This window comes from Clostridium sp. Marseille-P7770 (assembly GCF_902143525.1).
GTDB lineage: Bacteria > Bacillota > Clostridia > Lachnospirales > Lachnospiraceae > Pilosibacter.
This window is the reverse complement of the sequence record NZ_CABFVC010000001.1, coordinates 115,344-173,014: the sequence shown is the minus strand read 5'-3', so window position 1 is coordinate 173,014 and position 57,671 is coordinate 115,344. Positions and strand designations below refer to the sequence as shown.

Genomic DNA, 57,671 nt, shown 5'->3' with positions numbered 1-57,671 from the left:
GATGCAGATGCATGCGTAGTAGGTCTTGGTGCTTACATGGCAAAAGACGAGTGGAACAACAAAGGCGCTGACGGTACCTGCATGAAGGCAGCAACATACTTCTCATCTGACTCCGTAGGAACCGGTTCTGTTGAGGTTCTGTATGATGTGATCGCCGGTAAGGACGTTCCGCAGGAGACAGCAGTCGATGCAGTTGTCGTAACACCGGAAAACTACAAAGAAGTAATGGGAAAAGCGGCAGAATAAAAAGAGACCGAGTCCTGTTTTTGTAAATCCTCTCATAAAAAGGGCTGCCTGAATGATTCCGGCAGCCCTTTTCGCATGATATGATCCGATCAGGTTCGATTCTGGTTACAGGCGAGACGGTATTCGGTCGGCGTCTGTCCGGTCACCTTTTTAAAGGTGGTACAGAAGCTGCTCTCACTGCTGAAACCGGTCTGGAAGCAGACGTCCTTGATGGGGATCTCCGAAAAGTTCAGAAGATATTTTGCATTGTTTACCCGTGTCAGGATCACGTATTCATGCGGCGAGAATCCAGTCTCTTTTTTGAAAAGACGACTGAAATAAAAAGGACTTAAAGAAGCCTGGGAAGCGAGATCGTTTAAGGACAGGATCTCCGTCAGATGATTGTTGATGTAGGTGATCGTGTCCTCGATGATGCCGCCAGAGACAGCCTCCGGGTGTTCGTGGTCGCGACTGACAAAAAGTTCGGTCAGCATGTTGACAATGTAATTGTTAAACAATGCCTCCTTTAACGGGAGATGTTCCCGGAAACGGAGATAGATCTTATGGAGATACCGCTCAAACCGGTAGGTGTCTTTCAGACTGATGACCGGAGCGGAACTGCTCATGATCGCCTGATAAAATGCACGTGCCATAGGACCGTCAAAGTGGATCCATTCACATTCCCAGGGCGTCGAGCTTCTGTAGGCATGGGGATGATAACAATCGAGAAATACGATCTGGCCGGGAAGTGCCCGGAATACCTGATCATTCAGCTCAATGATGCATTCCCCGCGCTTGATGTACATGAGAAGAAAATTGTCGAACGCAGTGCGGCGGAGACTGTAATCATCGCTGTAGGAAAAATTTCCGATGATCAGCGGATAAAAAAATAAGGACTGCGCCTGGGCACTTGGGGTATAGACATAATAGTCGGAACCGGGGAGAATCCCTTTTTCGGTAGAGATCATGGAGTGTTTCCACCTTCCTTTCAAAGACGGATCCGGCAGGATCTGACGGCTGGTTACGATGTGCGCATGGTGCGGAAGATGACTTCCGGAACGAAAGAGCCGGGATGCGCAGTACTGGTTTCGATTATAAAGAGAAACGGGAAAAAGGTCAAGAATGATGAGAGCAATTTTTTGAAATTACATGGCAACTGAAGGTAATGAAAAACAGGAGTAATTACAGTATAGTATAAGCAAGAACGAAAAATAAGAGGGTTCCTGAAACGAAAGCAGGGAGATGTGGTTGCCGTTCAGGGAGATGAATTTTCTGAACTGAAAATTCCGTACAATACAGGAACGAGAATAGAAAACAGCAGGAGGTCAGAATTATGAGTGGAGTGAAGATCTGGGAAGAAAATGTGGTCATTCCTACTTATGGGATCGGAGCAGCAGATAAAAACCCTATGTTTTTGGAGAGCCGTGTTTATCAGGGAAGCTCCGGCCGGATCTATCCGTACCCGACGATCGAAAAGATTTATGATGAGAAAGAAGATAAGACGTACCATGCCGTCTGGCTGGAAAATGAGTATCTGAAAGTCATGATCCTTCCGGAGCTCGGAGGCAGGATCCAGAGAGCGTACGACAAGACGAATCATTATGACTTTGTCTATTACAACCATGTGATCAAACCGGCTCTTGTCGGCCTCTGCGGTCCGTGGATCAGCGGAGGAATCGAGTTCAACTGGCCGCAGCACCACCGCCCGACGACCTTCTCACCGGTCGACTATCTTCTGATCGAGAATCCGGACGGATCAAAGACATGCCGTGTCAGCGACGTCGATCAGATGTACGGAACAAAAGGCGAGGCAAGCTTTACCCTCTATCCGGGAAAAGCCTATATCGAGATCAAAGGTCAGCTCTATAACCGGACTTCCACACCGCAGACCTTCCTCTGGTGGGCAAACCCGGCTGTCCCGGTCAACGATCACACACAGTCGATCTTCCCGCCGGATGTCCATGCTGTGATGGATCATGGAAAACGTGACGTTTCAAGATTCCCGATCGCAACAGGGATCTATTACAAACATGACTACAGCGAAGGCGTTGATATTTCCCGTTACAAAAACATTCCGGTTCCGACCTCCTACATGGCGGAAAAGAGTGATTTTAACTTTGTCGGCGGATACGATTACCAGAAACAGGCAGGAATCCTTCATGTTGCCGACCATCATATTTCCCCCGGAAAGAAGCAGTGGACCTGGGGATGCGGCGATTTCGGAAAGGCCTGGGACCGCAACCTGACAGATGAGGATGGCCCGTATGTCGAGCTGATGACCGGCGTCTATACGGATAATCAGCCGGATTTCACCTGGTTAAAACCGATGGAGGAAAAGCGGTTTACCCAGTATTTCATGCCTTATAAGACGGTCGGAGCCGTAAAGAATGCCAGCATCGAGGCGATGGTAGGACTTGATGCGGATGAGAGCGGGATCCGTGTTGCTGCATACACAACGCAGGAATATCCGGATGCCCGAGTCATCCTTACATATGAGGGACAGGTCCTTCTGGATGAAAAGAGAACGATCTCACCGGTCGCTCCGTTTGAGACCCATCTCGATCAGGTTGTTGAGGACGAGACAAAACTTACGGTCCGCGTTCTCGACGGAACGAGAGAGATGATCTCCTACACACCGGCGAAAAAAGAGATCCCGAAGGTTCCGGATCCGGCGGAGGCAGCGAAAGATCCGGAGGAGATCATGTCAAATGAAGAACTGTTCCTGACAGGACTTCACATTGAGCAGTACCGCCATGCGACATACCGCCCGGACCCATACTATCTGGAAGGGCTGAAACGCGACCCGGGCGATATCCGGATCAACAATGCATACGGTTCGCTCCTGATGAGAAGAGGCTGTTTTCAGGCTGCTGAGGCACATTTCCGGACAGCGATCAAACGTGCGACCTGGAAAAATCCGAACCCGTATGATTCCGAGCCGTACTACAACCTTGGATTATCCCTGTTTTATCATGAACGCTATGACGAAGCGTTTGATGCATTCTATAAGGCGACCTGGTCCAATGAGCAGCAGGAGATGAGCTTCTATTATCTGGCGTGCATTGAGGCGATGAGAGGAAACTTTGAGAGTGCACTGGAACTCGCGGAAAAAGGCCTTGTGAAGAATACGCACAATATCAAGGCGAGAGGACTCCGGGCATACCTTCTTGGCAGACTCGGAAGAACGGAAGAAGCGAAAGCGGCAGTCAGCGAGAACCTTGCGATCGACCCGTTTGATTATGTTTCCATGCTGGAATCCGCATATCTGGATCCGGACCATGCAGAAGAGATCCGCGCGAAGGTCAATAAGCTTTCCAGAAACTTCCATGAGACGTATCTGATGGCGGCGAGAGACTTTGCGGAGTACGGGGCATACGACAAGGCGGTTGATACACTCCGCGAATGCAGTGAGAGCTGGCCGATGTTAAAGTACTATGAAGCATATGATCTCGGAAAGATGGGAGCTTCCCATGAGGAGATCCTGAAAGTGCTCAAAGAGGCAGAAAACTGCAGTACGGATTACTGCTTCCCGAATAAGCTGGAGGACATCCTTGTTCTGATCGATGCGCAGAAACAAGATCCGGACGGGGCAAATGCATTCTATTACCTTGGAAACCTCTGGTATGACAAGCTGCAGTACGATCAGGCGATCAGCTGCTGGGAGACTGCGGCGGAGAAGAAGCCGGGATTTGCGATCACATGGAGAAATCTCTCCCTGGCATATTACAACAAGAGAGAAGATCCGGAAAAGGCAAAGGCAGCGTTGGAAAAGGCAGCAGAACTTGCACCGAACGATGCGAGAATCTTCCTGGAGCTTGACCAGCTGTACCGGAAACTGGAAATGCCGGTCGCTGAGCGACTTTCCCGCTATGAAAAGGCAAAAGAGATCTTTATGCAGCGGGATGATCTGATGATCGAATATGTCACGCTCTTAAATCTCTCTGGCCATTATAAAGAGGCATATGACTTTATCATGGCGCACCGGTTCCATCCGTGGGAAGGCGGAGAAGGAAAGGTTACGACCCAGTATACGACCTCTCTCCTGGAGCTCGGAAAAGCGGAAATCGCAAAAGAACACTGGAGCGAGGCAAAAGAGATCCTTGAGAAGGCGCTGGTATATCCGGAGAACCTCGGGGAAGGAAAGCTGGAAGGAACGAAGGACAACCACATCCATTATTATCTCGGACTTGCAAAAGAGCATCTCGGGGAGAACGAGGCGGCGAAGGAAGAGTATGAGGCAGCTTCGATCGGAACGGATGAACCGGCAGGAATGATGTACTACAATGACCAGCCGGCCGACATGATCTACTATCAGGGACTTGCAAAAGAGAAACTTGGTCTGCCGGTGGAGGCAAAATCGAGATATTACCGTCTGCTCGACTACGGAGAGCGCCATCTGTATGACAAGATGCGCGTTGAGTACTTTGCAGTTTCCCTCCCGGATTTCATGATCTTTGATGATGACCTGGATAAGAGAAACAAGACGCACTGCTATTATCTGATGGGACTCGGATATCTGGGACTCGGAGATAAGGAAAAGGCAGCAGAGGCATTCCGGAACGCGATGCAGCTTGATCTGACGCATTTGAACGCAGGGCGTTATCTGAAGATGGCGGAAGAATAGAAGCCGGAAAAAGTCTTAACGCAGGCATAACAGAAAAAAGAAGAGACATGGATTTTGTACAATTCATGCCTCTTCTTTTTTGCAATTTAGGAAGCTGCCTGCTTCGATTACGAAAAGCAATCAGCAGGCAGTCAAATCGGATCGCAGATATCCATTGATGAAATTACATGGTTGCCTTGTTCTTTTCCGCGTCCTGCTCCCTCGCATTCATGATCAGCATCTGAAGCCGGTTCTCGATGTTTGCGAAGCTGACATCCGGATCGTAGTCGAGCGGAAGGATCTGGACGTCCGGGTAGAGCTCCTTTAAGCGCTTGGAGATTCCGCGGCCGACGACGTGGTTCGGCAGACAGCCGAACGGCTGCAGGATCACGAAGGCGCGGCAGCCGTGGGCGGCATGGTGCAGGATCTCTCCCGGGATCAGGACGCCCTCTCCGGCATCGAAGGTGTGGTGGATGATCGGATCACTCTCCTTTACAAGCTCCGGAAGGCGCACGGCCGGGCGGTCGTAGAGCGGGTGAGCACTCGCAATCTTGTCCGCCGCATCGTGGGCGAGATCAAAGAAGAGATCGGCCATCCGGTACCAGAGCTTTTCCTGGAGCGGCTTATGTAAATGGTACTCACGGACCTGCATATCCCGGTAGAAGTAGGATTTCTGGATGACATCGGACATTCTCGCCTCGATGATCTCAAAGCCGTTCTGCTCTAAAAACGCCTCGATGTCATGGTTTGCACCCGGGTGGAAGTTTAAGAGGTACTCCCCGACGATCAGGACGGTCGGTCTCGGATGAGAGCGGTCATACGGAACCTGTTTCATGATCCCGATCGCCTTTGCGAAGCCGTGTTTTGCGCCGTTTACGCCATGCCTGGAAAGTCCGTCGATCACAGCGTCCATCGCCTGCTCAAAGGCGGCATCGGCACTTCCTTTTGTGAACTCATAAGGACGGATCTTCCGGAGCAGCTCCTCCAAAATATCGATCATCGGAAGCGCGTAGGCGATCCGGAGTGCGGAGAGGAGACTTAAGCGGAATCCCGGATGGAGGTTATGGAAATCCGCATCGTCGTTTGTGAGGATCGGAACATCGGAAAATCCTGCGTCATCAAGCGCCTTTCTTAAAAGTGCACTGTAATGCGTCAGACGGCAGTCGCCGATATATTTTCCGGTTGCGATCGCGACATCTTTTCCATCGTATTTTCCACTCTTTAAAGCGGCGAGCGCTTCACCGATCACGATCTGGGCAGGGAAGCAGATGTCATTGTGGACATATTTTTTGCCGAGACGGATCGCCTCGTCCCGCCCGATCGGCAGCGGCTCTGCGCGGAGCCCCTGTTTTTCCATCGCTGCCGACATGACGCGGCAGAATGCGTGGGAGGTATTCGGGATCAGAACGATGCGCTCTTTTCTGTCTTTCTTCTCGTACTTTACCGGGTACGGATCCGTGAGGGCATGGACCGGAGCTTCCTCGTGCTTTTCTCTCTGCATCCGGACTGTCTCGATAAAGGACCGGACACGGATCCGGAGCGGTCCCTGGATCTCACTCTCGTCGAGCTTTAAGACGAGCGGGATCTTCCCGGATACCTGTTTCATGAGGCGGATGATCTCATCGGAGAGGTAGGCGTCATGGCCGCAGCCGAAGCTTACGATCTGGACATATTCCAGGTGTGGATTTTCAGCGGCAATGACAGCGGATCCGAGCATTCTCGCATGATAGTTGTTGACGACATCGAGACGGCTGTTGGTGAGATCCACGTCGTTGACGCCCGGAACGGCATCTGCGGTGAGGACCGGGATGCCGAGACTCGTGAACATCTCCGGAAGGTTGTGGTTGACCAGTGGATCATTCTGATACGGTCTCGAGGCGAGGATCACGGCGTAGCGGTTCTCCTCCGTGACCTGTTTTAAGATCCGTTCTCCTTCTGCTAAGAGCTCCTGGTGGAAGGAATCCTCCGCCATGTCGGCATAGCGGATTGCCTCTTTGATCTCGGATTCCGGGACTCCATAAGTCTCATGGATATATTTTGTGAGCTGCTCATTCCGGTCTTCTTTCGTGTACCAGTGGAACAGCGGATTGTCAAACGGGATCCCGAATACATGCTCCGGATTGTCGGAGTTTTTGATGACGAGCGGATATCCCTTTACGATCGCACACATCCATTCACTCGTTTTTTCCTTGTTTTCCGACTGGACGGAGGTGATGGACGGCATGAAGATCCGGTCCACATGCATGTTCGCGAGACTGCGGGTATGTCCGTGGACGAGCTTCGCCGGGAAGCAGACCGTATCGGAGGCAACCGCGGAAAGTCCCGACTCATAGAGCTTGTGGCTGCTCGGGGCAGACACGCGGACGGTAAAGCCCAGAGAACGGAAAAACGTGGACCAGAACGGCATGGTCTCCCAGAAGGAGAGGACACGCGGGATCCCGATCACAAGATTCCTGGAGGTTACGTGTTCCGGGACCGGGTAATCTTTCCACAGCAGGGATTCCCGGAGCTTGTAGCAGTTCGGGACTTTGTCACGCTTTTCCATGCGCTCGCGCTGAAGTTTCTGAACAGCCGGATCTTTCGGGTCTCCGAGGACTTCTCCGCGCTCACAGCGGTTGTTGGTGACCCAGGACTGGCCGTTCGGGAAGCGGACGATCGTCCGTTTGCAGTGGTTCGTGCAGAACGGGCACGGGGCATTCGCCTCCTGGGTGTAGGAGAAGGAATCCATCGCGTCGAGTCCGATGAAAGTCCGCTTTTTCGTTCCATCCGCCATCGCCTCTTTTGTGAGGATCGCGGCGCCGATCGCACCCATCATGCCCGGATACGGGGCGCGTACGATGGTCTTTCCGGTGTACTGCTCAAATGCGCGCAGAACGGCGTCATTCCGGAAGGTTCCGCCCTGGACCATGATGTGATCCCCGAGAGAGTCGAGGTTCGAGATCCGGATGACCTTCGTGAAGACATTCTCGATGATGGAACGGCAGAGACCGGCCATGATATCTTCCGGCTTTTTCCCGTTTCTCTGCTCGGTGACGATGCTGCTGTTCATGAAAACGGTGCAGCGGCTGCCGAGGACCGCCGGATTTTTCGAGGAAAAGGCGGCGTCTGCGATCTCCGTCACCGGGATCTTCAACGTGGAAGCGAAGTTTTCCAGGAAGGAACCGCAGCCGGAGGAACATGCCTCGTTGACGAGAATGTTCGTGATGATGCCGTGGTCGAGCCAGATGGCCTTCATGTCCTGGCCGCCGATATCGAGGAGAAACGTGATGTCCGGCATGTACTGGAACGCGGCTCTCGCATGGGCAACCGTCTCGACGACATGGTATTCGGTGGAAAATGCCCTGGAGAATAAAAGTTCACCGTATCCGGTGGAGCCGCAGCCTAAGATCTCCAGAGTTACGCCCGCATCGCGGTAACGGTTCCGCATGGTGATCAGGGCATTTTTTGCGACGGTCAGCGGATCGCCCTGGTTGGAGGCGTAGAAGAAGTCGAGAAGCTTTCCGTCATCGCCCATCAGGACAAATTTTGTCGTGGTACTGCCGGAGTCGATGCCGAGCCATGCGCGGACGGTCGTTCCGGGTGTGAGTGCTGCCGGAGTGAAGTCTCCCTTCGGATGTTCTTTTAAGAAGGTGTCATGTTCCTCTTTGGAGGAGAAGAAGAGCGGGGCTGTATGTTCCTGAACGGAATGCTGCTTTTTCTTCGCGTCCGCCTGGACCTGTTCCAGGCGGGAGACCCACTCAGTGAGCGGAAGGAAGGTGACCGGAGCGTCCGAGGCTTCCGGATCTGCCTCTTTGAACATGCCGTTTAAGGAGAGTGCTGCACCGTAGGCGACCATGATCTCCGGGTGTTCCGGGACTAGGCGCTCGTTTTCTTTCAGGTTCAGACGTTCAGAGAAGACATCGATCAGCTTCGGGTTGAAGGTCAGCGGACCTCCCTCAAAGACGACCGGAGGTTTGATATCGAGTCCCTGTGCAAGTCCGCCGATCGTCTGTTTGGCGATCGCGTGGAAGGAGGAGAGGGCGATATCAGCTTTTGCGACTCCCTGGTTTAAGAGCGGCTGGATATCGGTTTTTGCGTAGACGCCGCAGCGCCCGGAGATATCGTAGACGCAGGTTCCCTTGCAGGCAAGTTCGTTCATTTTTTCCGGCGGGGTCTGGAGAATGGAAGCAACTTCGTCGATGAAGGCGCCGGTTCCTCCGGCACAGCTTCCGTTCATGCGCATGTCGGCGACGTTTAACGCGCCGGTTTTTGAATCCGTCTTGAAGAAGATGATCTTTGCATCCTGACCGCCGAGTTCGATGGCGGTGCCGACGGTCTCGTATGTCTTCTTTAATGCGATGGAGTTTGCGACAACTTCCTGGATATAAGGGGTATCGGCTGCTTCTGCGACCGGTTTTGCCCCGGAGCCGGTGAGTATGATCCTGGCTTTTGTGTCAGGAAATTTTTCTGCCGCCTGCCGGATCGCGAAGAGGACGCTTGCAAGCTGATCTGCGTGGTGGCGGCGGTAGTCAGAGTATAAGAGTGATTCGGTCGTCTTGTCGAGGACCGTGATTTTTGTAGTGGTGGAACCGACATCGATTCCGATGAGTAATTGTTTCATATATTTGATCTTTCGTGATAGTGATTTATCGGGTCTGCACCGACAGAAAGAAAAAGGGCATAAACCCCGTTTCGTACCTGGATTTACGCCGATTTCTACACGATGCTGGTGATATTTTAGCGCTGGATTTTTTAAAAGTCAAGGAAATAGGTGCGAGGGAAGCGTTAAAAACGTGTTAAGAAGTGATTGGCTTCGGGCGGGGCGGTGAGCTTCCGCTCGGGAGTGAAGAGGGAGCTGATTGGCTTCGGGCGGGGCGGTGAGCTTCCGCTCGGGAGTGAAGAGGGAGCTGATTGGCTTCGGGTGGGGCCGGTGAGTTTCCGCTCAGGAGTGCAAGGTGATCGCGGGAAGGTTCCTCTAGGCTTGCAGGAGACTGCTAAGGGCGAATGCCAGGTGACACAACTCGCTGCGCTCAAACAAGTGTCACCTGGCATTCAACGCATTCTCCCGCGAGCCAAGAGGAAGCCAGATCCCGTGATCAAGGCACTCCTGATCGGAAGCTCACCGGCTGCGGGCGCATTGACCGCAGGATAAGGTGGGAGGGATAGGTGAAGACTGTGGTTTTAGCTGCGGTACAGGGGAAAATCGGCATACTATGATTTACGTGAACAATGAGCCAAGGTCTGCGCTTGCGTGAGACATTGGCGACTGTCGCGATAACAAGGGGAAACTCGCGAAGCGTGTTTTCACTTGTTGAAGTTTCATGGAAAATCCAGTATAATTTTGGAAGATTATGATACTTTTGGAGGGATTTTTATGAGCCGGACAAGTATGGATATGACGCGGGGCTCTTTGAAGAAACAGATCCTGTTTTTCAGTATTCCGCTGATGCTTTCGAATTTGCTGCAGGTTCTGTTCAACATGTCGGATATTGCGGTGATCGGGCAGTTTGCGGGGGCGATGTCTCTGGGGGCGGTTGGTTCTACGACGACGTTGATCTCGATGTATACGGGATTTCTGATCGGACTTTCCGGTGGGATCAATGTGCTGACGGCGCTTTATATCGGGGCGAGGAACCGGAAGTCGGTTTCGGAGACGGTACATTCGGCTTTTCTTGTCAGCCTGGTGGTCGGATTGATCCTGCTGATTTTGGGAGTTTCTACATCGCGCGGTGTGCTGGTGCTTTTAAATACGAAGGAGGAGCTGATCGACAAGGCCGCTCTGTACATCCGGATCTATTTCCTGGGGATTCCGGCGCTTGCGCTTTATAATTTCGGAAACGCGGTGTTCAGTGCGGCCGGGGATACGGGGCGTCCGCTGAGATATCTGTTTTTGTCGGGGATCGTGAATGTGATCCTGAATCTGTTTTTTGTGATCGTCTTTAAGCTTGATGTAGTTGGAGTGGCGCTTGCGAGTGCGTTGTCTCAGTGCCTTTCGGCGTTTCTGATCGTGATGGCATTGTTCCGGAGTCATGAAGATTTCGGACTGCATCTTGCAAAGCTCCGGCTTTCGAAGGATAAGGCGCAGGCGATCCTGCGGCTCGGGATCCCATCCGGTTTTCAGAATGCGATCTTCGGGATCGCAAATCTGTTTGTCCAGCTCGGCGTCAATTCTTTCAGTGCCGTGATGGTGGCGGGAAATTCCGCGGCGGCGAATGCGGATGCGCTGATCTACGATGTGATGGCGGCGTTCTATACGGCCTGCGCGAGCTTTATGGGGCAGAACTACGGCTCCGGAAACAAAAAGCGTGTGCGGGACAGTTATTCTGTGAGTCTTGCATATTCATTCGGGATCGGACTTGCGATGGGACTTCTTCTCGTCGTGTTCGGAAAGCAGTTCCTGTCCTTATTTACGAATGACCCGGAAGTCATGGCAGCGGGAATGAAGCGCCTGACGATCATGGGATTTTCCTATGGGATCTCCGCGTTCATGGACTGCACGATCGCGGCATCCCGGGCACTCGGAAAGAGTCTGGCACCGATGGTCATCGTGATCTTGGGTTCCTGCGTATTCCGGATCGCGTGGGTCTATACGGTCTTTGCGTATTTTCAGACGATCCCGTCCCTGTATCTGCTCTACAGCTGTTCCTGGTCGCTCACGGCGATCGCGGAGATCCTGTATTTTGTACATGCGTACCGGAGGGCGATGGAGAAGATCGCGGAAACGCGGAGCTGACAGGGGGTGTTGAGCGGGAGATGATTCTTGTTTGGATGGCTGGAAGATGGGTGATAGAAAGAGCGTAATAACTCGGAATTGATGGAGGTAGTGTGAATTATGAAAAAAATTGTATGTGCAATGCTATGTATTCTGCTTATATTTAGTTTGAGTGCTTGTGGTGGAAATGTTAATGAAGTAAATACGCATAATGTAGAATCTGAAATATATTCTGAAGAGGACATTGCAGCCGCTATTGACACCATAAAAAAAGAGTTTAAGAGCAACTGGAATGGATGTACTCTTACAGAAATTTATTATGCAGGGGATGACAGCTCTAAAGACCATCAAGATTGGGCAGATAGGAATAATGCAGATGAAGTCATTGTTTTGCTATCTTCATTCGATGTTGATTCATCTGGAGGAGAGGGTTCTCTGAATCCAAATAGTACATACAATGATTGGAATTGGATTTTAGTTAGAACAAACGGCGGACAATGGCAACATGTTGACCATGGATATTAAAATAAATTCTATTTTGTGGAGGAGAATATTTATGTGTTTTGTATGTGACAGGATTAAAGAAACTAGAGTTGGCAACAACCCATTTTTTGTAAAAGAACTTGAAACAGGATATGTGGTGATTGGGGATTATCAGCATTTTAAAGGGTATACTTTGTTTCTATATAAGACCCATGTTGTTGAATTATTTGATCTTGATGCAGAAGTAAGAGCAAAGCATTTATATGAAATGACACTTGTTTCTGAAGCCGTAAAAAAAGCTTTCGGAGCACAAAAAATGAATTATGAATGTTTGGGAAACGGGGATGGCGGAGCACATATTCACTGGCATTTATTTCCGAGGATGACCGGCGATATAGAGAACTATGGAAACAACGGCAGAGGACCCGTTTGGTGGTACCCGAGGGATAAGATGTACGCTGATGATAACAGACCAAGCGCTGAGGAACTTGAAGAACTGAAAAGTAAGCTTCTTTGCGAACTAGACAAACTGTTGATGTGAGAAAACTTCCAGTTGTGCGCCCAGCCAAGGGTGTGTAGTCAAGCCGGTGGGAATCCGGTTTATCTAAGGTATAGCCAACCAGATAATAGCGAGTCTTGGGATGATGTCGGTAACGGCATCTGACAAGCGTAGACAGCAAGAAAGCAGGGTTGAATAGTGATTGAGCTTCGAAACGTTAACTTCAGTCGGTCGACGTCTTAACTGGTGCGGAAGACAATATCATGTAATGCGATATGGCGAGTGTTATGTGGCACTGCGGAGTCAGAGAACCAATCATGCTTTACATTGTGAATACACATCAACTGGGGAGAACCTGCTGTTTCTCGAAAAAGAGTATGAGGTCACAACTGAAAACGGAGGACTTCAAATGAATGGCAGGTAGTCGGACAATCCCATAGTACTGTAGAAAGCGGGTAATACCGATGGAGGGAAGGGGATTGCATAGTAAAGGTCTTACTGAGGACACATTATCCGTACTCAGGGACGGGGGAAATAATGGAAACGAAATTAGTAAGAATAGCTGAGATATCGGCAATATCAAAACATCCTATATTTACATCAGTGTACCACTTGATAAATGAAGATATGCTAAAGCAATGTCATAAGGAATTAGATGGGAGCAAAGCAGTCGGAATCGACAAGGTAACCAAAGATGAGTATGGGAAGAACCTTGACAGAAATATCAAGGATTTAGTACAAAGGCTGAAAAACAAATCCTTTAAGCCACTTCCATCGCTGAGGGTATACATTCCCAAAGCAAATGGAAAGAAAAGACCATTAGGGATAGCTTCTTATGAGGATAAGATTGTACAAATGGCAGTGAAGAAAATATTGGGTGCTATTTATAAGCCAAGATTCCTAAACTGTATGTATGGATTCAGACCGAACAGAGGTTGTCACGAAGCGATAAAAGAGGTATATCAACGGATAAGTTATGGGAAAATCAGCTATATTGTAGATGCTGACATCAAAGGGTTCTTTGACCATATCGACCATGAGTGGATGATGAAGTTTCTCGAATGGAACATACAGGATAAGAACTTACTGTGGCTGATACGTAAATATCTTAAAGCAGGAATAATGGAACAAGGTAAATTTGAACCAACAGAGGAAGGTTCGGCACAAGGCTCCGTAATGAGTCCGATGCTTGCGAATATATACATGCATCATGTGCTGACGCTGTGGTTCAAACTTGTAGTGAAGAAGGAAATGCAGGGAGAGTGTTTTCTTGTCAACTTTGCGGATGATTTTGTTGCAGGATTTCAATATAAGTCAGAAGCTGAAAGATACTATAAAGAGTTAAAAGAACGAATGGAAAAGTTTGGTCTGGAACTTGAGAGTAGTAAAAGCAGACTGATTGAATTTGGAAGATTTGCAGAGCAGAATCGCAGGGCAAGAGGGGAACATAAACCGGAAACATTTGACTTTCTGGGATTTACTTTCTACTGTAGCAAAAACCGAAAAGGAGGTTTCGCACCAAAAGTACAGACTTCAAGAAAGAAGTTTGAGCAAAAGGTCAGAGCCTATAAGAATTGGATTTATGATAATCGAAATCGACCGATGCGAGAGATAATCAAGGAATTGAATGTGAAGCTAATCGGACACTATCGGTACTATGTTGTTACATGGAATTTCCGAAAGATAACAACATTTTTACATAGGGTTCAGCAGTTTCTGTTTAAAGCCATGAATCGGAGAGGTTGTAGACGGGCATACACATGGAATGGATTTGTGCAAATGCTCAAGTATTATCCATTAGCAAAGCCTAAAACGTACTATTGCTTATATTAAAGTGAATGTTACTATGAGGAGCCGTATGCGGGAAAGCCGCACGTACGGATCTGTGAGGGGCTAAGATTGAGAGGTCTTAGTCTACTTGACTATGTAATAAAAATTATGGCGGTGAGCAAGCAGGGAAGTGACCATGTACGGCGGAGAGCCGGTTCTTTACTCCACCGACTACCGCAACGCGTTTGATGTGGCGGAACTGGAAAAATATCTGGAAAAAGATCATGACTTTAAATATGCGGCGCTGGTACACTGTGACACTCCGAGCGGGATGTTAAATGATGTCTCAAAGCTCTGCCCGCTGTTAAAGAAATACGGGATCCTGACCCTGGTGGACTCCGTCTCGGCCATGTTCGGCGAGGAGATGCGGGTGTACGATTATCAGATCGATCTTCTCTGCGGAGGATCCCAGAAAGCGGTTTCCGCACCTCCAGGATTAAGTTTTGTGACGATCAGTGCGGATGCTTACAAGGCGATGCATTCGCGGAAAACACCGGTCGCGTCCTTCTATGCGAACATCCTGGCCCGGTCTGGATCTGGTATTCAAAGATCTGGGAATCACGCTGAAGTGCAGCCTGAAAGAGGCGTATGACAGGAAGATGAGCGAGCAGTAAAGGAATGTCGGCAGAATGCTGTTATGGCAGTTTTTTCACGGGTAAGAATTACGATTTTATCGGATGATCAAAGAAAATATGATAAATGCATAAAACGAAAAAGACCTGCAGAAATGCATGAAATCTGCAGGTCTTTTTATGTTGATATAGATTATCGGAATCTACCGGCTTGTGCTGACCGGAATTATGCGCCAAGTCTCACACACGTCCGGCTGGAAACGCAGAATTATTCTCTCACAAGAACTTTTGTGATCTCTGCGATATAAACGGTGTGGTAATCTTTCTCCGGATACCATTTTTCATCGTTTTCTTTTGCGATGAAGTTCTCCGGGCGGATCTCATCCTCGTAGAGCTTTTTGCAGACGAAGACCATGTCTGCTTCCTCGAAAGCTGCTGTACCGTCAACAAAGTACGGGGTCAGACCGGCTTCTTTGACCTTATCGCAGTCACGGCCGGATTTGGAACCGCAGATGGAGAGTGCCTGTTTGTGCTCCGGCCCGTAGAAGGACAGGGTAAAGGTATCGTTCGCGTCGACGAATTTCTTTGTGTAGCGCTGCGGGCGGATATAGCAGGTGGCAACATTTTTGCCCCAGAGAACGCCGAGACCACCCCAGCTTGCGGTCATGGTGTTGTATCCGGACTGATCGCCGGCAGTGATCAGCATCCACTCGGAACCGATCTTTGTAAAGGGATTAAAGGTGAGACTCTTGATATCAACTTCTTTGAATGCCATGGGAAAAACTCCTTTCATTGGTGGGGGCAGAAACTTGTCTGCACGGAAATTTCTGTAAAGAGATCCAGGCACAGGTGCCGGATCTTTTGCTGTTCCTATTATAAAAGGCATAGGACGAAAATGCAAATGGAATTCTCAGCCCGGGAAATTCCATCCCACGAAAAAACAGCGGAATACCGGCAGATAAAACGTTAAGATCCTGCATGAATCTTAACAAAAAGGCAGATAATCGGAAACTTGGTCTTGAAGAAAAAGAATGCTGGTGTTATATTTTTAACAAGAAAGATCTGTCCGGATCGCTGATCCTGCGAATGTGGGAGACAGGAGATGGAAGGACGTATCAACGAAAATGTTTGGAGGAAACATTTATGAGAGGTGTAGAGACAAGGATCCAGGAGATCCGTCACCGGATCTTCCGGGAAGTAGCAAGAATGGCGTACCATACGGAATGGCCGGTGGACAAACGAATCGAGGAACTTCCTTATAAGATCATTCCGGGAGAAGTTGGAAATTTCAGAAATGATGTGTTTCTTGAGCGGGCGATCGTGAGCGAGAGACTGCGGCTTGCGATGGGACTTCCGTACCGCGGGGCAGCGGATCCGGCGCCTGTCTCAACAGGGATCGAGGAGGCGGACAAACCGGAGACTTACTACACGCCTCCGCTCATCAACGTGATCAAATTTGCGTGCAACGCATGTCCGGAAAAGCGTGTTTACGTGACAGACGGCTGTCAGGGCTGCCTGGCACATCCGTGCGTGGAGGTCTGCCCGAAAGATGCCGTGACGCTTGACCGGACGAACGGAAGATCGAAGATCGATCCGGATAAGTGTATCCGGTGCGGACAGTGTGCCAATGTCTGTGCGTACCATGCGATCATCATCCAGGAACGTCCGTGTGCGGCGGCGTGCGGGATGGATGCGATCCACTCCGACATGAACGGAAAGGCAGATATCGACTATAATAAGTGCGTGTCCTGCGGACAGTGCCTTGTGAACTGCCCGTTCGGTGCGATCGCAGACAAATCCCAGATCTTCCAGGTCATCCGCGCAATCCAGACGGGCGAACGCGTTTATGCGGCTGTGGCACCGGCGTTTGTCGGTCAGTTCGGACCGAAGGTCACACCCGGAAAACTCCGTGCGGCCATGAAAGCGCTCGGATTTGCGGATGTCTTTGAGGTTGCCATCGGCGCGGATTTATGTGCAGTCCAGGAGGCGGAGGACTTCGTGAAAGAAGTTCCGGAACAGCTTCCGTTTATGGCGACCTCCTGCTGTCCTGCATGGTCGGTGATGGCGAAAAAGCTGTTCCCGGACTTCTCGAACTGCATCTCGATGGCATTGACACCGATGACGCTGACAGCGAGACTCATTAAGAAGAAACATGAGAAAGGGAAAGTTGTCTTTATCGGACCGTGCGCGGCGAAAAAGCTGGAGGCGATGCGGACTTCCGTGCGCAGCGATGTGGATTTTGTCCTGACCTTCGAGGAGATGGCGGGAATCTTTGATGCGCGCCATGTCGACATCGAAAATATCGAGGAGGATGAAGGCGGAGTCAATGCTGCATCGAAGGATGGACGAAACTTTGCGGTTGCCGGCGGTGTCGCGAAATCCGTGGTGGATGTGATCGCACAGATGTATCCGGAGAAGGAGATCAAGGTTGCGAACGCGGAAGGCTTAAAGGAGTGCAAGAAACTCCTTCAGCTCGCCAAAGCCGGAAAGTACAACGGCTATCTTCTGGAAGGAATGGCATGCCCGGGAGGCTGCGTTGCAGGTGCCGGAACGATGCAGCCGGTCAAAAAATCTCAGGTTGCGGTAAACCTCTATGCGGGAAAAGCCGGACATGTGACGAGCGACAAGACCGAGTATGTGAGCGAACTGGATAAACTGGTCGATTAAAAGTAACGATGATAAAACTCATATGGACTTGCAGAATGCGGCTTCATTGACGGGGAGCCGCATTCGTTGTAAAATAGGAATCCGACGCCCTTTTATGATAGAAAGGAGGAAAAAACATTGGAGCAGGAGAGAAAAGAGCTTTTGAACAATGAAAGTGAAGATAGAGCAAAGAATAAGACAGGTCTTGTTCTCGAAGGCGGCGGCATGCGCGGGATCTATACCGCGGGGGTGCTCGATGTCTTTCTGGATGAGGGGCTTGAATTTGACGGCGTGATCGGTGTCTCGGCAGGCGCAGTCCATGGATGCAGTTTCCTGTCCGGGCAGCGGGGGAGAAGTATCCGGTATTATAAAAAATACTGTGCGGACAAACGCTTTATGAGCGCTGAGAACATGATACGGACCGGAAACTTTGTGGACACGGATTTCTGTTACCATGAACTTCCGGAGGTCCTGGATCCTTATGATTATGAGGCGTTCGACCGCAATAAGGAGAAAACGGATTTCTATGTGGTCTGCAGCGATGTGGAGAAGGGAATACCTGTCTACGCGAAGCTTCATGACATGAAGAAGGATATCGATTATATCCGCGCGTCAGCGTCGCTCCCGTATGTCTCAAAGTTTGTGGAGCTGGGCGGCAGAAAGCTTCTCGACGGCGGCTGTACCGACAGCGTTCCGGTCGAGGCATTCATAAAACTCGGTTTTACAAAGGATGTTGTCGTTCTGACCCGTGATCTGGAGTACCGGAAAAAGCCGGAGAATGCCTGGATGGCGGATCTTGTGTACCGGAAGTACCCGAAATTTGCCGAGGTGTTAAAGAACCGCTCGGTGGAGTACAACCGCAGCATCCGCAGGATCGAGAAGCTGGAAAAAGAAGGAAAGATCTTTGTGATCCGGCCGAGTGTACCGCTCACGATCAGCAGGACTTCGAGAAGTGCAGAGGAGATCGAAAAGACGTATCAGGTCGGAGTTCTAGACGCAAAGAAACAGATGGCTGCGTTGAAAGAATGGCTCGATATTCGCGGATAAGAAGGACCTCAGAGTGTGACCGGTGAAAAACAAGACCGGGAACAGGAAACAGTCAGTGAAAAGAAGGAAGGAGAGCGCCTATGTCAGTGAAAGAATCGGGATCGGGAAATACGGATCACAGGATCCGCCCGGTTGCCAGGATCCACACGGATTTTCCGACAAAGTTCGGGATCCCCAGGCAGAGCGGCCTCACAGGAGAGCTGGAGTCCCGGATCGTATTTGAACCGGAGTTTTCCAATCCGGACGCGGTCCGCGGGATCGAAGAATTCTCCCATCTCTGGCTGATCTGGGAGTTCTCCGAAAATGTGAGGGATCCGAAGAAGTGGTCTCCGACCGTCCGCCCGCCCCGGCTCGGCGGAAACACGAGAGTCGGCGTGTTTGCGACGAGATCTTCGTTTCGCCCGAATTCACTGGGGCTCTCCGTGGTCCGCTTAAAGGCGGTGGAGACCGGGGAGAACGGAATGCCGGTCCTTGTGGTGACAGGGGCGGATATGATGGATGGGACGCCGGTCTTTGATATCAAGCCGTATATTCCCTTCGCGGACAGCCATCCGGAGGCGAAGGGCGGGTTTACGGACCAGACGAAGGAATACGGGCTCGATGTCCGGATCCCGGAGGAGTTCTTAACACTCCTTCCGGAGGAGAAACGCGCCCCGCTCCGCACCGTCCTTTCCCAGGATCCGCGTCCGTCCTACCAGGAAGATCCGGCACGGGTCTACGGGATGGAATTTGCCGGGTATGAGGTAAAATTCACGGTTTCGGGAGAGACGCTCTATGTGAAGCAGGTGGAGAAAATTCACTCTTCGCAGTAAAAAAATCCGGACTGCCGTATTTGTGCAGTTGGACAAAAACCAAAAACAAGGAAGTTAGAAAACACCAGGAGTTAAAAGAAGATGGAAAACGTATTTTTAGAGCAGTTTCTGATGATCAGCGACGTTCGGACGATCGCGTTCCTTGCTGTTCTCGCTGCTCTGTTTTATCTGATCCATGTGCTTTACCATAAAAAACACATGGATTTTGCTGCCGTAGTCATGATTGGTACCGGACTTGGACTTGTCCTCGGTCTGGCGATCCAGTTTGTGGCCGGATTCCCGGATAAACCGATGGAAGTTGCTTTCGTCGCAGAGACGACAACCTGGTTTGCAATGTTCGGAAGCGGCTACATCAACCTGATCAAGATGATCGTTGTCCCGCTCGTCATGATCTCCATCATGCAGGTGATCATCAACATGCAGCAGGGTAGCAGCATGGCGAAGCTCGTAAAAAAGACACTTTTAGTCACAATGGGGATGGTTGCGATCGCATCTGTGACCGGTATCGTGATCGGAACGCTGTTCGGCGTCGGAAAAGGCGCAGCGATCGTGGAAGATGGAACCGCGACTGCTAAGGATATTACCCCGGTCGCTACGACCATCAAAAACCTGATCCCGGGAAACATCGTGCAGGCGATGGTCGACAGCAACATCATCGGTCTCGTTATTTTCTCAGGTTTCCTGGGTCTTGCGATCTGGTGGATCAACTATGAGAGCAAAGAAGAGGCGAAGCCGTTATACGACCTGATCAACGCGGCTCACAAGGCGATGATCAATATGGCGCTCCTGATCCTCGACTACATGCCGTGGGCTGTGATGGCGCTCCTCGCGAACACGATCGCGCAGAGAGGTCTGTCCTCCATCCTGGAAGTCGGAAAATTCATCATCGCGCTTTATGTGGCGGCTGTCGTTCAGTTTATCATTCAGATCCTCTTCCTTGTGATCAACGGTCTGAATCCGGTCGTATACATAAAGAAATCCTTTGCGACCATGCTGATGGCATTCACCTCCCGCTCCAGCGTCGGATGTCTTCCGATGACGATCGAGACACTGACAAAGAAGCTTGGTGTTGACCAGGGTACCGCAAGCTTTGTAGCAGGATTCGGTACAACCGCAGGAATGCAGGGCTGCGCGGGTATCTTCCCGTCACTCCTGATCATATATGTCTGCAACGTGACAGGAACTCCGATCGATATCACGATGATCGTGATGACGATCTTTGTCGTTACGATCGGTTCTCTTGGAATCGCCGGTATCCCGGGAACAGCCACGATGGCAGCTTCCGTCGGACTTTCCGGCGTCGGCATGGGCGCCCAGTTCGGTATGGTAAGCCCGATCTTAGCGATCGACCCGATCATCGATATGGCAAGAACCATGATCAACGTCACAGGTTCCCTGACGAATGCCCTTGTGGTGGATAAGCTGATGGGAAATCTGAATATGGATGCGTATAACGACATGAGCGAAAGGATTGTGGGAGCACGAAGTGCGGAACAATCCGGTATCAATGCTAAAACTAAAAAAGAAAACGCAGAGTAATCATAGATCCCCGCATGTGCCTGGCAGACAGGTATGTACGGGGATTTTTCTGCCTCCATTTACCTGCAAGAAACTGCGGTTGCCCGGTTCCTGATCGCATAAGATCAGTCATCATACTGCGCATCCTGTTAAAAATATATCTATTTCCGCTAAAATCCTGAAAAAACTGGACAGCTCCTTATTTTTCTGTATAATAGGTAATTGTCGGTCTTTTTACGGCTGGCGGTTATGTTTTGTTTTAAAAGAAATTTCAGGTAAATTCTTTAGAAAACAAAAAAGATCCTACTATATTTAGAACACGAAAAGAAAAAAGGAGAGTTTGAGTATGGAAAAAATACGTCCAATGTTGTTCACAACATTGAAGAAGTATTCCGGTGCCCAGCTGATGTCTGATGTCGTAGCGGGTATCATCGTGGCGATCATCGCCCTTCCGTTATCCATCGCGCTGGCACTGGCATCCGGCGTGGGTCCGGAGCAGGGAATCTACACGGCCATCGCGGCAGGCTTTGTGATCTCATTCTTAGGCGGCAGCCAGGTACAGATCGCAGGACCGACAGCGGCCTTCGCCACGATCGTAGCAGGTATCGTTGCGAGAAGCGGCGTGGAAGGTCTGGCAGTCGCTACGATCCTGGCAGGTATCATCCTTGTCATCATGGGATTCTGCCAGCTTGGTTCCTTAATCAAGTTTATCCCGTTTACGATCACCACCGGATTTACCTCCGGTATCGCGGTGACCATCGTGATCGGACAGTTAAAGGATTTCTTTGGTGTCACATACCCGGCAGGCATGGAGACCATCGAGACGATGCAGAAGTTAAAAGCGTTTGCAGCCGGTTTCGGTACGATGAATATCCATGCGGTGATCGTTGGTCTTGTCTGCCTTGCGATCCTCATCGTGATGCCGATGATCACAGAGAAGATCCCGGGATCCTTAGTGGCAGTCATCGCAGGTATCGTGATGGTAAAATTCCTTCCGTTACAGGTCAACACGATCGGAGATCTCTACAGCGTCAGCAATGCACTTCCGGTCTTCCATATGCCGGCGTTCAGCTATGACGTGATCCAGGGATCTTTATCCGACGCATTCACGATCGCAATCCTGGCAGCCATCGAGTCCCTGCTTTCCTGCGTCGTTGCAGACGGCATGATCGGCGGAAAGCACCGCTCCAACACAGAGCTTGTTGCCCAGGGTGCAGGAAATATTGTTTCTGCTTTATTTGGCGGTATCCCGGCAACCGGTGCCATCGCACGTACAGCGGCAAACATCAAAAACGGCGGACGTACTCCGGTGGCAGGTATGGTCCATGCGGGCGTCCTTCTTCTGATTCTCGTGATCCTGATGCCGTACGCAAGCTGGATCCCGATGCCGACCATCGCGGCGATCCTGTTTATGGTTGCCTACAACATGTGCCAGTGGAGAACATTCGCAAGACTCGCAAAGACGGCACCAAAGAGCGATATCGCAGTTCTTGTGATCACATTCTTCTTAACAGTAGTCTTCGACCTTGTCGTAGCCATCGAGGTGGGCATGGTGCTTTCCTGTCTGCTGTTCATGAAGCGTATGAGCGACGAGATGGGTGTCAGAAGCTGGCTCCATGTGGAGGAACTTGAAGAGCAGAAGCGCGAGGAAGAGGAAGCTGCCAAAGGCGCGAAAAAGGCAAATGCGATTCCTTCTGTAGAGGAAGCGCAGCTGAAGGCGGCGGCAGAGGAGATCAACCCGGCAGATTTACGCCAGATCCCGATGGAGCTTGCAGTCTATGAGCTCACAGGACCGTTATTCTTCGGCGCGGCTGACCGCATCAATCAGATCACAGTGGGGGAAGGCACAAGATGCCTGATCCTTCGTATGCGTGCAGTACCGGCGGCGGACAGCACGGCGATGAACTCCATGACAGCTCTCTATGAGCGCTGCAAAAAGAACGGCGTGACTCTGATCCTGTCCCATGTCAACGAGCAGCCGATGCGCGCGATGGAGAAAGCCGGATTCGTTGATCTTGTTGGAAGAGAAAACTTCTGCAGGAATATTGAGGAAGCCCTTGACCATGCGGACAAGATGCTTGAGAAGTAAATAAGGCGCGGAGGAAGGTTTTTCTGTGCAAAGCTGAAAAGAGCTGTGTGACTATATTTGGGTCAGCAGCTCTTTTTGGCATATGTAGGGAAGCCCAGACTGCAAAAATTAAATTATATTTTTGAAAAAGTCTGTTAAGATGACGCAAAACGTGAAAAATACATACAAAAGTTACAAAAATCCTGACGAAATATATTGTACATGTTATTTGCAAAATTCGTGTTAAGGAGAAAAAATAAGCGATTAAGCGGCGGCTAAAAAGCAGGTAAAAAGGTAGCGGGGATAAAAATTCTGTGATATATATGGTTTCGACTTAAAAACAGGAGAGAAATTTCATCCTGTCAGATTAAAAACATCCCGAAAAAGAAATTTGGCAAAGATTCTTTGCAGGAAACAAAAGCGGGGTGGATATAAAAGAAGAGTTTGGGAGGTCTATATCATGGCTAATTTATTTTCGATCCTTTTCATCATCCTTGTTGCAATTGTAGGCGGTATTCCGACCATCGTGATCACGGGTTATATTCCGGTCATGATCGCTCAGAAGATTTATAGAAAAGTGAAGTACGGATATTCTTTATATCGTTAAAATAAAAGGATGGTTGACTGGCTGCTTGAAAAACCGGCAGTGAAATCTGAACAAATATCATCAAGGAGGGTGACTTTTCGGAAAATTATCTGCAATCTTAACACGATTTTAGCAGAAATTATGTTATAATGAATCCAAAAGAAGAACAAGTGATAAGAATGGCAGCAGTTGTTCTTCATGGATCATAAAAAAACCGGAGGTTCCCCTATGAGCACAAAAGTCAGATCAGTGTTAAAGAACAGCGGGATCGCGTTCGGGATCCTGGGAATTGCGACGGCATTTTGTTTTCTTGTCCAGCGGATCTCAGAATCAGACACGCACGTCCCGCTGTTGTTCGTTTTGGCGGTGCTGTTTGTGTCCCGCTTTACGGATGGATATGTTTATGGAATCGTCGCATCGATCATCGCTGTGTTTGGCGTGAACTATGTATTTACGTTCCCGTATTTCAAACTGAACTTTGCGATCACAGGATACCCGCTGACCTTCGTTGCCATGCTGGCTGTGGCCTGCAGCGTCAGCGCCCTGACGACCCAGATCAAGAAACAGGAGCAGATGCGGCTGGAGGTTGAGCGGGAAAAGATGCGTGCGAACCTTCTGCGGGCGGTCTCCCATGATATCCGCACACCGTTGACGTCGATCGTCGGCTCCGCGTCCGGGATCATCGACAACTATGACGCGCTATCGAAGGAAAATATCCTGGAACTCCTTGAGGACATGAAATCCGAGGGTCAGTGGCTCGTCCGGATGGTGGAAAACCTTCTTTCCATCACGAGGATCGGGGATGGAACCGCCAGAATCAATAAGGAAGATGAATTGGTGGAGGACGTGATCAGCGGAGCGATCACGAAATTCAGAAAAAGATTCCCGGATATCGAGGTAGTCCCGAAAGTGCCGGAGGATGTTCTGTTTGTGCCTATGGACGCGATCCTGATCGAGCAGGTGATCGTAAATCTCTTGGAAAATTGCGTGCTCCACGCGGACGGTATGACAAAGATCTGGTTGATCGTGACGGAGGACGGGGACCAGGTGAAATTCTCTGTTGAGGATGACGGTGCCGGAATCAAGGAGTCCGCTCTTCCGAGAATGTTCGACGGAAGTTTCCAGTCGGAGGACGGAAAAGAGAGCGATTCTAAGCGAAATATGGGAATCGGACTTTCGGTTTGCATGACCATCGTAAGAGCCCACGACGGAATCATGAAAGCAGAAAACAGAAAAGAAGGCGGTGCCAGAGTGATGTTCTGGCTGCCGAAAGGAGTGGACACGGAATATGGAGATTAAAGACAGAGTGCTGGTCGTGGAAGACGACAAGAGGATCAGCAATTTCATCAAGACAGTGCTGGAAGCGAACAATTACGATGTGATCGTCGCGCAGACGGGAGCGGAGGCATACAGCATGGTGACCTCCCAGTGTCCGGACGTGGTGATCTTAGACCTCGGTCTGCCGGACATGGACGGCATGAAGATCTTACAGGGCGTGCGGGAATGGTCCGCGATGCCGGTGATCGTTGTGTCGGCGAGAACCCATGAGAGGGATAAGGTGGAGGCGCTGGATCTCGGAGCTGACGATTACATCACGAAGCCTTTTGGAACATCCGAGCTTCTCGCAAGGATCCGCACCGCGATCCGTCACACAAGGTCTGGGATCCCGAATCAGCCGGGCGGACAGACGGGAGTTTTTAAATCCGGCGGATTGACCATCGATTATGACAAGCACCGCGTGTTTATCGACGGTGTGGACGCGGGGCTGACCCAGAACGAGTATAAAATTGTGAGTCTTCTTGGAAAGTATGCCGGGAAAGTCATGACTTACGACTATATTATTAAAGAGATCTGGGGACCGAACATGAAGAACGATAACCGGATCCTTCGCGTGAATATGGCGAATATCCGGAGAAAGATCGAGAAGAATCCGGCGGAGCCGCAGTATATTTTTACAGAGGTTGGCGTCGGATACCGGATCGTGGAGCCGGATTAGGACAGGATGCCGCGTCGCAGCGGAAATGGAATAAGATATGGTAAAACACCTGCTGTGTTCTCTATGAATTTAGAGGGCAGCAGGTGTTTTTGTATTATATGTTCGAATTATTGTGTGGCGGCAGTCTTCCGGACAAGTTCATCCAATGTCCCGAACCGGTAGCCCATCTCCTCCCACTTCGTCAGCAACTCATCGAGGATCGCCGCGTTTGTGGAGGAAGTACTGTGCAGAAGCACGATGGCACCCGGATGGATGCGCCCGAGAAGCTTTTTGAATGCTTCCTCCTTTGTGGGCTGCTGATCCTGATACCAGTCCACATAGGCGAGACTCCAGAAGAAGGTCTGATAGCCGAGAGCTTTTGCCATCTGAAGATTCGCTTTGCTGTATTTTCCCTGGGGCGGCCGGTAGTATCTCCGCATGGTCTCTCCTGTGATCTCTGTGTAGCTTGTTTCGAGGCTTGAGAGCTCTTTCGCGAAGCTTTCCGGATCGCTGATCTTCGACATGTCCGGGTGGTGGTATGTATGGTTTGCGACAATATGCCCCTCGGAGACCATGCGTTTTACGAGGTCCGGGCTGGTCTCCAGGTAGTTTCCGACGACGAAAAACGCGGCGGGAACCTGATGCTTTTTCAGGGCGTCCAGGATCATGGGGGTATTGCCGTTCTCATATCCGGCGTCGAAGGTCAGGTAGATGACTTTCTCGCCGGAAAGATCGGCGTACCAGGTGTTGTACTGCTTTAATTCATCTGCCGTGGCGTTAGCGACAGGCGGTTTTCCATCCTGCTGGAATGAGAGTCCCCAGTTTCCGTCCGCAGATGCCGGGACTGACGGAATGACGGTGGCGGCGAAAGCGCCGAGGACATAGGAGAGGGGGAGTAGGATGAGAGCCAGGAGAAGTGCGGCTGGACGGCTTCCTGCGAAAATCTGGTCATGATCGCGCGGAAATTTTTTTAAAAGACAGAAAAATGGAAATTTCATGAAATGATATCCTTTTCATGTGGTTCCAGAGACGTGCAGATGTCTCATGGAACTGCTTTTTATAATATATTCCACCCCAGATATTTGTATTCCATCGCAAAATGTGGTAAGATGTGTTGGTGCGCGTAAAGCTGCCGGTTCGGCAGTATGAAAGGAGAGAAAAAATTGAAGATCAGGATCCGGAGGATTCTTTTTCCAATACTGTTCTGTCTGGCGGTAGCATGTATCATTGAACTTCCGCTTGCGCAGACAACGATTTTCGGGGACGACGTGATCTTATGGGATACCTTGTTCCGCTCAGTCATCGCGGTTCCGATGCTGGTACATCTTTATAGAGAGGATTCGGTGTTCAGGGGAAAAGAACACTGGAACGGAAAAATCGCGGCTGCGGCATTTTTCAGTGGCGCGGGAATATCTCTGGCGTTCGGCCTTGTGGTGAGAGCGCTTCAGATCTCTGGCGCGGCCCTGGCAGATGAGAGCCTGTTCACAGGAAATCTGTGGCTGGAGGCTGTGGTGCTTCTGGCGGCATCCCCGATCCTTGAGGAATATTTTTTCCGCGGCGTTCTCTATGGAAGATGCAAGGAGCTTGTATCCGCCCCGGCGGCAGCATTTATGACCGCGGCGTTTTTCGGTGTGTTCCACTGGGACCTTGTGCAGGGAATCTACAGCTTCTTTATGGGGCTGATCCTGGCATATCTTATGGAAAAAACGAATACGGTGAAGGCACCGGTGGTGTTCCATTTCGCGGCGAATCTGGCGGCACTTGTTCTGGAGTTTTTTTAGCATGACGGAAAGAGTGTGCTTATATTTTGTATCAAAATCGGTCGGTTCCGGCGGTCCTGATGCCGCAAAGATGGCGAAAAAGGCGGCAGATTGCCGTAAAATCGTAAGGGAATCGTAATTGAATCACCAAAACCCAGATGATAAAATAGTCTAGGCAAAAAAGAAAGGCGGGAAAACGACATGAAAAAAAGAACATTATTCCGCAGTGGTGCGGCGTTTCTTATGGGACTTCTGATGACCGCGGCAGTGGGATGCTTCACGAGCTTTGCTTATGACAGTGCATGGCTGAAGGCTTGTTCGGTAGAGAACGGAAACAGCATTTCCGTCACAGGAACAGCTACGACCGGCGCTTTAAATGAGGGGGAAACTCCGGATGATGGATATTACTATCTGTTTGAGCTTCACCCATATGAGTCTGAGATAGGCTCCAGAACGGACTACATCGCATGGAGCAACAAATCCGACAAGTTAAAATTCACCTTAAAATACAGCGGTGATTCCACAGATACGATGCTCTATTCCAGATTTGTGGTTGCGTTAAAGACCGGCAGCACCTACACACCGATCAGCAATGCGATCTATGTGACGAATCCGGGCGACGTTGCAAAGTTCCGCGAGGATTACCCGGAGCCGATGAGCAAAAAAGGACTTCTGATCCAGCTTGATATGCTCGGCGACGCGCTGAACCTGGGTGTAAAGCACACGACGGTCAATATCCCGTATCACCAGCTTGTGGGCGGCAATTTAAAGTACAAATACAACGGAAAGACCTACAACTTCAACGGTGATCTCATCAAGGATTATGATAAGATGATCAGTGCGTTCTCCGCAAAAGGAATCGTTGTGACGGCGATCCTTTTAAATGGCTGGAACGACAGCTACCCGGAGCTTCACGAAGCTGGGCTTGCGAAGAGAAAGGAAGCTTTCTACTACGGTTTTAATGTCTCCACGGAGCAGGGATATGAGACGACCCGTGCGCTGCTCTCCTTTATGGCAGAGCGCTATTCCGGTGCCCACGATGACTACGGCCGTGTCAGCAACTGGATCGTCGGAAATGAGATCAACAACAACTTAAACTGGAACTACACCGGTCCGATGGATATCGATTCCTATACAAAGCTCTATTCAAAGGTATTCCGTGTGGCCTACACGGCAATCAAGAGCCAGAGCCGGAACGCGAGAGTCTTCTTCTCCACAGACTATGAGTGGAAGCGGGCGAACTCCAACCTGATGTACGGCGCAAAGGATTTTATTGACCGCTTCAACGCCGATATCCGTGACGAGGGAAATATCGAGTGGGGACTTGCCTACCATCCGTATCCGCATCCGATGACAGAGCCGGAGTTCTGGGATGATGATCAGACAGGCGCTGTCAACAATACAGAAGATTCGCCAGTGGTAAACTTTAAAAACCTCAACGTCCTGACGGATTACTTCCAGAAGGACATCATGCGCGATGCAGGCGGAAATGTCCGCCATATCATTCTCTCTGAGGAGGGCTTTACCTCAAAGAGCGCGACCCGGGGAGACGTCTATGATATCCAGGCAGCCGCTTTCGCGTATGCATATTATCTTGTAGATAATAACCCGTATATCGACGCGTTTATCCTAAACCGTCAGGTCGATGCGGTGATCGAAGTAGAGCAGTCCTGCTCATTCGGTCTCTGGACTGTGGATATGTCAAGTCCGGACCGGGTGATCGCTGTTATGCCGAAGAATATTTACAATGTATTTAAGTATATTGATACAAATAAATCGCTGAAGTATACGGAATTCGCGAAGAAGATCATCGGAATCAACAAGTGGAGCGATGTGATCCCGGGATTTAAGCTGCAGGAATAATTCAAAAGAATAAAGCTGGTATTTTGATCCGGCAGGGCACTTTCAGATATGTGTTCTGCCGGATCTTTTGCTCTATAGGAAAGACCATGTTACATTAAAGTACGAAAGTTATGATTCCTATAGAGCAAAAAATCCCTCCGGGGGGATCGCACTGCGGCGGAATGGAATGATGTCGCTAACGCGACCCGCCGCAGGCGGAGAATCCTGCCAAGCAGGATTCTATTTTGCTTACAAATGCCAGTTTTACGGGATTTTATTGACAAAATCCTGACGAGGGCTTATAATGCGCTATGACAATTACTTAGCACGACAACTCAGGAAATGGCAGGAAACAGTTTTGTGTGTCAACATTTTTCAGGAGGATATCATTATGGCAAAGAAGAACCCAATCGCAGCCGCAGCAAAGAAAATGGCTGCAGCACCGGTTAGCAATAACACTGTAGAAGTAGAGGCAGCAGAGACAAAGGCAGTTAAGGCAGAAGCAAAGGCTGAGGCTCCAAAGGCAGAGGAGCCGAAGAAGGAGACTGCAAAGAAGACTCCGGCAAAGAGAACAACAGCAAAGGACATCAAGACATCCGTAGTTGTACAGTTCGCCGGCAAGGAAGTTGCAGAGAAAGATCTCATCGCGGCTGTTAAGAAAGCCTACACAAAGAAAGGCAATAAAGTCGGCGATATCAAGACCATCGAGATCTATGTTAAGCCGGAAGAGAGCGCTGCTTACTATGTAGTAAACGGTGTCGGCGCGGATGATTACAAGATCGAACTGTAATCAGCTGAGTCTTTTCAATCGTACTCATTTTTGTGTCCGGCGGGCAGGAGAATGGGAACGGGAGACGAACGTGCTGATGCGGAATGGATACCGTTTGTAAAAGAACAGAGATCAGAACAGAGCGTCCGTCGGGATTCCGGCGGGCGCTTTTGAAATCAGGAGATTATGGAAAAAGAGACGAAGAGAGAACTGCCGGGCGAGTTTGTGGAGAAGATGGAGAAGCTGCTGGGCAGTGATGCGGAGACATTTTTTAAGAGTTATGACGCCGAGCGAAAGTTTGGCCTGCGGGTAAATCCGCTTAAGCTGGAAAATGGGGAAATCCTGGATCCGGAAAGCCCGCTGGGAGTTTACCTTCAGGGACTTCCGAAGGTTCCCTGGGCGAAAGAAGGATTCTATTATGAGGCAGAGATGCGCCCGGGACGCCATCCGTTCCATGAGGCCGGTGCCTATTATATCCAGGAACCGAGTGCCATGTCTGTCGCGGAGGCACTTGCACCGGGACCCGGAGAGCGGATCCTGGATCTCTGCGCGGCTCCCGGGGGAAAATCAACCCACCTCGCAGGAAAAATGGGCGGGAAAGGCCTTCTAGTCTGCAATGAGATCCATCCGGCCCGCGCGAAGATCCTGTCCCAGAATATCGAGCGGCTCGGAGTGGGAAATGCGGTCGTGACAAATATGGACCCATTTCAGCTTGCCCCGGCGTTCCCGGAATTCTTTGACGGGATCGTGGTGGATGCGCCGTGTTCCGGAGAGGGAATGTTCCGAAAGGATGAGAATGCCAGAAACGAGTGGAGTCCGGACCATGTAAAACAGTGCGCCGGTCTTCAGGACGGGATCCTGGACTGTGCTGCGAAGATGTTAAAGGACGGCGGACGGATTGCTTATTCCACCTGTACCTTTTCTCCTGAGGAGAATGAACAGAGTGTAGCGAGATTTCTCTCGCGCCATCCGGAATTTTCGGTGATCCGGCCGGCGATCGCAGAATATTTCTCTGCGGGTCATCCGGAATGGGCAGACGGAAATCCGGAACTGGAAAAAACAGTGCGGATCTGGCCGCATCTGGCAGACGGGGAAGGTCATTTTCTGGCATTGCTCGTGAAAGGGGAAAACGGCTGGGATTCTGTCCCGGAAGAGATCGGAAGTCTGTGTGAGAAAGCAGGTGCAGAATGCGCAGAGACAGTCGCGGATGAGATCGTCGTTTCCGGAAAACGCAAAAAGAGCGGAAAGAAAGACAGCAGACGGGACGGACAAAAGAACGGGCGCGGAAGAGAGGATGCTGCGCTTTCGGAGGCAGTTTCCGCATTCCGTATGTTTGAAAAGGAAAATCTGAAAGATTCAGAGAGTCTGGAGTCCGGAAAAAGATTTCTTCTGTTTGGGGAAAATCTGTATCTTGTACCGGAACAGATGCCGGATCTGAAAGGCTTAAAAGTTTTAAGACCGGGTCTGCATCTTGGAACTTCGAAAAAAGACAGGTTTGAGCCGTCCCACGCACTGGCGCTCTTCCTGAAAAGAGAGAATGTAAAACAGGCAGTGGAAGTGGGGACAGAAGATCTCGCACTGCGGTATCTCCGCGGGGAGACGCTGCGAGCGGAAGATTTTGAAGATAAAGAGATTCCTGCGAAAGGCTGGGTGCTCGTGACGACCGGAGGCATGTCGCTGGGATTTGCGAAGGCAGCCGGCGGAATGCTGAAAAACCATTATCCGAAGGGACTGCGGATCCAGGGCGGCTGAGTTTTGCAGATGCATGTTCAGCTGACAGAGCAGATCTGAGCGACCCACCGGAGCGGTTCAGAAAAAGACCGGCTCCGGTGGATTTTTAATATCAGGAAAAAGTCTTTGCATATCCTCAGGGAGCGGCGCGGAAAGATTTACGGCCTCACCTGTCACCGGATGGGAAAAACTCAAAAATGTGGAATGAAGCGGCTGGCGGTCGATAAAACGATAATCCGGGTGATAGAGAAAATCTCCCGGAAGTGGGTGACCGATAGCTTTCATATGGACGCGGATCTGGTGCGTTCTTCCGGTCTCTAAAAGGAGACGGATGAACGAGAGATCCGCGTCTTTGTTATACGCAAGTGTCCGGTAGTGTGTCACAGCCGTCTCTCCGTGCTCCGGGTCACAGATCCGCTCGATGGTGGAGCCGTCTTTTCTTGCGATCGGGAGGTCGATGGTGCCGGACTCGTCGGTCTTACCGGAGACGATGGCCGCGTACTCCCTGTGGATCGTGTGGTCTTTCACGGCATCGGAGAGGATGCAGGAGCTGTATGGATTTTTTGCCAGGAGCACAAGCCCGGAGGTATCCCGATCGAGCCGGTTCACAGCGCGAAACACAAAGGGCGTCGTTTCATTTCTGTAGTACCAGGCAATCCCGTTCGCCAGGGTGTTCTCATAATGTCCCTGGGATGGATGGACCGGCATTCCGGCAGATTTGTCGATCACGAGGACATGTTCATCCTCAAAGACAACCGAGAGGTCCATGGGGACCGGAAGAATCTGATCGGAACTCTTTTTCTCTGTGACGTGGACCGTTAAAAGGTCGCCTGGCTGAAGGATCGTGTTGGAAAAGACGGTTTTTCCGTTTAAAAGAAAGCTGCCGTCGGTGTTCCGGAGATGGACGACCAGGCGGGAAGAATATCCGGAATCCAGGAGAAACGCCGCGATGGAACGTCCTCCGGAGGATCCGGTGATCGTATAGGTTAAAGTTGTATTCATGAAAAATCCTTTTTGGAATATTTTTGCCTGTTATCGTGAAAGCGCGGAGCCGTCAGGCGCGATACCCTGACAAAGTCGGAATACAGCATTGGAAAATCCTGCTTTGTGTATGAAAAGGCTGCCTGCGCACGTCGATTCCTATTGTAGCATAGGAGAAATTGTCCGGCAAGTCTCAGGATCCATCCGCATATGCTGTTACAAAGATCCGGCGGAAGTTCTTAAAAAATGTGGAAAAATAGAGAGTGTGGAAAGCAGATCCTGCGGGCCTGTGCAGGAACCGGACGGGCGGAAAAAGTGGGGGAGAGCGGTAAAAAATACGGACTGCTGCAGCTGTACATGGGAATTCTATTGCTTCTCGTTGTCTCGGTATCGGGAAACGTCCCGTATTCCGGAGTAAACCGGGAGAAAATTTCGCTGTATGGATCCAAAGCGGAGACCAGGATACAGGCGGAGCAGGAAGATAAAAGAGAGGATCCGGCCGCAGTCCAGTCAGCTGTGGAGCCGGAGCCTCTGAACCTGAATTCCCGCTCCGCAGTTCTGATGGATGCCGATACCGGGCGTGTTCTGTATGGAAAAAATGAGACAGAAGACCTTCCGATGGCCAGCACCACAAAGATCATGACCTGCATTCTTGCGCTGGAAAATGCGGGGCCGGAGACGGAGGTCCTTGTCTCAGACCGGGCTGCATCGATGCCGGAGGTAAAGCTTCACATAAAAAAGGGAGAGAAATACCGGATGGAAGATCTCCTGTATTCGCTGATGCTGGAATCTCATAATGATTCTGCCGTGGCTATCGCCGAGGCAGTTGCGGGAAGTGTGGAGAAGTTTGCGGATATGATGAACCGGAAGGCTGTGGAACTCGGCTGCGGAGATACCTGTTTTGTGACGCCGAACGGACTGGATGCGGAGGATCCGGAGAGCGGAAAAATACATTCCACAACAGCGGAAGACCTGGCGAGGATCCTCAGATACTGCATCCTGTTCTCACCGGCCAAGAATGAGTTCCTCGCCATCACAAGGGCGCCGTCCCATGCGTTCTCAGATCTTTCGGGGATGAGAACGTTCTCCTGCGTGAACCATAACGCGCTCCTGACGTCTATGAAAGGCGCAGTCAGCGGAAAGACGGGATTTACCGGGAAAGCCGGGTACTGCTATGTGGGCGCGGTGAAAAAAGGGGAAAAGTTCTTTATCATGGCACTCTTGGGCTGTGGATGGCCTCCTCATAAGACTTACAAATGGCAGGATGTGAGAAAACTCGTGCAGTACGGGGAAACGAATTTTGAGTACCGGGTGATCGAAAAGACGGGGCTGGACGGAGAGCCGGTGATCGCGGTAAAAGATGGTGTGGAGCCGGAGGTGAAAGTGAGGGCTGAGAACGGAGATGAGACATCGATCCGCATCCTTCTAGGGAAAGATGAGGATGTCCGGGTCAGGACAAAGATCGCAGGGACCATTCAGGCACCGGTGCGGGAAGGAACGCCTGTGGGGCAGAGAGATTATATGATCGGTGATGTGATCGTCGCCAGTGATCCGGTCCTGACGACAGAAAATGTGGAGGTGTGGGATTTCGGATATGCGGAAAGGATCGTGATGAAAAAATTCTGGCAGTTATAACGGCATCATCCGGAATTACAGTTCAGAAACTATCTGCCTGCAGAATGGGGAAATACTAGCAGAAAAATCCGGAAAATCCTATGATCGTACTTGGAATTACAGGAAAATCCTGCTATACTGTTGGGAAAGACTGAGTTTTCAGTGGAAAATAGTAACGTTACGAAAAATACGCAAGTACGGAGGCACAAAATGCAGACAAAACTGACGAGAGAGGATGCCATCGAGCTCCTCAGAAAACACAACAAAGAACCGTTCCACATTCTCCACGGACTTACCGTCGGGGGAGTTTTAAAATGGTACGCGAATGAGCTTGGATATGGGGATGAAGCCGGATTCTGGGAGATCTGCGGAATCCTTCATGATATTGATTTTGAGGAATACCCGGAAGAACACTGTCTGATTGCCCCGCGCCTGTTAAAAGAAGGCGGAGCGGAAGATGAGGTGATCCATGCAGTCTGCAGCCACGGATACGGCATCCACGAGTGGATCAACGCAAAGCCGGAGCATGAGATGGAGAAAGTCCTCTTTGCGGCAGACGAGCTGACCGGTCTGATCTGGGCGGCGGCAAAGATGCGCCCTTCAAAGAGCACGAAGGATATGGAAGTATCCAGCTTAAAGAAAAAATTTAAGGATAAGAAGTTTGCGGCCGGATGCTCCAGAGATGTCATCATAAAAGGCGCGGAGAATCTCGGCTGGGAACTGCCGAAGCTGATGGAGATGACGATCCTCGCCATGAGATCCTGCGAGGACTCTGTTGCGGAAGAGATGAAAGAGATGGGACTGGCGGAATAAAAGCGGAAAGCCTGTGAGATGGAGTACGGACAGGAAACTTAACAGAGAAATAACAAGTGAAAACCTGAGAAGCTTTTTGGGCTCCTCAGGTTTTTAAGCTGGTGGGAAAATTTTTCTATCGTCCGGTCGGGTTTTCCTCCCGGTCCTGTCATTTCACGCTCTTGATCTGTGCGGTCATTTTATTCGGCAGGCACACGATGATCTCGCCGTCCATATGGATCTTCCCCTGGTGAACGCAGATCTTATCGGGGCAGGTCGCTTCGGAGACCCAGACTTCCCCGTCTTTGATGATCAGATGGTTTGTGCCGCCGGATGCACCATCGATCGTGAGTTCCTGATCTTTTGCGAGATCGAGTGTCTCGACGACGTTTCCGTCGACAGAGATCTCGACGACTTCTGCCGGGCTCTTATGCATCAGCTTTGTCCCGAGAAACAGAAGAGCGGCAGCCGCAAGGACCACGGCGATCAGGATCAGGTCCTGTTTCTTAAAAAGTGTGTGTTTCATGTCTTTATTTTTTGTCATAAAAATCTCCTGAAAACTCAATAACCAATGAGGCTGCAGTGCCTGCGGATCCCGGATGCGCTGAGCCGGGGATCATTGTTTAATGATAAAGTCTTCCATCCCGTCCGAATAATAAACGTGATAATCCTCATCGATAAAGCATGCATAGATCCCGTCGAGGGAATTTGCAAGCTCCAGTCCTTTTTCAAGTCCGAGAGAAAAACAGGTGGTGGAGAGGCCATCACCGTCCACAGATTCTTCGGAAAGGATCGTCACTGAGATCAGCCCGTTATCGTAAGGATACCCCGTTGCCGGATTTAAAATATGATGGTAATTTTTTCCGTCAACCTCAAAATGGCGTTCATAGACGCCGGAAGTGACAACGGAGAGATCATCGATGCCCAGCACCTCAAAAGTCTCATCGCGGTCCGCAAACGGTTTCTGAAGTCCGATGTGGAACTTGCTCCCGTCCGGCTTTTCTCCGACGCAGAGAACGTTTCCGCCGAGATTAATGATTGCGCTCTTCACACCGGCATCCAGAAGCTGATCCTTGATCCGGTCGGCGATATATCCCTTCGCGATAGATCCGAGATCGATCGTGGTGTCAGGGGAAAGGAACGTCAGGGTGTTTCCGGAGAGGACCAGGTTGTGATAATCCACTTTCGGAATGTCCGCTTCAATGTCCGCCGCATCCGGGATCACAGCCTCGCCGCTCGTGAAGTTCCAGAGGGAGCTCAGCGGTTCGATCGTAATGTCGAAAGCGCCGCCGGACTTTTCGCAGTATTCCAGACCTTTCGATAAGAGCGCCGCCATATCGTCGGAAACCGTGACGGTGTCCGTAGTCCGGTGGTTGATCTGATAGAGTTCACTGGTCTCTAACGTCTTGCTGAAAATGTTTTCATACTCTTTACAAAGTGCCATCGAATCGTCTAAGATAGAGGAGTCGTCAGAATCGTAGAGGGTGATGGTGACGAAGGTGTTGAGCAGAAAATCGGAACGGCTCAAAGGAGTCTCAGGAGTGAGAAGACCCGGACCGTCACTATTTTGGCATCCACTCAGTGCCATGCCGGAAACGAGGATGAGACCGGCGGCACAGATGCTGAAGATTGTTTTTTTGTTCATATTTGTACTTCCTGTAATTTGATGGATGATCGTAACTTTCCGATCAATGAGGAGCCGTTACGCCGGATCCTCATAATATCTGATTTTTTATTCTAACAAACAGACTTTTGAAAGTCAAGAAAGACGAGGGATCGATCCTATGTATCGAGAAAAAAAGGCGATAAATATCGCATTGTACGGACTTCTCATAGCACTCGCCATGGTGCTCAGCTTTGTTGAGACGCTGATCCCAATTCCGATCCCGGTCCCGGGCGTAAAGCTTGGACTCGCGAACCTTGTGACGGTGGTGGGACTTTACCTGATCGGGATCCCCGGAACGATCGCGGTGACCCTGATCCGCATCGTTCTTGTGGGTTTATCTTTTGGAAATCCATACAGTATGATCTACGGGCTGTCAGGAAGCTTTCTCAGCCTGTTTGTGATGGCAATCTTAAAGAAAACGGGAAAACTCTCCCAGATCGGTATCAGCGTCCTCGGCGGCATCGCCCACAACATCGGTCAGATCACATTCGCAGCTGTCATTGTCCAGACAGCAGGCGTATTTTACTATCTCCCGTTCCTCCTCGCCGCCGGCTGCATCGCAGGAACCCTGATCGGAGTTGTCGGCGGGATCATTACAGAACGCCTGATGCACGCAATGCGCGGTATAAAAAAATAAAATACCGATTGTATTGAGGGGATATTTTTACTATAATGAATGGTAACAGGTTGCAGGTGCGCCCGATTGTTTCGGAGCATTCTCTCAGGCAAGTTTACTTGTCTGAGAGAATGATGCGGAATAATCTGGCATAGGGCGACCGCCCTATGCTTCTTGTTTTTCCATCGGAAAAACAAGAAGAGCGCACAAAAACCAGCCAATCAACTATCATGCAAGCTAACATATAACCGCAAAATCGGAGGGGATACATCATGATTGAAATGTCAGTAAAAAAACTGGTACAGTATGGAAAAGAAACAGGCCTGATCGAAAAAGAAGACGAGATCTACGCCAGAAACCAGATCCTGGAAGTTCTCGGCATGGATGAATATGAAGAGCCTGGCGAGATCGTGGGGACGATCAGCCTGGAAGATACCTTAAATGAGCTGACCGATTACGCGGCAGAACACGGGATCCTTGAAAACAACAGCGTTGTGTACCGGGATCTCTTTGATACGCGGCTCATGAACTGCCTGATGCCGCGCCCGAGTGAGGTCGTAAAAAAGTTCCACAGTGAATATGAAAAGTCCCCGGAGGATGCGACCGGTTATTTCTATAAACTGAGCCAGGATTCCAACTATATCCGCCGTTACCGCGTCTGTAAAGATCTGAAGTGGATCACAAAGACAGAGTATGGGGATCTCGATATCACGGTAAACCTCTCCAAACCGGAGAAAGATCCGAAAGCGATCGCAGCTGCAAAGAACATGAAACAGAGCGGATATCCGAAATGCCTGCTCTGCATGGAGAACGTCGGCTATGCGGGCCGCGTCAATCATCCGGCGAGAAACAACCACAGGATCATCCCGCTGACTTTAAACGGGGAGAACTGGGGATTCCAGTATTCTCCGTATGTCTATTATAATGAGCACTGCATCGTCTTCAACGGAAAACATACGCCGATGAAGATTGACCGGAACACATTTAAGAAATTATTTGATTTCGTCACGATGTTCCCGCACTATTTCCTGGGATCCAATGCGGATCTCCCGATCGTTGGCGGTTCCATCCTGACCCACGACCATTTCCAGGGCGGAAGATATACCTTTGCAATGGCGAAGGCGCCGGTGGAAAAGAGTTTTACAGTCAATGGATTCGAGGATGTGGAAGCCGGGATCGTAAAATGGCCGATGTCCGTGATCCGGATCCGTGGGGAAAAGAAAGAGCGGCTGATCGATCTTGCAGACAAGATCCTGACTGCATGGCGCGGATACACAGATGCGGATGCGGATATTTATGCGGATACAAACGGAGAACCGCACAACACGATCACCCCGATCGCGAGATTCCGCGATGGGAAGTTTGAGCTGGACCTGGTGCTCAGAAATAACCGCACCACCGAGGACCGCCCGCTCGGCCTGTTCCATCCGAACCCGAAGCTGCATCACATTAAAAAAGAGAACATCGGACTGATCGAAGTCATGGGTCTTGCGGTCCTTCCGTCAAGACTGAAAGAAGAGCTTGCCCTGCTCGCAGATTATATTGTAGAAGGAAAAGACATCCGCAGCGAAGAGTCGATCGCGAAACACGCGGACTGGGTGGAGGAATTCCTTCCGAAATATGAGAAGATCACAAAAGACAATGTGATGGAGATCCTGCAGGATGAGGTCGGTCATGTATTTGCGAATGTTCTGGAGGATGCCGGTGTCTATAAACGCACAGAGGCAGGCCGGGAGGCATTCGGAAGATTTATCGCGTCCCTGAACTGAAGATCCTGCGGACGCATATGCAGAATGGGAGTGAATCACTGCGATCACGTTACATTTTCCTTAATATTTTCATAAATGTAAGGACGGTGTCTCGCCAAGCGCAGGAAAATATGTTATACTTGATAACTGTTTAACGAGAATCAGCAGAAATTCTCCTGTCGCTGCCGGTGGTGAGGAGAGTGGAAGATGAGAAACTCAACGGCAGCGGCGGCAGAGAAAAATCAAAAGGAACGGTCTTTTCAGCAGCCTGTATCTGATGCCGGAACGTGAAAAGGAGACTGACATGTTAAATGAGGAGAAGATCCGTCTGATGACGGGGATCGCCATGTTTGAAAAGAAAATGATGAAGGAATCCATTCCTGCGAACCGGTATTTTAAGAGCGATTATGTGGGAAGCCACCTGATCCGGTCGTTTATCGCGTATTCACTGACCGTCTGCCTGTGCCTGATGCTATGGGTCCTTTACCGTTTTGATGATCTGATCAATGCGATGGCAGTCGACGATCTGCTTTCACTTGGTGCACGCCTTGTATTTTACTATGTGGCAGGACTTCTCGCATATCTTGTCGTGACCTGGAAGATCTATTCGAGACGCTATGATGAGGCGGTGGGAAAACTGAAGATCTACCAGGCAAAACTCCGGCGGCTGGATAAAAAGTACAACCAGCAGGGAGTGAAGGAAAACGGGGAGGAAAAGAGTAAGTGATCGGACTTTTAGTATTTAAGGAAAAGCTGAAACAATTTTATGGGAAATATAATATTTACATCGTACCGGTCGTAAGATTTCTGGTGGGATTTCTCACCTTCTGGCTGATCAATGCGAATGTGGGATTTATGACAAAGCTGAAAAATCCGCTGATCCCGGTGGTAATGGGACTGATCGCCTCCTTTATCCCGTACGGAGTGACTGCGTTTTTAGCCGGGATCTTTATCCTGATCCATGTTTCCCAGGTGTCTCTGGAGATCGCCCTGATCATCTTTGTATTCATGCTCGCGGTTACTGTCCTTTACTATGGTTTCCGCCCGGGGGACGGATATCTTCTGCTCCTGACTCCGCTGCTGTTTTTCCTGCGGATCCCGTATGTGGTCCCGCTCGTCGTAGGCCTTTCCGGAAGTCTGGTCTCGATCGTTCCGGTGTGCTGCGGTGTCTGCATTTACTATATCCTGATGTATTTAAAGCAGAATGCGGGGACACTGACCGGAAGCTCCATGACGGAGATGGCGGACCGTTTTATCCAGATCGTAAAAAATGTGTTTGGAAATGAACTCATGTGGGTCATGGTGGCTGCGTTTGCCGCTGCGATCCTTGTCGTGTTCATTATCAAAAATCTCTCGGTGGATTATTCCTGGTCCATCGCCATCGTTGCCGGAGTGATCACCCAGCTTGCTGTGATCTTTGTGGGAGATTTTAACTTCAATCTTCCGGTATCCGCCGGTTCCATGATCTTTGGGATCGTTGTCTCGGTGGTGATCGCCCTGATCTACCAGTTCTTTGTATTCGCAGTGGATTATACGAGAACAGAGTATCTGCAGTATGAAGATGATGATTACTATTATTATGTAAAAGCTGTCCCGAAGCTCACGGTGTCCGCACCGGACGTAAAGGTACAGCGGATCTATTCGAGAAAAAACGTGAGACGCGAGAAAAATGAAACGCGTGAATAATTGTACGGAGGTAACAAAATGACAGAATTTCTTGGGAATATGTATTCCTGGTTTACATTTATTCCGAAGATCACATTGTCGAATCTTTTTGAAATTCTGATCCTCACAGCCCTGATCTATGAAGTCCTTTTGTGGGTAAAGTCGACGAGAGCAGGAGTGCTGCTGCGGGGTGGTATGATCATTGTCGGATTCTATCTGCTGGCGGCGATGCTCCATCTGAATACGATCACCTGGATCATCAACCATATGGGCCAGCTCGTATTGACGGCTCTCATCATTATCTTCCAGCCGGAACTCCGGAAAGCGCTGGAGCAGCTCGGAAGCAAAAACATCATCACAGATCTTTTTATTTCCGAGAATTCCAGACTCCAGGAGGGATATACGGAAAAGACCGTAAACGAGATTACACGCGCTGCCTTCGAGATGGGAAAAGTAAAGACAGGAGCGCTGATCGTGATCGAGCGCGACACTCCGCTTCCGGAGATCGAGCGAACAGGGATCCCGGTGGACGGGATCGTGACGAGCCAGCTTCTGATCAATATTTTTGAGCATAATACGCCGCTTCACGATGGAGCGATCATTATCCGCGGAAACCGTGTGACCTCTGCGACCTGTTACCTGCCGCTTTCTGATAACCTCAGCATCAGTAAGGATCTCGGAACGAGACACCGCGCAGCTCTGGGGATCAGTGAGAGCACGGACAGTCTGACGGTGGTCGTATCGGAGGAGACCGGACGGGTATCGCTGGCAGAACGCGGAAGTTTAAGAAGGATCAACAGTCCGGAAGAGCTGAAACTTGCGATCGCTGCGAAGCCGCAGGAGGAGACTGTATCCGGCCCGTTCAAACTTCTGAAGGGATGGCATAAAAATGAAAGAAAAGCAGAATAAAAGATGGGGGCTTTTGCTGATTTCCTTCCTGTGTGCTTTTTTAGTCTGGCTGGGAGTTGTCAATGTGGCAGATCCGGTCATGACGGATACGGTCGAGGTGCCGGTGGAGATCGTCAACAGTGATGTCCTCACAAAGAATAATCTGACTTACGAGGTTGTCGGAAAGTCGACGACGACAGTGCAGTATGAGGTAAAGACGACGAATGCGTATCGGATCCGTTCTTCAGATTTCCGTGCCTATGCGGATATGACGGATATGTGGTCTGTGACAGGAGCGATCCCGATCAAGATCGAGGTCTTAAATCACTCGGAGTACCTGGTATCTACCCCGGTAAGCCGGAACGGGACCATCAAGATCGAGACGGAACCTCTTCAGAGAAAGACATTTACGATCGGGGTTACGACGACGGGAATGCTCGAGGATGGTTACCAGACCGGTAAAGTGACACTCTCACCGGAAACACTTACGGTGGAAGGTCCGGAATCCCTGATCGGGCAGATCAGCAGTGTCGGGATCGAGATCAATTTAGACGGAAAGAATGCAGACTGGAGCGATTCGGAGGAGCCGAAGTTCTATGATGCAAATAACAACAGCATTACGATCAGCGACCGTCTGATCAGCAACTGCAAGAGCGTGGATTACACCATGGAGATCCTGAAGGTGAAGAATCTGAGCCTGGACTTCGATGTCACCGGTGAGGTGGCGAGCGGTTACCGTTATTCAGGTGTGGAATGCGCGCTTAAGAGTGTGCCGGTAGTTGGATTAAAGAGCGCTCTGGCGTCCTTAAATACCATCACGATCCCGAAAGAAGAGCTGGATGTTACCGGAGCAAAGGCGAACATCGTAAAGACGATCGATCTGAATGATTACCTGCCGGAGGGAGTTTCCCTTGCCGGAATGGACAGCTCCGAGATCACGGTGACTTTGACCGTGGAGCCGTTAAAAGAGCAGGAATACACGGTGCGCATCAGTTCTGACTGTTATGTTGGCACTAACAGTTCCTACAGCTATCAGGCGGAACCGGCAACCGTTACGATCCGGATCCGAGCGCTTCAGGAGGAACTTGACAGCCTGCAGTTCACATCCGATGATCTGAGTCTGAATGTCTCAGGAATGGGAGAGGGAAGTCATCAGGTTCAGCCTACACTGAACAGAGAACTGGATTCGGCGTATGATCTGCTGGGAATCTCCAGCTGTGTGGTAAATGTTACAAAAGAGCAGGAAGCCGCGGCAGAGACAACACCGGAGACAACCGTAGAGGAGACAACTAAAGCGTCTGAGATTACTGCAGAGAGCAGCAAAGAGGCGGAGACAGAGGAGGAGACCACCGCAGCAGCGACAAGACATGCGGTGATCGTCCCGCCAGAGACAACAGAAGCTCATCAGGCAATCGGACTTCAGACGTTATTTCGAAATTAGGAGTTAAAAATACTTATGGTAAAGCAAAAAGTTACAATTGGAAACCCGACCGGTCTGCACTTGAGACCGGCAGGGCTTCTGTGCAAGGCGGCATTGCGGTTTCAGAGTTCGATCAAATTTGAATATGGAAACACGACAGCAAATGCAAAAAGTGTACTGAGCGTGCTGGGGGCATGCGTAAAGTGCGGAGATGAGATCGAATTGATCTGTGATGGAGCGGACGAGCAGGAAGCCATGGCCGCGATCACAGAGCTGATCAACAGTGGTCTCGGAGAGTAGGCTGATATGCTGGTTTATGTGATCTGTTACGGCGCTGCCATGCTTTTTGCATTCAGCGCCCATTTTACCTTATCGGGGATGTCGCTGCTCCTGGCAGCGGTCTATCTCTATCTGAGAGAATACGGAAAGAGTGGAAACCCGCTCCATCTGCGCGGGCTGTTTTCCTTGTTCTATGTAGGCGGAGAGGGGATTTCCTGTCTGAAGCTTTCCAGACTCCAGACAGAGTGGAGCCTCGAAACCTGGGCATGTTTTTTTGTCGCATTTGCGGCATTCTGGAATGTGTATGAACTTGCAGAAAAGCGGTTCAGCAGAAAGAAAACGGAATCCGCAAAGGATGGTGATATTCAGAAAGAATGTCTGCAGAGCGGATTTACGCAGGCAGCTGCCGCAAAATACGGGGATCATATTTTTATAGCGATTGCCGGACTTACAGCATTGTCGTTTGCGGCGTTTCTGTTTGAAGCAGTCCGCCTGGGATATGTTCCGTTCCTGCTTCGCGGGGTGCCCCATGCATATTCCTATTTCCATATCTCAGGAGTTCATTATCTGACGGTTTCCTGTGTGCTGGTCCCGTCGATGGAGGTTCTTCTCTGGTTCTACAAGAGAGAGATGAAAAAAACGGAAAAGATCCTTTCGCTTATTCTGACAGGAGTCGCTCTTCTGATCCCGGTGCTCTGCGTATCGAGATTTCAGCTGATCTTTGCGGTGATCCTTGCGGTGCTGACCTTTATGATCGTCAGCGGACACAGAAAACTCCGGTATCTTTTCTTTGCTGCGGCAGGACTTGTTCCGCTCTATGTGATCCTGACGATCGCGAGAAGTCACGATGTGACGTATCTCAACGGGATTTTCGAGATGAAGAATGCAGCTACGCCGATCTTTATCACGCAGCCGTACATGTACATTGCAAACAATTACGACAATTTTGACTGTCTTGTAAAGCAGCTTCCCGCCCATTCGATGGGATTAAAGGGAATGTTCCCGCTCTGGGCTCTCTCCGGGCTTAAATTTTTAAAGCCGGTGCTCGTGGACTGGCCGATCTACGTGACGAAGGAGGAGCTGACGACGGTCACCTTGTTCTACGATGCCTATTATGATTTTGGTATCGCCGGTGTATTTTTCTTTTCATCGGTACTCGGAGTCCTGTCTGCGTGGCTTTCTTCGAGGATCTATCCGGGAAGAAATCCGGCCTGGTATCTGTTTTATTCCCAGGCGGCTCTCTATTTTATGCTCTCGTTCTTTACAACCTGGTATTCCAATCCGACGACCTGGTTTTACTTTGCGGTGACCGGTGCCTTTGGAATTTTCTTAGAGATAAAAAATAAACGGAGGAAACAGTTATGATATCAGAAAAAATGAAACCATTTATGGCAAACAATTCCGCGATCCGCGCAATGTTCGAGGAAGGAAAGCGCATGGCGGCCATTTACGGAAAAGAGAATGTCTATGACTTCAGCCTTGGAAATCCGAATGTGCCGGTCCCGCAGGTGACAGAGGCGATCCTTGATGTGGTGAAAAATGAGGATTTCATGACACTCCATGGATATATGAGCAACGCCGGTTTTGAGGATGTCCGCCAGACGATCGCGGATTCTTTAAATAAGCGTTTTGGAACGAATTTCTCATTCAAAAACCTGATCATGACGGTCGGTGCGGCCAGCGGTTTAAATATCATCTTAAAGAGTATTTTGAATCCGGGCGATGAAGTGATCGTATTTGCACCGTATTTTGTGGAATATAATGCGTATGTGAGAAACTATGACGGAAATGTAGTGATCATTTCTCCGGATACGGAGACATTTATGCCGAAGCTTGATGAGTTTGAGGCGAAGATCACTGCCAGAACGAAGGCTGTCATCATCAACAATCCGAACAACCCGACAGGTGTTGTCTATGATGAGGCGACGATCAAAGCACTGGCTGCGATCATGGAGAAGAAGGAGAAGGAGTTCGGCACATCGATCGTACTGATCTCTGATGAGCCGTACCGCGAGCTTGCTTACGGCGGAGTGGATGTTCCGTTTGTGACAAAGTTCTACCACAATGCGGTTGTGGGATACTCTTACAGTAAGTCTCTTTCTGTTCCGGGTGAGCGTATCGGATATGTTGTGATCCCGGATGAGGTGGATGACTCCGCTGCGCTGATCGGTGCGGCTACGATCGCAAACCGTGTGATCGGGTGTGTGAATGCGCCGTCCCTGATCCAGAAGGCACTCCAGTACTGCATCCAGCATGATGTGACGGTGGATCTTGCAACTTATGAGAAGAACAGGAATCTGATCTACGGGGCATTGACGGAGTACGGGTTTACTTGTGCGAAGCCGGATGGAGCGTTCTATCTGTTTGTGAAGTCACCGGTTGAGGACGAGAAGGAGTTCTGCGAGGTGGCAAAGAAGCATCATGTGCTGGTGGTTCCGGGAAGTTCGTTTGCTTGTCCGGGGTATGTGAGACTGGCTTATTGCGTGTCTTATGAGCAGATCGAGAGGTCACTGCCGGCGTTTAAGGAGATCGCGAAGGAGTATGGGCTCTGCAAGTAAGAATGATATATAAAGGGGGATCTGCCTGGGTAAAATACTGCAGATGAGAAAAGCAGGATTTTTACGTGGATAGGAGGTCCGCAAAATGAATTTCAGAAAGTATATGGGAATTATTTTAAATATTGTTGTGCCATTAGCGATCATCTACGCGGTGTGCGTATGGGGATTGCGGCTGGTGGTGTTTTTCCTGCCGTTTGTGATCGGGTGGATCGTGGCGATGATCGCGAATCCGCTGGTCCGGTTTCTTGAGAGAAAGCTGAAGATCGTCCGCCGCCATGGTTCGGTGATCCTGGTCGTCGGGGTTCTTGGACTCGTGATCTTTGGATTTTATGGGCTGTGTTCCTGGCTGTTTCAGGAGATGACGGAGTTTGTCCAGGCGCTGCCGGAAATTTATGGATCTGTTCAGGGCGAGGTCAATCAGGCGTATGCCCGGATCGGCGGTCTTTTGAAGTATCTTCCGGCGGACACGGAAAATACGATCGGTGCGATCCTGGAGAACGCGGGCGGTTACATCGGGGACTTTGTTCAGAAGATCGCGGCATCGGCGGGCGGAAGAGTGGTCCGCACGCTCCCGGAGGTGTTTGTCAATGCGATCATCATCTGTCTCTCGTCGTATCTGTTTCTTGCGGATCATGACAGGATCGTGGAGACAGTGAAGCAGTTTACACCGGAACCGGTGTTAAAGTATGGGAGAATGGTGAGGAAGGATGCCCGGACGCTGATCGGCGGATATTTTCTTGCACAGTTTAAGATCATGTTCGTGATCGCGATCGTTCTTGTGATCGGAATGCTGATCCTTGGGGTCCCGTATGGGATTTTTCTTGGGATTGGGATCGCGATCCTTGATTTTCTTCCAATGTTCGGAACGGGAACGGCGCTGATCCCGTGGGCGGTGGTGAAGCTGTTTACCGGTGAGTACGGGTATGCGGTCGGTCTCATCGTACTTTATGTCCTGACACAGGGGATCCGCCAGGTGATCCAGCCGAAGATCGTCGGTGACAGTATGGGACTTCCGCCGTTAGCAACTTTGTTTTTCCTTTATCTTGGTTTCAAGTTCCGCGGCATTGCCGGAATGATCATCGCAGTGCCGATCGGGATCCTGTTTATCCGTTTTTATGAGTACGGAGCGTTTGACGGACTGATCCGGAATGTGAAACTGCTTGCGGAGGAGATCAGGAAGCTGATGGAGAGCTAGATTCCCATTGATATCGCGACAGTCGCCAAGGTCTCGCGCAAGCGCGGACTTTGGCTCGTTGTTTGCGTAAATATAAAACAGGCATTTTGGAACGAAAGAAGGTTCCGGAATGCCTGTTTTTATCGGTGATGAATCATCCGGTCTGTCACGGCATAAAATAAAATGATATTCGATCGATCGAGGATAGTATGGCACAGGGATATTTGCAAGTTGATGTTGTATCTGATGTGAACAGTTTTCCGGTGCAGGATGCGGATGTTGCGATCGCCAGGACAGAAGAGCCGGATAAGATTATCGAGGAGACGCGGACGAACAGTTCCGGGCAGACGGAGAATCTTTCATTAGATGCACCGCCGCCGGAACTTTCCTTATCGCCGGAGGAGATGGAGCGCCCGTACGCGGAATACACGATCCGGATCACGGCTCCGGGATTCAAACCGTTTCTTGTTTCCGGGACGGAAGTTCTGGCGGAGGTGACGGCGATCCAGGGGATCCGTCTGCGTCCGCTTTCCAATGCACCGACCGGAGAGCAGACGGAGACGGTGACGATCCCGGATCATACGCTCTATGGGGATTATCTTCCAAAAATCGCGGAGAGTGAGATCAAACCGGTCACGGAAACAGGAGAGATCGTACTCTCCAGAGTTGTTGTCCCACAGACCATCGTGGTGCATGACGGCGCACCGACCAATGCGTCTGCACCGGACTATTATGTTCCTTACCGTGATTACATCAAAAATGTGGCTTCCAGTGAGATCTATGCGACGTGGCCGCGTTCTGCGATCGTTGCGAATGTGCTGGCGATCATGTCCTTCACGTTAAACCGCGTCTACACGGAATGGTACCGCAACCAGGGATATGATTTCACGATCACATCATCAACCGCGTATGATCATAAATGGATTTATGGGCGGAATATTTTTGAGTCCATCTCTGTCGTGGTGGATGATATTTTTGATAATTATCTTTCGCGGCCGGGAGTGAAACAGCCGATCCTGACACAGTATTGCGATGGGCGGAAGGTTCGGTGTCCGGGGTGGTTAACGCAATGGGGCAGCTGCGAGCTCGGAGAAGCGGGGTATAGTCCGATCGAGATCCTGCGGAATTTTTATGGAGATGATATGTATATCAATACGGCGGAACAGATTTCCGGCATCCCGGCATCGTGGCCGGGATATGATCTGAAGATTGGTGCCACCGGTGATAAGGTGCGGCAGCTGCAGGAGCAGTTAGACGCAATCTCCAGCGTGTATACCGCAATTCCGGATATTTCCCCTGATGGGATCTACGGTCCGGCTACCGCGGCAGCAGTCCGGGAATTTCAGTCGATCTTCGGATTGCCGCAGACCGGAGTGGTGGACTTTGCCACCTGGTATAAGATCTCTCACATTTATGTGGGGATCACCAGGATCGCAGAGCTGTCATAGATTGGAGACGGGGCAGGATTTTGCCGTCAATCTGTATTCAGGATCGGCAAAATCCACTGCCGCGCTTGTTTTCACGATAGAGAAAGTATGGAGAGCTCCTCCTCTGAAAAAGCCCCGGATTTTCATGGATTGCCGTCCTTTTTTGTAGACAGGAAGCGGCAAAAAAAACAATGTTGTCGGAAAAACAGGAACGATTTTCTGTAATTTACCAGAAAAAGCCTTGTGAAATATAAAAAAATGTGCTATGATACACATGTTAAAAAAAGATTGCAGATATGGTTCATCGGTAGAACGCTAGCTTCCCAAGCTGGAAAGGCGGGTTCGATTCCCGTTATCTGCTTTATAGGCAGCAGATTCAGTCCTCTGTTCATTGGAAATCCCAGTGTGCAGAGGACTGTTTTTATTTAGGCAAACAACGAGCCAAAGTCCGCGCTTGCGCGAGACCTCGACGACTGTCGCGATAACAAGGGGGAAACTTGCAAAGTGTGTTTTCACTTGTTATAAAAAGAACCGGCCACGTGAAAGTGTGTGGCCGGTTCTTTGAGAAATCAGCGTCGGAAACTCAGATTCCCACAGAAATTCGTTCTGCAGCCTGTATTGCAGCCCGTATCGCATCTAATCCCGGAACTGCAGGTGCTGCCGCATGTCTGGTCTGTGCAGCTTGCTCCGAGTATCCGGTACACATCGGCAGCACGGAGATTTGAGATCGCACAGCCGTTCTGCATCCGGATCACGGAAACAGCATAGTTTCCATTGGAAGCGCAGGTGCTTCCGGAAGGAAACGCAGTCTGGCAGGAACGGCCTGCGGCGAAGGACGCGAAAGGCATTGTGAGTGTCATCATGGCGGAAAATGCGAGAACTGCCATCATCTGTTTTTTCATGGTAAAACCTCCTGTTATTTGAAATGTTACAAAAATGTTACAAAACAGATTCTACCATAAAATTCTGCTGACAGAACTGGGAATGGATGGAAAAAAGTCCTACTTCGCAGCGGATGCCGCTTTATCCTTCCGGATCAGCTTCCTCATCGCCTCCACCGCCGTCACGACAGCAGCCTCCGTATCGTAGACCTGGACGTCCTCAAGGCCGAGTTCACGTCTTGTCTGGTTTGCGATCACGAGCATTACGGAGCCGGTGCGGACTCTGCGGACGCTGCCGACGATGAAGAGGGCTGCGGATTCCATCTCGGAGGCGAGGGCGCCGCAGGCGATCCAGGCTTTCCATTTGGAATTCAGTTCATCTGCCACTGGCATGGAATCAGGGGAATGTTGACCGTAGAAGTTGTCCTTGCACTGGACGACACCGAGGTGATGGCGGTAGCCGAGTTCCTCAGAAGCTTCCTTTAACGCGGCAGTGACATCGAAATCCGGAACTGCCGGGTACTCAATGGGCGCGTATTCCTTTGTGGTCCCCTCAAAGCGGATCGCGCCGGTGGCGATCACGAGATCTCCGCCAAGAACGTCCTTCTGCATGCCGCCGGAGGTGCCCACACGGATGAAGGTGTCCGCACCGCAGTGGATTAGTTCTTCGACTGCGATGGAGGCGGACGGACCGCCGATTCCAGTGGAGACAACGCTGACTTTTTCCCCGTCGAGATAGCCGGTATAGGTGGTGTATTCCCGGTTCTGGGCGATCTTTACCGGGTTATCGAAATGTTTCGCAATCTTTTCACAACGCCCCGGATCGCCCGGCAGGATCACATAGCGTCCCACATCCCCGGCGCCGACGCCGATGTGATATTCTTTTCCCTTTGTATAGACAAGTTTACTCATAAGCTGCCTCCTTACATAAGAAGTTCATAAGCAGGAAAAAATCATTCACAGCCGATTTCCAGAACAAGAAAGGCACCTTCTGTCTGTGTCAGGGCTGTTTTCAAATCTTTCCTTTATTAATATTCATTTTACCATTTTTCCTCAATAGAGACAACTCTTTATAACATCTGAACAGATACTTCCAACAAAAAATAAATCCACTATCAGAAGTCAGAAAAGTATCAGATACCGGTCGCTGATATTTATCCGGAAGAAAGACATCACAAAAAATACAGAATATATTTTTGCTTCGCGGCAAGAAATACGCCAATCAGTCGAGTTAACATAATTCAAAATTTCACGCCCAGACAACACTGGTTAGCACGTCATAACTTTCACAAACAATTTCTTGAAAAATTTCAAAAAAACCAGTTGAAAAATCTCTCACCGCATGATAGAATAGTGAAAATTTGGGCTGAAATAAATTTTCAATCCCAGATAGGAAACGAACACGAACACAGAAGAAAGGGTGGCGTCATGAAAGCATATTTAATACTGGAAGACGGAACCGTGTTTGAAGGAACAAGCATCGGCTCTACCAGAGAAGTGATCAGTGAAATTGTTTTTAACACATCCATGACCGGTTATTTAGAAGTCCTTACCGATCCGTCCTACGCAGGACAGGCAGTGGTAATGACTTATCCGTTAATTGGTAATTACGGTATTTGTAAAGAAGATATGGAGTCCGGACAGGTGTGGCCGGATGGTTATATTGTCAGAGAATTATCTAGGATCCCCAGTAATTTCAGAAGTGGGGACACGATTCAGCATTTCTTAGAAGAACAGGATATTCCAGGTATCAGTGGTATCGATACAAGAGCCCTCACAAAGATCTTAAGAGAAAAAGGAACCATGAACGGCATGATCACAACGAACGGATCATTTGATCTCGAGGAAGTGAAAGAGCGGATCAAGGCGTATAAAGTAACAGGCGTTGTATTAAAGACGACCACAAAGGAGAAATATATTCTCCCGGGAACCGGAAAGAAAGTTGCCCTCATGGACTTCGGCGCGAAGAAAAATATCGCGAGAGAGTTAAATAAGAGAGGCTGCGAAGTGACCGTATATCCGGCGGACACTCCGGCGGAGGAAGTATTAAAGACAAATCCGGACGGGATCATGCTGTCAAACGGTCCTGGAGACCCGGCTGAGAACACGGAGATCATCAAAGAAGTCCGCAAGTTCTACGAGTCAGACATCCCGGTATTTGCGATCTGCCTTGGTCACCAGCTCATGGCTCTCGCGACAGGCGCCAACACCTACAAATTAAAATACGGTCACCGCGGCGGCAACCACCCGGTCAAGGACCTTGAGACAGGACGTGTCTACATCTCCTCACAGAACCATGGATATGCAGTGGACGAGCACAGCCTCGATCCGAAGGTTGCAGTCCAGGCTTTCGTGAATGTAAACGATAAGACAAACGAAGGATTAAAGTACGTGGGCAAGAACATCTTTACCGTTCAGTACCACCCGGAAGCATGCCCGGGACCGCAGGATTCCGGATATCTGTTTGACCGCTTTTTACGCATGATGGAGGAGGAAAGATAATGCCTAAGAATCCAGAGATCAAGAAAGTACTTGTAATCGGTTCCGGTCCGATCGTTATCGGCCAGGCCGCAGAATTTGACTACGCGGGAACACAGGCCTGCCGTTCCTTAAAGGAAGAAGGCATCGAGGTCGTTCTCTTAAACTCCAACCCGGCAACGATCATGACAGATAAGGATATCGCGGACCGGGTATATATCGAGCCGCTGACAACTGAGGTTGTCGAGCAGTTGATTAAAAAAGAAAAACCGGACAGTGTCCTCCCGACCCTTGGCGGACAGGCCGGCTTAAACCTTGCAATGGAACTGGAGGAGGCAGGTATCTTAAAGGCAAATAACGTGCGCCTTATCGGTACAACAGCCCTCACGATCAAAAAAGCCGAAGACCGTGAAATGTTCAAGGAGACAATGGAAAAGATCGGCGAACCGGTGGCTCCGTCTGAGATCGTTGAGGATGTGAACACAGGTCTTGCTGTTGCAAAAGAGATCGGTTATCCGGTCGTTCTCCGTCCGGCTTATACCCTTGGCGGCTCCGGCGGCGGTATTGCCTATAATGAGGAGCAGTGCGCAGAGATCCTGGAGAACGGACTCCGTTTATCCCGTGTGGGCCAGGTCCTTGTAGAGCGCTGTATTGCGGGCTGGAAGGAGATCGAATATGAGGTTATGCGTGACGGTGCAGGCAATGTGATCACCGTCTGCAACATGGAGAATATCGACCCTGTGGGCGTACATACCGGTGACAGTATCGTTGTCGCTCCGTCCCAGACATTAGGAGATAAAGAGTACCAGATGCTCCGTACCTCCGCGTTAAAGATCATCACAGAGCTTGGTATCACCGGTGGCTGCAACGTACAGTACGCACTTCACCCGGAGAGCTTCGAGTACTGTGTAATTGAGGTAAACCCGCGTGTAAGCCGTTCCTCCGCCCTTGCGTCCAAGGCGACAGGATACCCGATCGCGAAGGTTGCCGCGAAGATCGCCCTCGGCTACACACTTGATGAGATCAAGAACGCTGTTACAAAGAAGACCTACGCAAGCTTCGAGCCGATGCTCGACTATGTGGTAGTCAAGATGCCGAGACTTCCCTTCGATAAATTCATCAATGCGAGTCACAAGTTAGGAACCCAGATGAAAGCGACCGGAGAGGTCATGAGTATCTGCACAAGCTTTGAGGGCGGCTTAATGAAAGCAATCCGCTCTCTGGAGCAGCATGTGGACTCCTTAATGTCTTACGACTACAGCGGACTCACAGATGAACAGTTAAAAGAGCAGCTTCACAACGTGGATGACCGCCGGATCTGGGTTATTGCAGAGGCACTCCGCCGCGGTTTCGATTACGAGCTGATCCATGATATCACGAAGATCGATATCTGGTTTATCGATAAATTGATGATCCTCGTTGAGATGGAGAATGCCTTAAAGAAGGCCGGGAAGAACCTCGACGCAGAACTCTTAAAAGAAGCAAAACGCATCGAGTTCCCGGATAACGTGATCGCAAGACTCACAGGTCTCACAGAAGACGAGATCAAAAAGATGCGCCATGACAACAACATCCGCGCAGCTTTCAAGATGGTAGATACCTGCGCAGCTGAGTTCGCGGCAGAGACTCCTTACTACTATTCCTGCTTCGGAAGTGAAAATGAGGCGGAAGGTGAGACTGAGAAGAGAAAAGTCCTCGTTCTCGGCTCCGGCCCGATCCGTATCGGACAGGGTATCGAGTTCGACTTCTGTTCCGTACACAGCACATGGGCGTTTGCAAAAGAAGGTTTTGAGACCATTATCATCAACAACAACCCGGAGACCGTCAGCACAGACTTCGATATCGCAGACAAGCTGTATTTTGAGCCGCTGACACCGGAAGATGTCGAGAGCATCGTCGATATCGAGAAACCGGACGGAGCCGTTGTCCAGTTCGGCGGACAGACAGCGATCAAACTGACCGAGGCCTTAATGAAGATGGGCGTTCCGATCCTTGGAACTGCTGCTGAGGACGTTGACGCGGCAGAGGACAGAGAGCTCTTCGATGAGATTCTTGAGAAATGCCAGATCCCGAGAGCAAAGGGACATACCGTATTCACCGCAGAAGAAGCGAAAAAGGCGGCAAACGAGTTAGGCTACCCGGTACTCGTCCGCCCGTCCTACGTTCTTGGCGGACAGGGCATGCAGATCGCGATCTGTGACGAAGATATCGATGAATTTATCGGCATCATCAACCGGATCGCCCAGGAACACCCGATCCTGGTCGACAAATACATCATGGGTAAGGAGATCGAGGTCGATGCGATCTGCGACGGCACCGACATCCTGATCCCGGGTATCATGGAGCATATCGAGCGTACCGGTATCCATTCCGGTGACAGTATCTCCGTATATCCGGCAAAGAGCATCTCCGAGAACAATAAGAAGACGATCGTGGATTACACCGAGAAGCTTGCGAGAGCACTTCATGTCAAAGGTATGATCAACATCCAGTTCATCGTTGATGGCGAGAATGTTTACATCATTGAAGTAAACCCGCGTTCTTCCAGAACCGTACCGTATATCAGCAAGGTAACAGGAATCCCGATTGTTCCGCTCGCAACCCAGATCATCTGCGGCCACACGATCCGCGAACTCGGCTACACACCGGGCCTTCAGAAAGAGGCAGATTACTATGCAGTGAAGATGCCGGTATTCTCCTTCGAGAAGATCCGCGGAGCTGATATCAGCCTTGGACCGGAGATGAAATCCACGGGTGAATGCCTCGGTATTGCAAAGACCTTCAACGAAGCTCTTTACAAGGCCTTCCAGGGCGCTGGTATCAAGCTTCCGAAGTATAAGAACATGGTCATGACTGTCCGCGATTCCGATAAGGAAGAGATGCTCGACATCGCTGCGAGATTCAAGGCACAGGGTTACCGTATCTTCTGTACCGCAGGAACCGCAAAGTATTTCAATGAGCATGGCGTAAAGGTCATTCCGGTAAGAAAGATCGAGCAGGAGTCTCCGAACCTTCTTGATTTGATCCTTGGACATGAGATCGACCTTGTCATCGATATCCCAGCACAGGGCGCAGAGAGAAGCCATGACGGCTTTATCATCCGCCGGAATGCCATCGAGACAGGCGTTACCGTTCTCACTGCAGTCGATACTGCGAGAGCGCTTGTGACAAGTATGGAAAATCGTGCAAAAGAACTTACACTGATCAATATTGCTGAAATCTGATATTGGTAAAAGATAGAAGAGCAGCCCGTTTCACAATGGAGTGAGATGGGCTGCTCTTTGCGTTGTCCCCCAGCAGCGTATGCCGGAAATGTATGCCGGAAATTTGAAAGAGGTGCAGCGCTGTGCAAAAAACGAAATATTAACGCTTTATCAAGATAAATATATGCATTGATAATGTATAAAACATTGGAAAAACTGCATGAAACGATATAATTATGCATCGGATACTGTATAAAATGCATAATTCGTAAAAAAAACATAAAAAAGTGCTTTACAAAAGAATAATTATACATTATAATGCGTATCAACATCACACATGTGAGACATAGAAAAAGATAGAAACAAAGAGGAGAGGATCGATTATGAAGAAGAACATCGTTTTAGCTATGACAACAGCAGCGGTCATTGCTGCTCTTACAGGATGCGGAAGCTCCAAGACCACTGAGACAACGGCAGCAGCAACAACGGCAGCTGAGACAACAACAGCCGACGCGACAACAGCGGCTGAATCAAAGGAAGCGGATAAGACAGAGGCAGCAGCCGCAGCGGAAGGTTCCTTAAAGGCACTTGAGAATGTAGATCCGAATGGCCATCTCGGAAAAGTTCTTGCGGCAGGAAAGATCACGATGGGAACATCTCCGGATTTCGCTCCGTGGGAATTCAAGGATGTCAGCAGCGGAACAACCGAGTATGTCGGTGCTGATGTGGAGCTTGCAAAATACATCGCAAAGAAGCTTGGCGTAGAACTTGAGATCAAGCCGATGGAGTTCTCCGCGATCCAGCAGGCAGTTACTTCCGGAAACATTGATATGGGTATCTCCGGCTTCGCTTACACAGATGAGCGTGCAGAGGCTATGGGACTTTCCGAGCGTTACAACGTAAACGCGAAGAAGGGTCAGGGTCTTTTAGTTAAGAAGGAGCTCGCTTCCCAGTACAATACAGCAGAATCCTTCGCAGGAAAGAAAGTTGCTACCCAGAACGCAACCTTACAGAACAAGCTTGCAACAGAGCAGCTTCCGTCTGATGTTCAGATCCAGTTAGTGACAAATGTAACAGACGGTGTTATGATGTTAACAACAGGTAAGGTTGACGCACTTGCTGTATCCGGTGATAACGGTGAATCCCTTGCAAAGACATACGACGATATCGCAATGGCAGACTTCAAGTTCGACTACACAAGCGATGGTAACGTTATCGCAGTCAAGAAAGGTGATGACGATCTCTTAAATGCGATCAACGAAGTGATCGTTGAAGTTAACGAGAAAGGTCTCTACGAGCAGTGGAAGGAAGAGGCAGTTGCTCTTGCTGATAAGCTCGGCGTCGAGACACACTAATTTCGGAGCAGATCGTTTCGTTCCGTGATGGAAAATCAGCGCAGGACGGAATCGGTTATCGCTTCAGGTTACAGAAATTACAGAGCTCGGTCTTTCCGGTGAAAATGCCGGAAAGACCTTTGTCTGTTTTCAAGTTTTATCTACGAAAGGAGTTTTCCAGATGGAGTTTCTTAACGTCATGTTAAAAGTCTGGATGAAGTACTGGAACTTATTCTTACAGGGTCTTGGAATGACACTGTTTATGGGTCTCCTCACCGTCCTCATCAGTACCGTTTTCGGTTCTCTGATGGCACTGATGCGCCGCAGCAACGTGGGCATCGGAAAATTTAAGCCGCTCCGGCTGATCGCTACCGTTTATGTCGAAATTATCCGCGGTACGCCGATCCTGCTGCAGTTATATTTCTTCTACTTTATGCTGCCGACCTGGCTCCCGTTCTTCAACTTGAGCGAGTTTACATGCGTTATGACTGCATGCTGCGTAAACTCCACCGCTTATGTCTGTGAGATCGTCCGCGCAGGTATCCAGGCTGTCGATGTCGGACAGACTGAAGCTGCCCGTTCTCTGGGCTTAAACGCGCGCCAGACCATGATCCATATCGTTCTCCCGCAGGCAGTTAAGAATATTCTTCCGGCACTCTGCAACGAGTTCGTAGCAATCGTCAAGGAGACATCTCTGGCATCCACGTTCTTTATCGGAGAGCTTATGACCCAGTTTAAGACCATCAACGGTCTTACATTCCGTGTACTTGAGCCGTTAACCATCGTTGGTATCATTTACTTCGGCGTGACATTTATCATGTCCAAGCTGATTGCCTTACTGGAGAGGAGGATGAACGCAAGTGAGCGCTAATGAAAAAGAACTGATCCGTGTAGAAGATCTGCATAAATCCTTCGGCAGTCTTCAGGTATTAAAAGGTGTTACTGAGCATGTCGACCAGGGTGAGGTTGTGTCTGTTATCGGACCGTCCGGCGGCGGTAAAAGTACATTTTTACGCTGCTTAAACCTCCTTGAGACGCCGACATCCGGAAAGATCTATTTTGAGGGAACCGACATTACCGACAAGAATGTGGATATCAACCTTCATCGCCAGAAGATGGGAATGGTATTCCAGCACTTTAATGTATTCAATAATCTTACAGTTGGAAAGAACGTAACGCTTGCCCCTGTCCTTCTCGGAAAGAAAACCCAGAAGGAAGCTGACGAGATGATGCGGGAGCTTTTAAACCGCGTTGGTCTTGCGGATAAGGAGAACCAGTTCCCGAAGAAGC

46 protein-coding genes and 1 tRNA gene (2 of these 47 cut by a window edge) are annotated in these 57,671 nt (G+C 50.0%); 38 read left to right on the top strand and 9 right to left on the bottom strand.

Annotation, left to right across the window (positions count from 1 at the left end; all coding sequences use genetic code 11):
• Positions 1 to 246 carry the 3' portion of an arabinose ABC transporter substrate-binding protein gene (locus tag FN001_RS00800; protein ID WP_242994067.1) on the top strand. Its footprint begins 831 nt before the window's first position, so 246 of the gene's 1,077 nt are visible here — the last part of the coding sequence; its start codon lies off the left edge, out of view; it ends in the stop codon at positions 244 to 246.
• A gap of 89 nt (positions 247 to 335) precedes the next feature.
• On the opposite strand, the gene FN001_RS00795 is transcribed toward FN001_RS00800, so the two are convergent.
• Positions 336 to 1,193, bottom strand: a complete 858-nt coding sequence (locus FN001_RS00795; RefSeq protein ID WP_117484692.1) for an AraC family transcriptional regulator — start codon at positions 1,191 to 1,193, stop codon at positions 336 to 338.
• Positions 1,194 to 1,558: 365 nt separating this feature from the next.
• On the opposite strand from FN001_RS00795, the gene FN001_RS00790 reads away from it, so the two are divergent.
• Positions 1,559 to 4,849, top strand: coding sequence for a DUF5107 domain-containing protein (locus FN001_RS00790; RefSeq protein WP_142410511.1), 3,291 nt, complete (start codon positions 1,559 to 1,561; stop codon positions 4,847 to 4,849).
• A gap of 163 nt (positions 4,850 to 5,012) precedes the next feature.
• Here the strand turns inward: FN001_RS00790 and FN001_RS00785 are convergent, their stop codons facing one another.
• Entirely contained in the window at positions 5,013 to 9,428 is a 4,416-nt protein-coding gene (locus FN001_RS00785) for an acyl-CoA dehydratase activase (protein WP_142410510.1), read from the bottom strand.
• 753 nt (positions 9,429 to 10,181) lie between these two features.
• Here FN001_RS00785 and FN001_RS00780 point away from each other — a divergent pair.
• The 5 genes from FN001_RS00780 (at position 10,182) to FN001_RS00760 (ending at position 14,923) form a co-directional block, all read left to right on the top strand.
• A complete protein-coding gene (locus FN001_RS00780) occupies positions 10,182 to 11,540 on the top strand; it encodes an MATE family efflux transporter (protein WP_142410509.1) in 1,359 nt (452 codons plus the stop codon).
• A gap of 99 nt (positions 11,541 to 11,639) precedes the next feature.
• A complete protein-coding gene (locus tag FN001_RS00775; protein ID WP_142410508.1) occupies positions 11,640 to 12,044 on the top strand; it encodes an LptM family lipoprotein in 405 nt (134 codons plus the stop codon).
• Positions 12,025 to 12,543: an HIT family protein gene (locus tag FN001_RS00770; RefSeq protein WP_486463461.1), complete on the top strand. Its 519-nt coding sequence runs from the start codon at positions 12,025 to 12,027 to the stop codon at positions 12,541 to 12,543. The genes FN001_RS00775 and FN001_RS00770 overlap by 20 nt, the downstream gene beginning before the upstream one ends.
• A 495-nt stretch (positions 12,544 to 13,038) precedes the next feature.
• Positions 13,039 to 14,334 (top strand): group II intron reverse transcriptase/maturase, encoded by a 1,296-nt coding sequence (gene ltrA, locus FN001_RS00765; RefSeq protein WP_142410507.1) that lies wholly within the window; start codon positions 13,039 to 13,041, stop codon positions 14,332 to 14,334.
• A 133-nt stretch (positions 14,335 to 14,467) separates the two neighbouring features.
• Complete coding sequence (locus FN001_RS00760; protein WP_142410506.1) at positions 14,468 to 14,923, top strand: aminotransferase class V-fold PLP-dependent enzyme; 456 nt, start codon at positions 14,468 to 14,470, stop codon at positions 14,921 to 14,923.
• A 248-nt stretch (positions 14,924 to 15,171) separates the two neighbouring features.
• Here FN001_RS00760 and FN001_RS00755 read toward each other — a convergent pair whose 3' ends face one another.
• Complete coding sequence (locus FN001_RS00755; RefSeq protein WP_118321209.1) at positions 15,172 to 15,678, bottom strand: flavin reductase family protein; 507 nt, start codon at positions 15,676 to 15,678, stop codon at positions 15,172 to 15,174.
• Positions 15,679 to 16,046: 368 nt separating this feature from the next.
• On the opposite strand from FN001_RS00755, the gene FN001_RS00750 reads away from it, so the two are divergent.
• The 8 genes from FN001_RS00750 to FN001_RS00720 all read left to right on the top strand — a co-directional run bounded on the left by FN001_RS00750 (position 16,047) and on the right by FN001_RS00720 (position 25,576).
• Positions 16,047 to 17,570 (top strand): 4Fe-4S dicluster domain-containing protein, encoded by a 1,524-nt coding sequence (locus FN001_RS00750; RefSeq protein ID WP_118296991.1) that lies wholly within the window; start codon positions 16,047 to 16,049, stop codon positions 17,568 to 17,570.
• A 117-nt stretch (positions 17,571 to 17,687) separates the two neighbouring features.
• Positions 17,688 to 18,596 (top strand): patatin-like phospholipase family protein, encoded by a 909-nt coding sequence (locus FN001_RS00745; protein ID WP_279230947.1) that lies wholly within the window; start codon positions 17,688 to 17,690, stop codon positions 18,594 to 18,596.
• Positions 18,597 to 18,676: 80 nt separating this feature from the next.
• Positions 18,677 to 19,408 (top strand): tRNA (N6-threonylcarbamoyladenosine(37)-N6)-methyltransferase TrmO, encoded by a 732-nt coding sequence (gene tsaA, locus FN001_RS00740; RefSeq protein ID WP_118514621.1) that lies wholly within the window; start codon positions 18,677 to 18,679, stop codon positions 19,406 to 19,408.
• 81 nt (positions 19,409 to 19,489) lie between these two features.
• The gene (locus tag FN001_RS00735) at positions 19,490 to 20,947 is read left to right on the top strand and encodes a cation:dicarboxylate symporter family transporter (RefSeq protein WP_142410505.1); all 1,458 of its coding nucleotides are present in this window, start codon (positions 19,490 to 19,492) and stop codon (positions 20,945 to 20,947) included.
• A 325-nt stretch (positions 20,948 to 21,272) separates the two neighbouring features.
• Positions 21,273 to 23,015, top strand: a complete 1,743-nt coding sequence (locus FN001_RS00730; protein WP_142410504.1) for a SulP family inorganic anion transporter — start codon at positions 21,273 to 21,275, stop codon at positions 23,013 to 23,015.
• 439 nt (positions 23,016 to 23,454) lie between these two features.
• Positions 23,455 to 23,601: a hypothetical protein gene (locus tag FN001_RS17905; RefSeq protein ID WP_015554124.1), complete on the top strand. Its 147-nt coding sequence runs from the start codon at positions 23,455 to 23,457 to the stop codon at positions 23,599 to 23,601.
• 207 nt (positions 23,602 to 23,808) lie between these two features.
• The gene (locus FN001_RS00725) at positions 23,809 to 24,879 is read left to right on the top strand and encodes a sensor histidine kinase (protein ID WP_117485548.1); all 1,071 of its coding nucleotides are present in this window, start codon (positions 23,809 to 23,811) and stop codon (positions 24,877 to 24,879) included.
• On the top strand, positions 24,869 to 25,576 hold the full coding sequence (locus tag FN001_RS00720; protein ID WP_015554126.1) for a response regulator transcription factor: 708 nt from the start codon (positions 24,869 to 24,871) through the stop codon (positions 25,574 to 25,576). Before FN001_RS00725 ends, FN001_RS00720 begins: the two co-directional genes overlap by 11 nt.
• A gap of 107 nt (positions 25,577 to 25,683) precedes the next feature.
• Here the strand turns inward: FN001_RS00720 and FN001_RS00715 are convergent, their stop codons facing one another.
• The gene (locus FN001_RS00715; RefSeq protein ID WP_243121910.1) at positions 25,684 to 26,553 is read right to left on the bottom strand and encodes a polysaccharide deacetylase family protein; all 870 of its coding nucleotides are present in this window, start codon (positions 26,551 to 26,553) and stop codon (positions 25,684 to 25,686) included.
• A gap of 165 nt (positions 26,554 to 26,718) precedes the next feature.
• On the opposite strand from FN001_RS00715, the gene FN001_RS00710 reads away from it, so the two are divergent.
• From FN001_RS00710 to FN001_RS00695, 4 genes are all read left to right on the top strand, one after another.
• Positions 26,719 to 27,336: a CPBP family intramembrane glutamic endopeptidase gene (locus FN001_RS00710; protein ID WP_185911798.1), complete on the top strand. Its 618-nt coding sequence runs from the start codon at positions 26,719 to 26,721 to the stop codon at positions 27,334 to 27,336.
• 180 nt (positions 27,337 to 27,516) lie between these two features.
• A complete protein-coding gene (locus FN001_RS00705) occupies positions 27,517 to 29,178 on the top strand; it encodes a DUF5722 domain-containing protein (protein WP_142410502.1) in 1,662 nt (553 codons plus the stop codon).
• Positions 29,179 to 29,548: 370 nt separating this feature from the next.
• Positions 29,549 to 29,947, top strand: coding sequence for a DUF6465 family protein (locus FN001_RS00700; protein ID WP_243121909.1), 399 nt, complete (start codon positions 29,549 to 29,551; stop codon positions 29,945 to 29,947).
• Between the two features lie 165 nt (positions 29,948 to 30,112).
• Positions 30,113 to 31,678, top strand: coding sequence for an RsmB/NOP family class I SAM-dependent RNA methyltransferase (locus FN001_RS00695; RefSeq protein WP_142410501.1), 1,566 nt, complete (start codon positions 30,113 to 30,115; stop codon positions 31,676 to 31,678).
• 57 nt (positions 31,679 to 31,735) lie between these two features.
• Here FN001_RS00695 and FN001_RS00690 read toward each other — a convergent pair whose 3' ends face one another.
• Positions 31,736 to 32,659, bottom strand: a complete 924-nt coding sequence (locus FN001_RS00690) for an RluA family pseudouridine synthase (RefSeq protein ID WP_142410500.1) — start codon at positions 32,657 to 32,659, stop codon at positions 31,736 to 31,738.
• Positions 32,660 to 32,884: 225 nt separating this feature from the next.
• Here FN001_RS00690 and FN001_RS00685 point away from each other — a divergent pair, with 225 nt between their 5' ends.
• Both FN001_RS00685 and FN001_RS00680 read left to right on the top strand, forming a co-directional pair.
• Positions 32,885 to 34,273, top strand: a complete 1,389-nt coding sequence (locus FN001_RS00685; RefSeq protein ID WP_243121908.1) for a D-alanyl-D-alanine carboxypeptidase family protein — start codon at positions 32,885 to 32,887, stop codon at positions 34,271 to 34,273.
• Between the two features lie 189 nt (positions 34,274 to 34,462).
• Complete coding sequence (locus tag FN001_RS00680) at positions 34,463 to 35,065, top strand: hydrolase (protein WP_142410499.1); 603 nt, start codon at positions 34,463 to 34,465, stop codon at positions 35,063 to 35,065.
• A gap of 148 nt (positions 35,066 to 35,213) precedes the next feature.
• Here the strand turns inward: FN001_RS00680 and FN001_RS00675 are convergent, their stop codons facing one another.
• Together FN001_RS00675 and FN001_RS00670 are read right to left on the bottom strand one after the other, a co-directional pair.
• Positions 35,214 to 35,588, bottom strand: coding sequence for a NusG domain II-containing protein (locus FN001_RS00675; RefSeq protein ID WP_243121907.1), 375 nt, complete (start codon positions 35,586 to 35,588; stop codon positions 35,214 to 35,216).
• Between the two features lie 72 nt (positions 35,589 to 35,660).
• Complete coding sequence (locus FN001_RS00670; RefSeq protein WP_118296978.1) at positions 35,661 to 36,689, bottom strand: FAD:protein FMN transferase; 1,029 nt, start codon at positions 36,687 to 36,689, stop codon at positions 35,661 to 35,663.
• Between the two features lie 139 nt (positions 36,690 to 36,828).
• Between FN001_RS00670 and FN001_RS00665 the strand changes: the two genes are divergently transcribed.
• The 12 genes from FN001_RS00665 (at position 36,829) to FN001_RS00610 (ending at position 48,846) form a co-directional block, all read left to right on the top strand.
• Complete coding sequence (locus tag FN001_RS00665) at positions 36,829 to 37,347, top strand: Gx transporter family protein (RefSeq protein ID WP_118296977.1); 519 nt, start codon at positions 36,829 to 36,831, stop codon at positions 37,345 to 37,347.
• A 251-nt stretch (positions 37,348 to 37,598) separates the two neighbouring features.
• The gene (galT, locus tag FN001_RS00660) at positions 37,599 to 39,095 is read left to right on the top strand and encodes a UDP-glucose--hexose-1-phosphate uridylyltransferase (RefSeq protein ID WP_142410498.1); all 1,497 of its coding nucleotides are present in this window, start codon (positions 37,599 to 37,601) and stop codon (positions 39,093 to 39,095) included.
• 256 nt (positions 39,096 to 39,351) lie between these two features.
• The gene (locus tag FN001_RS00655; protein WP_243022360.1) at positions 39,352 to 39,801 is read left to right on the top strand and encodes a hypothetical protein; all 450 of its coding nucleotides are present in this window, start codon (positions 39,352 to 39,354) and stop codon (positions 39,799 to 39,801) included.
• On the top strand, positions 39,798 to 40,760 hold the full coding sequence (locus FN001_RS00650; RefSeq protein ID WP_142410497.1) for an ABC transporter permease: 963 nt from the start codon (positions 39,798 to 39,800) through the stop codon (positions 40,758 to 40,760). The genes FN001_RS00655 and FN001_RS00650 overlap by 4 nt, the downstream gene beginning before the upstream one ends.
• A gap of 18 nt (positions 40,761 to 40,778) precedes the next feature.
• A complete protein-coding gene (gene cdaA, locus FN001_RS00645) occupies positions 40,779 to 41,648 on the top strand; it encodes a diadenylate cyclase CdaA (RefSeq protein WP_142410496.1) in 870 nt (289 codons plus the stop codon).
• Positions 41,629 to 43,068, top strand: coding sequence for a CdaR family protein (locus tag FN001_RS00640; RefSeq protein WP_142410495.1), 1,440 nt, complete (start codon positions 41,629 to 41,631; stop codon positions 43,066 to 43,068). Before cdaA ends, FN001_RS00640 begins: the two co-directional genes overlap by 20 nt.
• 15 nt (positions 43,069 to 43,083) lie before the next feature.
• Positions 43,084 to 43,347 carry an HPr family phosphocarrier protein gene (locus FN001_RS00635; RefSeq protein WP_142410494.1) on the top strand — a complete coding sequence of 88 codons (264 nt, stop codon included), beginning with the start codon at positions 43,084 to 43,086 and terminating at the stop codon, positions 43,345 to 43,347.
• Between the two features lie 6 nt (positions 43,348 to 43,353).
• A complete protein-coding gene (locus FN001_RS00630) occupies positions 43,354 to 44,691 on the top strand; it encodes an O-antigen polymerase (RefSeq protein WP_142410493.1) in 1,338 nt (445 codons plus the stop codon).
• A complete protein-coding gene (locus FN001_RS00625) occupies positions 44,688 to 45,884 on the top strand; it encodes a pyridoxal phosphate-dependent aminotransferase (protein ID WP_118532957.1) in 1,197 nt (398 codons plus the stop codon). The genes FN001_RS00630 and FN001_RS00625 overlap by 4 nt, the downstream gene beginning before the upstream one ends.
• A gap of 85 nt (positions 45,885 to 45,969) precedes the next feature.
• A complete protein-coding gene (ytvI, locus tag FN001_RS00620) occupies positions 45,970 to 47,079 on the top strand; it encodes a sporulation integral membrane protein YtvI (protein ID WP_142410492.1) in 1,110 nt (369 codons plus the stop codon).
• Positions 47,080 to 47,267: 188 nt separating this feature from the next.
• Positions 47,268 to 48,506, top strand: coding sequence for a peptidoglycan-binding protein (locus FN001_RS00615; protein ID WP_142410491.1), 1,239 nt, complete (start codon positions 47,268 to 47,270; stop codon positions 48,504 to 48,506).
• A 269-nt stretch (positions 48,507 to 48,775) separates the two neighbouring features.
• Positions 48,776 to 48,846 (top strand) — tRNA-Gly (locus tag FN001_RS00610).
• 208 nt (positions 48,847 to 49,054) lie between these two features.
• On the opposite strand, the gene FN001_RS00605 is transcribed toward FN001_RS00610, so the two are convergent.
• Together FN001_RS00605 and udp are read right to left on the bottom strand one after the other, a co-directional pair.
• A complete protein-coding gene (locus FN001_RS00605) occupies positions 49,055 to 49,387 on the bottom strand; it encodes a hypothetical protein (RefSeq protein WP_142410490.1) in 333 nt (110 codons plus the stop codon).
• A 99-nt stretch (positions 49,388 to 49,486) separates the two neighbouring features.
• Positions 49,487 to 50,278 (bottom strand): uridine phosphorylase, encoded by a 792-nt coding sequence (udp, locus tag FN001_RS00600; RefSeq protein WP_142410489.1) that lies wholly within the window; start codon positions 50,276 to 50,278, stop codon positions 49,487 to 49,489.
• Positions 50,279 to 50,794: 516 nt separating this feature from the next.
• On the opposite strand from udp, the gene FN001_RS00595 reads away from it, so the two are divergent.
• The 5 genes from FN001_RS00595 to FN001_RS00575 all read left to right on the top strand — a co-directional run.
• A complete protein-coding gene (locus FN001_RS00595; protein WP_142410488.1) occupies positions 50,795 to 51,868 on the top strand; it encodes a carbamoyl phosphate synthase small subunit in 1,074 nt (357 codons plus the stop codon).
• Positions 51,868 to 55,068: a carbamoyl-phosphate synthase large subunit gene (gene carB / locus FN001_RS00590; protein ID WP_142410487.1), complete on the top strand. Its 3,201-nt coding sequence runs from the start codon at positions 51,868 to 51,870 to the stop codon at positions 55,066 to 55,068. Before FN001_RS00595 ends, carB begins: the two co-directional genes overlap by 1 nt.
• Before the next feature lie 362 nt (positions 55,069 to 55,430).
• Positions 55,431 to 56,402 (top strand): transporter substrate-binding domain-containing protein, encoded by a 972-nt coding sequence (locus FN001_RS00585; RefSeq protein ID WP_142410486.1) that lies wholly within the window; start codon positions 55,431 to 55,433, stop codon positions 56,400 to 56,402.
• Positions 56,403 to 56,562: 160 nt separating this feature from the next.
• Positions 56,563 to 57,252, top strand: coding sequence for an amino acid ABC transporter permease (locus tag FN001_RS00580; RefSeq protein ID WP_015554150.1), 690 nt, complete (start codon positions 56,563 to 56,565; stop codon positions 57,250 to 57,252).
• Between the two features lie 10 nt (positions 57,253 to 57,262).
• Positions 57,263 to 57,671, top strand: partial view of an amino acid ABC transporter ATP-binding protein gene (locus FN001_RS00575; RefSeq protein WP_142410851.1) — the 5' portion only. It continues 317 nt past the right edge of the window; the window shows 409 of its 726 coding nt (coding positions 1-409); it begins with the start codon at positions 57,263 to 57,265; its stop codon lies beyond the right edge, outside the window.

What these genes read in the sequence shown, in the direction of transcription:
- FN001_RS00795 (WP_117484692.1), bottom strand. Translation starts at nt 1,193, where the DNA reads ATGATCTCTACCGAAAAAGGGATTCTCCCCGGTTCCGACTATTATGTC.
- FN001_RS00790 (WP_142410511.1), top strand. Translation starts at nt 1,559, where the DNA reads ATGAGTGGAGTGAAGATCTGGGAAGAAAATGTGGTCATTCCTACTTAT.
- FN001_RS00785 (WP_142410510.1), bottom strand. Translation starts at nt 9,428, where the DNA reads ATGAAACAATTACTCATCGGAATCGATGTCGGTTCCACCACTACAAAA.
- FN001_RS00780 (WP_142410509.1), top strand. Translation starts at nt 10,182, where the DNA reads ATGAGCCGGACAAGTATGGATATGACGCGGGGCTCTTTGAAGAAACAG.
- FN001_RS00775 (WP_142410508.1), top strand. Translation starts at nt 11,640, where the DNA reads ATGAAAAAAATTGTATGTGCAATGCTATGTATTCTGCTTATATTTAGT.
- FN001_RS00770 (WP_486463461.1), top strand. Translation starts at nt 12,025, where the DNA reads ATGTTGACCATGGATATTAAAATAAATTCTATTTTGTGGAGGAGAATA.
- ltrA (WP_142410507.1), top strand. Translation starts at nt 13,039, where the DNA reads ATGGAAACGAAATTAGTAAGAATAGCTGAGATATCGGCAATATCAAAA.
- FN001_RS00760 (WP_142410506.1), top strand. Translation starts at nt 14,468, where the DNA reads ATGTACGGCGGAGAGCCGGTTCTTTACTCCACCGACTACCGCAACGCG.
- FN001_RS00755 (WP_118321209.1), bottom strand. Translation starts at nt 15,678, where the DNA reads ATGGCATTCAAAGAAGTTGATATCAAGAGTCTCACCTTTAATCCCTTT.
- FN001_RS00750 (WP_118296991.1), top strand. Translation starts at nt 16,047, where the DNA reads ATGAGAGGTGTAGAGACAAGGATCCAGGAGATCCGTCACCGGATCTTC.
- tsaA (WP_118514621.1), top strand. Translation starts at nt 18,677, where the DNA reads ATGTCAGTGAAAGAATCGGGATCGGGAAATACGGATCACAGGATCCGC.
- FN001_RS00735 (WP_142410505.1), top strand. Translation starts at nt 19,490, where the DNA reads ATGGAAAACGTATTTTTAGAGCAGTTTCTGATGATCAGCGACGTTCGG.
- FN001_RS00730 (WP_142410504.1), top strand. Translation starts at nt 21,273, where the DNA reads ATGGAAAAAATACGTCCAATGTTGTTCACAACATTGAAGAAGTATTCC.
- FN001_RS17905 (WP_015554124.1), top strand. Translation starts at nt 23,455, where the DNA reads ATGGCTAATTTATTTTCGATCCTTTTCATCATCCTTGTTGCAATTGTA.
- FN001_RS00725 (WP_117485548.1), top strand. Translation starts at nt 23,809, where the DNA reads ATGAGCACAAAAGTCAGATCAGTGTTAAAGAACAGCGGGATCGCGTTC.
- FN001_RS00720 (WP_015554126.1), top strand. Translation starts at nt 24,869, where the DNA reads ATGGAGATTAAAGACAGAGTGCTGGTCGTGGAAGACGACAAGAGGATC.
- FN001_RS00715 (WP_243121910.1), bottom strand. Translation starts at nt 26,553, where the DNA reads ATGAAATTTCCATTTTTCTGTCTTTTAAAAAAATTTCCGCGCGATCAT.
- FN001_RS00705 (WP_142410502.1), top strand. Translation starts at nt 27,517, where the DNA reads ATGAAAAAAAGAACATTATTCCGCAGTGGTGCGGCGTTTCTTATGGGA.
- FN001_RS00700 (WP_243121909.1), top strand. Translation starts at nt 29,549, where the DNA reads ATGGCAAAGAAGAACCCAATCGCAGCCGCAGCAAAGAAAATGGCTGCA.
- FN001_RS00695 (WP_142410501.1), top strand. Translation starts at nt 30,113, where the DNA reads ATGGAAAAAGAGACGAAGAGAGAACTGCCGGGCGAGTTTGTGGAGAAG.
- FN001_RS00690 (WP_142410500.1), bottom strand. Translation starts at nt 32,659, where the DNA reads ATGAATACAACTTTAACCTATACGATCACCGGATCCTCCGGAGGACGT.
- FN001_RS00685 (WP_243121908.1), top strand. Translation starts at nt 32,885, where the DNA reads ATGTGGAAAAATAGAGAGTGTGGAAAGCAGATCCTGCGGGCCTGTGCA.
- FN001_RS00680 (WP_142410499.1), top strand. Translation starts at nt 34,463, where the DNA reads ATGCAGACAAAACTGACGAGAGAGGATGCCATCGAGCTCCTCAGAAAA.
- FN001_RS00675 (WP_243121907.1), bottom strand. Translation starts at nt 35,588, where the DNA reads ATGACAAAAAATAAAGACATGAAACACACACTTTTTAAGAAACAGGAC.
- FN001_RS00670 (WP_118296978.1), bottom strand. Translation starts at nt 36,689, where the DNA reads ATGAACAAAAAAACAATCTTCAGCATCTGTGCCGCCGGTCTCATCCTC.
- FN001_RS00665 (WP_118296977.1), top strand. Translation starts at nt 36,829, where the DNA reads ATGTATCGAGAAAAAAAGGCGATAAATATCGCATTGTACGGACTTCTC.
- galT (WP_142410498.1), top strand. Translation starts at nt 37,599, where the DNA reads ATGATTGAAATGTCAGTAAAAAAACTGGTACAGTATGGAAAAGAAACA.
- FN001_RS00655 (WP_243022360.1), top strand. Translation starts at nt 39,352, where the DNA reads ATGCCGGAACGTGAAAAGGAGACTGACATGTTAAATGAGGAGAAGATC.
- cdaA (WP_142410496.1), top strand. Translation starts at nt 40,779, where the DNA reads ATGACAGAATTTCTTGGGAATATGTATTCCTGGTTTACATTTATTCCG.
- FN001_RS00640 (WP_142410495.1), top strand. Translation starts at nt 41,629, where the DNA reads ATGAAAGAAAAGCAGAATAAAAGATGGGGGCTTTTGCTGATTTCCTTC.
- FN001_RS00635 (WP_142410494.1), top strand. Translation starts at nt 43,084, where the DNA reads ATGGTAAAGCAAAAAGTTACAATTGGAAACCCGACCGGTCTGCACTTG.
- FN001_RS00630 (WP_142410493.1), top strand. Translation starts at nt 43,354, where the DNA reads ATGCTGGTTTATGTGATCTGTTACGGCGCTGCCATGCTTTTTGCATTC.
- FN001_RS00625 (WP_118532957.1), top strand. Translation starts at nt 44,688, where the DNA reads ATGATATCAGAAAAAATGAAACCATTTATGGCAAACAATTCCGCGATC.
- ytvI (WP_142410492.1), top strand. Translation starts at nt 45,970, where the DNA reads ATGAATTTCAGAAAGTATATGGGAATTATTTTAAATATTGTTGTGCCA.
- FN001_RS00615 (WP_142410491.1), top strand. Translation starts at nt 47,268, where the DNA reads ATGGCACAGGGATATTTGCAAGTTGATGTTGTATCTGATGTGAACAGT.
- FN001_RS00605 (WP_142410490.1), bottom strand. Translation starts at nt 49,387, where the DNA reads ATGAAAAAACAGATGATGGCAGTTCTCGCATTTTCCGCCATGATGACA.
- udp (WP_142410489.1), bottom strand. Translation starts at nt 50,278, where the DNA reads ATGAGTAAACTTGTCTATACAAAGGGAAAAGAATATCACATCGGCGTC.
- FN001_RS00595 (WP_142410488.1), top strand. Translation starts at nt 50,795, where the DNA reads ATGAAAGCATATTTAATACTGGAAGACGGAACCGTGTTTGAAGGAACA.
- carB (WP_142410487.1), top strand. Translation starts at nt 51,868, where the DNA reads ATGCCTAAGAATCCAGAGATCAAGAAAGTACTTGTAATCGGTTCCGGT.
- FN001_RS00585 (WP_142410486.1), top strand. Translation starts at nt 55,431, where the DNA reads ATGAAGAAGAACATCGTTTTAGCTATGACAACAGCAGCGGTCATTGCT.
- FN001_RS00580 (WP_015554150.1), top strand. Translation starts at nt 56,563, where the DNA reads ATGGAGTTTCTTAACGTCATGTTAAAAGTCTGGATGAAGTACTGGAAC.